This is a genomic window from Blautia sp. An249 (assembly GCF_002159835.1).
In the GTDB taxonomy this organism is placed as follows: Bacteria; Bacillota; Clostridia; order Lachnospirales; family Lachnospiraceae; genus Blautia_A; species Blautia_A avistercoris.
This window is the reverse complement of sequence record NZ_NFJL01000026.1, coordinates 1-52,090: the sequence shown is the minus strand read 5'-3', so window position 1 is coordinate 52,090 and position 52,090 is coordinate 1. Positions and strand designations below refer to the sequence as shown.

Genomic DNA, 52,090 nt, shown 5'->3' with positions numbered 1-52,090 from the left:
GTTTATGGCGAGACACAGGAGAACGGGGAGATCCGTGCCACAAAGGTCTATATTACCCGGTATGAGTAAGGAAGGAGAGAGCAGTATGCCGTTTTATCAGCGAGGCGTTCTTTACCTGACACGAAAACGTGCCAAATCCATTCTGCTTTTGATGATTTTTCTGTTTGTCAACAGCATGATCCTTGGCACGAACATGATCCTGCACGCCGCGCAGAGTACGGAAGCCGCCATGAAGGAAAAGACGAAGGCGAAAGTGGTCTGTGAAATGATAGATGCAGGGCAGCCCGTTACAGAGGTGGATGCAAGGAAAATTGGAAACTTAGATGCAGTGACATCCATAAATCGGATGGGACAGCAGGCCGCATATCTGCCGGAGCTTCTTCTGGTTACTGGGAACACTTCCACGGAAGCGGATAACCAGAAAGTCAGCCTGTTATCCTTTGATGACATGGAGACAGACAGCCCCTTCGCGGATCAGTCCTTCCGGCTGACAGAGGGCAGGCTGATCGGTCCGGACAGCCAGTACTGTGCAGTCGTGAACCAGGGATTTGCCCAGGCGAATGGGCTGAAGGTGGGAGATACCTTCTCCCTTGAGAATGAGGAGGGAAAGAAGACCACGGTGGAGATCATCGGGGAATATCTTGCCGGAAATGAAACCCGGCAGGAGAAAGAGACTCCTGCTCTTTACCGGCAGGAGAACCAAATCTATATCGACAATACAGCGTATCTGGAACTATTTGGCGAGAAAGGATTCTATAAACTGTCCGCCTATGTCAGCCAGCCGGAGCTTCTGGATTCACTTGCCGGGGAAATGCAGGAAATTGTGGGAGAAAAGGCAGGGGTCACTACATCCGATACCCTGTATCAGCAGATGAAGGCTCCACTGACGCAGATTACCCGGGTGGTGTCGCTGATGCGTCTGCTTGCTTTCGGCACCGGTACGGCCGTTGTTTCCCTGCTTTTATGTATGTGGATGCGCAGCCGCCAGAAAGAAATGGCGGTGTTCCTCAGTATGGGAGAGGGGAAATCCGTGGTCTTTTGGCAGGCGCTGCTGGAATCGGCGGTGGTCTTCCTGATCGCGCTGCTGGGAGCCTGTGCCCTTGGTGCAGCCGCAGCAGGCTGGATGCAGAAGCTTCTTCTTGCCACTGTGGATACAGGGACTTCTCTTACTGTTACCTTACAGGCTGGCGATATTGCACAGCTTCTGGGAATCGGGGGAGCTGTAGTAGGGATCGGAGTCCTGCTGTCCCTGATCCCGGTGCTCCGGTCAAATCCAAAAGATATTTTATCAAGAATGGAGGGATGATTCATGAATCTGTTTGAACGGGCAGGGCGTTCCTGCTGCCGGAAGCCGGTTCGCAGCCTGCTGCTTTTGCTTGTGGTGTGCCTGATCAGCCTGCTCTTCCTGTCGGGAATGGCAAGCCGCAGCGCCAATATCGGGGCGAAAGACAGTACCCGCCAGGCCATCGGCGCGGGATTCCTGCTGGAATATAATCCGGTGAACCGGAGCCAGCGGATCGAGGAAGCCAGCGAAAAGATCTCAGAGCTGTACGAGGACGGCCAGGGAAGCTACGGGGGCGTCCATCAGGAGAAGATTACGGTCAATGGCTCGGAAAACTGGAGTGTCTACACAGATAACTCTTTTGAGTCATTAAAGACGGAGGATATTGAAAAGATCGCAGGGACGAAAGGGATTGCCGACTATAATATCACCACAGTCCCTACTGCCGTGAAACCGGCGGACTTTGAGCGGATTGAGGATGCGGACACCGACCAGACCAATGACTTTCAGGGCGTCACCCTCATCGGAAACCGGGATATGGCGCTGGATGCCAATGTCTTAAGCGGAAATGTTACCCTCAAAGAGGGGCGGATGACCACAAAAGAGGATGCCAATGTGTGTGTCATCTCAGAGGAACTGGCGGAGAAAAACGGACTGGAAGTGGGAGACCGTATGAGGTTTCATCCTCTTAAGGAAGAAGAGCCTGTACAAGAAGCAGAGATCGTAGGGATCTATCAGGTGCAGGAGCCCATGCAGCCCTATATGTCCGGAGATACGTTCCGCTCTGAGAATGTGATCTTTACGGATCTGGATTTCCCTGCAAAGGCGGAGCAGGATGATCCGTTGTACGAGAAGGCTTATTTCAAAGTGGCAGATGTGGATGATTATGAGACTGTGAAAGACTCCATCCGGAAAACGGACATGGAGTGGGAGTGGTATGATCTCATAGATAACAATGGCAATCTGGATACCATGGCGTCCAATTTTAATGATCTGGAGAAAATCAGCAATACGCTTCTGACGGTGGTGGCGGGAGCCGGATTTGTGATCCTGTTTCTGATCTTCATTTTCTGGATCAGGAACCGGACCAATGAGATCGGAATCCTGATGTCCATCGGCATCGCAAAGGGGAAGATCCTCCTGCAGATTTTAACAGAAACGGTTCTGATCGGGGGTCTTGCCATTGCTTTGTCGTTCCTCATCGCCCCTGCGGTGTCAAACGCAGCGGCACATTACCTGACCGGTCAGCAGGAACAGCAGGCCGGGGTACAGGAGGAGATGGACGCCGGCAAGATTGCCACGGATTACCAGGCGCCGGAACTGACTGTGACGGATGTGGAGACCAAGATCACACCGGAGATGCTGCTTACAGACGGGGCTGCGGTGACAGGGCTGATCGCCGTTTCCACCTGCGCCTCCAGTATCCTGATTTTCCGTAGAAAACCGAAAGACATTTTAAGTGAAATGAGTTAGGAGGAAGGAAGAATGATCTTAGAAGCAAGGAATCTCATGTATTCTTATTCGTCAAAACGGGAGAAACTTGTCCTGAAAAATGTGTCGGCCTCTTTTGAAGAAGGTACGTTCTATGCGGTGGTTGGTGCCAGCGGCTCCGGGAAGACCACGTTCCTGTCTCTTCTCGCGGGGCTGGATGCCCCCGTGTCCGGGCAGATCCTTTATCATGGGGAGGACATCCGTAAAAAAGGATTGAACTGCCACCGCAGGCACAATATCTCTCTGGTATTTCAGAACTATAATCTGATCGACTATCTGACTACCGAGGAGAATGTAAAGCTGGGCGGCAGGAAGGACGTCGGGGAACTGCTCTGTCAAGTCAGTATTCCAAAAGAGGACTGGAAGCGAAATGTGCTGAAACTCTCCGGCGGCCAGCAGCAGAGGGTGGCGATTGCCCGTGCCCTGGCGAGTGAGGCGAGGGTGCTGCTGGCAGATGAGCCCACCGGAAATCTGGATGAAGAGACAGCGGCAGAGATTATCGAACTGCTGAAACGAACCGCCCACGAACTGGGGAAATGTGTGATCGTAGTGACACACAGTAAGCAGCTTGCGAAGGAGGCGGATGAGATTCTGGAGATGAAAGAAGGGAAACTAAGAAAGCAGGAGAGAAGCTGTTTAGAAGTACGGGAGGGATAGAGAGCGGTTGCGGATTTACAACTCCGGAGAAAAACAGGAATCCAGAGACGAAGAACCGTCAAAGGATTCCTGTTACTATGCTGAGAATGATAAAGTTGTTTTGAAACCGTTTCCTTCCGTACTCTGTATTGCCATTGTCCCGTGGTGTGCTTTTATGCGAATACGGAGTTTTGCAGTTCAATTTTCAGTCAAACCCCAGCAGGCTTTTTAGCGGCAAAGTTACATAGAAAGTTGCTCCGCCTCCTGCGGTATCTGTATGGCCCACCGTTCCGCCCAGCATTTTGGACAGTTCAAATGCAATACTCAGGCCCAAGCCGAAATGTGTTTTATCAGAACGGGATTTATCCGCACAATAGAAGCGGTCAAAAATGTAGGGCTTATCCTTATCAGCAATGCCACATCCATGATCGACAATGGAAATTGTGATTTCCTTTGGCAATAAGCCGGCACATATGTCGATAGAGGCTCCGGGTGGAGAATAATAAATGGCATTATCCATAAAAACACTCAGAATTTGGTATAGCCTTTCACGGTCAGTGATTAGCTTTGGAAAACTGGTTTTATTCAGATCTAAGTTCAGGTGAAGCTTTTCTTTTATGCATACCGGCTCATAGGCTTCGTAAAGGGAGATCAATAAGGTATCCACATTGATTTCTGCCGTTTGGACGGTCCATTTATCTGCGTCAGAAGAAGCGAGAAGCAGCATATCTCGGACGAGCCTTGACATCCGCATACATTCGGAATCAATCGTCTGCAGACCGGACTGTATTTGCGGATTGTCCTGCGGGACAGTGTCCTGAAGTTTTTCCGCACTAGTCATGATCACTGCAAGGGGGGATTTCAGTTCATGGGAAGCTGCTGCGACAAACTCTTTCTGCCCTTTCAGAATCTTTTCTGTCGGCTCAAAGGCTCTTTTGAACAGGAACCGGCTCAAAAGAAAGATGCACAGAAAGGAAGACAGCCATACCATGATATAGGTTGCCATGCGGGTTGTAAAAACTTCCCACATGGAGGTTCTTGGATAGAAGATCTCCAGCATGTAGATCTGTCCTGATTTTGCGCGGATGGTGGAGGTCACTCCGAAATAACGCTCTCCCTGGCTGCCGGTAAGTTCTAGGGGTTCCATAATGGAGGAAGCCTCCGAGGTTGTCTGAACATACAGAATCATCTCGTTCATCGCAATGGAAAGTGTTTCGGCTTTTGTTGGAAAATCGGCATTGTCTTCATAGAGGACATCACCATATAAGTCCTTCAAAATAGCAGCCACCTCATTATTTCCCCAGTTCAAAAGTATGCGTTCTGCCGGAGCCTGTTCGGTTTCTAATTCCAAGACGAAAAAGGAGGCCATTTTCTGTAAGTAATTTTTATCTGCCGCAACCTCGGACTGATACTGGCCATAAGATAGAACCGCTATAACAGCGGTTATGAGGCACATGATCGCAATTATAAAAATTGTCTGTAATCGTCTGGATAACTTTTTAAGCATGGGAACGCTCCAATTTATAGCCGGTGCCATAAACCGTTTTTATTTCACAGCGGCTTTGCAGTTCTTTTAACCGTTTGCGGAGGAAAGAAATATAGTTTTCTACATTTCCCGGCTCAATCTCTGAGTTTGCGCCCCACACTCTCACAATGAGCTGCTCCTTGGTTAGCAGAGTTTCCGGCGTTTTCATCAGATGATACAGCAGTTCTGTTTCTTTTCCTGTCAGGGTCAGCTCCAACTCCCCCCTGCGCAGCAACCGGTTCATCCGGTCAAAGGTTAAATCACAATAGGTGAGACAGTTGGATTCTTTCATTTCATGTGGGCGCCTTGTCAAAGCACGGACTCTGGCAAGCAGTTCCAGAACGTGGAAAGGTTTTACAAGATAGTCGTCGGCTCCGCCGTCCAGGCCTTCGATCCGGTCATCCAAGGCAGCCATTCCTGTAATGATAATAACCGGAATCGTGATACCCTTTCTCCGCATGGACTTTATAATCGTCAGTCCGTCAACGATCGGCAGCATACGGTCTACAATAGCTAAATCATGACCTAAATCAGTATTGAGGGCATAGAGCATGGCGGTTTCCCCGTCATGGCAGCAATCCACGGAATAACCTTCTTTTCCAAGAGCCTGTTCGATGGTATCGCACAGGGTCAAATCATCCTCTAATAGTAAGATTCTCATAATATACATATCCCTCTGAGTTCATTTTTTCATCTGATTATAGCATACGAAACCTCTAAAAGTCCTGTAAAAAATTGTGGAAAATGGGCCGCCATTTTGAGGACTTTTAGTGGGGCTTTTCTGTAGCATGAGAGGGCAGGCAAACGAAGAAAGGAGGAAAACGGAATTGCAAATGAAACACTCAAAAGGAATTACCTTACTGTTGGCAGGCGTAAGTGCCATATCTCTGATGACAGGCTGCGGCAGCAAGGCGGAAGCTCCTTTAGGAGCGGAAGGCGGATCTGAGATGAACGAGGAGGTATATGAGGGCGCTGTTTTGACCGGTATGGTTATCGACTATGCAGACGGCGAGTTCTCTGTTTTGGCGATACAGGAGGAAACTGCTGACGATGGCGGGGCGATTGCCATCATGCCGGCTCCGGGTTCCGAGGGAGCGAGCAATACCACAAAGGTCACCTATGATACGGATTGTGAGTTTCAGATTGTCAAGATCGATGCTTCCCGGGAAAAAGCCCCTGAGTATCAGGATGCCGGCTCCGGGGATGTACAGAAGCTGACAGAGATTATTGTCTTTGGAGAGGAATTATCCTCTGGTGAAGTACAGGCGGATAAGGTGCTTATTTCACAAATCTACAACAAAGACAAGATGCCTGGCAGATATTAAGATTGGCGGGGGTGCGCTATGGCATTTTATCAACGGGCTTTTTTATACCTGTGGCGGAAACGGGGGAAATCAATGCTCCTGTTGCTGATCTTTCTGTTTGTCAATACGATGATTCTAAGCACCAATATGATTCTGCGCGCCGCGGAGGACACAAAAGCCGATATGCAGGAAAAGACAAAATCAAAGGTGGTCTGCGAGGTGGCAAGCACAGGCACGCGGATTACCATGCAGAATCTGGAAAAAATACAAAACCTGCGCCATGTAACGTCTGTCAACCGCTCAGGGGAAAATCCGGCTTTTTTAAGCAATGCGGTTCCGATCACAGGCAGCGGCTCAGCGGATGACGCAAATTGGATGGTGAAACTGTCCTCATATGACGAGCTGGCATATGACAGCCCATTTGTGGATCGCCCGTACAAACTGACGCAGGGTGATTTCCTGACTGCAGACACCAAAAACAGTGCCGTTGTCCATGCTGATTTTGCGGAAAAGAACGGGCTTGCTATTGGTGATGAGGTCGGGGTGGAAATTAAAGACGGGAAATCCGCAACTTTGAAAATCATAGGACTTTACCGGGCTGGGAATGAGCGAAAGCAAGGTGACGACATCTTGGCAGTACGCCGCATTGAAAACCAGATTTTTATTGATAATACGGCCTACATCGGATTGTTTGGTGAGAACGATTTTTACAAGGCGGCTGTTTATACGGATGCACCGGAATATCTGCAACGTTTAAGTGGTGATTTACAAACTCTGCTGGGGAGTAAAGTGAGCGTTGAGAGTTCAGACGCGCTCTACCGCCAGATGAAAGCCCCTCTGGAGCAGACTACAAGGGTCGTGGAGCTTATGCTTCTCCTTACCTTTATCACCGGGACAGCGGTCATATCCCTGTTGCTTTGTATGTGGACAAGGACAAGACAGAAAGAAATGGCAGTTTTCATCAGTATGGGAGAAAAAAAGATAAAAATCTTTTTGCAGGCGATGCTGGAATCCGCAGTTCTTTTCCTGATGGCGGCCATGGCGGCCTGCGGTTTGGGAACCTATACGGCAGGATGGTTACAAAGCGTACTGATTTCTTCCAATACCGCTCAGATGGAACTGCAAATATCGCTGCAGGCAGAGGATATGGCATTACTGCTTGCCATAGGTGGGGCTGTTGTGTTGCTGTCCGTATTTTTGTCGGTCCTTCCCATCCTAAGAACAAATCCTCGTGAGACGCTTTCAAGAATGGAGGGATGAAACCATGAATTTACTTCAGAGAGCTTGGCGTTCCGTTGTCCGAAAGCCTGTCAGAAGCTTGCTGCTTTTACTGGTCATTAGTATTATCAGTGTGCTCTTCTTATCCGGAATGGCCAGCCGAAACGCCAGCATCGCTCTCAAAGACAATACCAGGCAGGCCATCGGCGCAGGATTCTTAATGACGAAGAACGTGGAAAATGAGAGCAAGCGTGTGGAAAAACTTTCTCAAAAAATAGGAGATAAGGACGGGAGTCTGGAAGGATATCACCAAAAGAAAGAAATGATTGAGGGGCAGCCCATGTGGAGGACATGGACGGACAATGTTTTCCACTGTATCAAAACAGAGGATATTGAAACGGTTGCCAGTGTGGACGGCATTTCAGATTATAATATTACCACAGCCCCTACCCGTGTAAAAGGCAGCGGCTTTGAGCGCATTGAAGACCCCGAAGCAGACCAGACCTATGACTTTGGCGGTGTTGCCCTGATTGGCAATCTGGATATGAAACTGGACGCCAACGTATTGAGCGGAAATGTGAGTATCATAGAAGGCCGTATGGTCGCTGCGGACGACAAAGATGTATGTGTAATTTCTGAGGAACTTGCCAGGAAGAACGGGCTGAAAGTAGGAGATACCATGACCTTTCATCCCATTGAGGAGGAAGAACCTGTATCAGAGGCGGGAATTATCGGAATTTATCAGGTGAAGGAAAAGATGACGCCCTATATGTCCGGTGATACCTACCGCTCGGAAAATGTGATTTTCACAGATTTGCATTTTCCGGAAAAGGCAGAGCAGGATACGCCTCTTTTTGAACGGGCCTGTTTCAAGGTGGGCGATGTAGACGATTATGAGGATGTCAAAAAAAGGATCATGGAGCTCGATCTGGACTGGGAATTGTATGACCTGATTGATAACAACGGAAATCTCAACACCATGGCCGGGAACTTTAATGACTTGAAGAATATCAGCGAAATCATGCTGTTGATCGTAGCAGGTGGCAGCTTTATCATCCTGTTTCTGATTTTCCTGTTTTGGATTCGCAACCGTAATAATGAGATGGGGGTACTGCTTTCATTGGGTGTCTCAAAATCCAAAATCCTATTTCAGATAATCACAGAGGCACTCATCATTGGCGTGATTGCAGTGGGTATTTCCTTTGCCGTGGCGCCGGCCACAGCTCAGGAGGCAGCCACCTATCTCGTGGGGCAGCAGGAAGAGCAGGCACAGCTGGAGAAGGACGCTGTTGCCGGCCAGGTAGCGACCGAATATAAAGACACTGAACGGATGATTACCGGTGTACAGGCAGAGGTCACAAAGAATATGCTTCTTGTGGACGGCTTGGGGATTGGCGCACTTATTATTCTTTCAACAGCGGCTGCCAGCATCCTGGTTTTCCGGAAGAATCCAAAAAGCATACTGAGTGAAATGAGTTAGGAGAGGACTTAAAGCTATGGCAGGAAGAATACAGGAAAACTAAAAAGCAGGAGAGAAGCTGTTTAGAAGTACGGGAGGGATAGAGAGCGGTTGCGGATTTATAACTCCAGAGAAAAACAGGAATCCAGCGACGAAGAACCGTCAAAGGATTCCTGTTACTATGCTGAGAATGATAAAGTTGTTTTGAAACCGTTTCCTTCCATACTCTGCATTGTCATTGTCCCGTGATGTGCTTCTGTGATCTGGCGTACCAGCAGTACACCAAGACCATGGCGCAGACGTAGATTTTCATCGCATGGGGTGGTTTTCCGCTCTAAGTGTGGGGCGGTACAGCTTTACCTTTCTATGAGAATACGGAGTTTTGCAGTCCCGGTGGGAATGGCTGTCTGCCTGAGTATTGCGGGATTAGGTTGCCATATTTTAGGATTTAGCAGTATGTTCCCGTATTCCCAGATCATCCTGGGGCTGTCATCGCAGGATGAGACGCTGCCGGTTGACAGTATGGTTTCGTTAGTCCTGATGGTGATTGTATACATTGTATTGTTCATCCTATTGGCAGCGCATCGTTTAAAAAAGGCGGATGTCGTAGCAGGATAGGGAGACAAGAACATACGAGGATATTTTCACTGTTGAGAAGTATGTTGTACTGGGAAAATAACAAATCAGTGTTAAGTAAATTTCATATCACAATCTGTCATCGTCCGGTTGGCTTAAGTTCTGCCGGGCGATATTTGATACTATGGACTACGTTTCTGTTCTAAAAATCCTTGTCGGTTTTGTAAATCTTTGGTAGAAAATTGTTCTGTACCCTATCTTTGAAACGAAAAGTAAGAAATCTATTGACAATGAAGTGTATAATGTGTATAGTGTGTATATAAAAACATCACATTAAAAGGAAGAAGATATGAAAATAGTCATTTCAAATACGTCAGATATGCCTCTATATAAACAGATAGAGGACCAGATAATTGATGCAATACTAAAAGGTGATTTATCCGAAGGGGAAACCTTGCCGTCAATCCGCTCGCTTGCGAATGATTTGAAGGTGAGTGTTTTAACAATCCGAAGAGTTTATGACGACTTAGAAAAAGATGGGTTTGTAAATCGACAAGTAGGTATTGGAACAATTGTTTCTGCAGGTAATGTTGAGTTATTAAGAGATTCTAAACGTAGACTTGTAGAACAAAAAATGCTGGATATGATACAGACTGCAAAAGCACTCGGGATTACGCAGCAAGAATTAAATGATATGATGAATATTTTATTTGAGGAGGAGTAGGCGTGGAAAACATTTTAGAAGTAAAAGGACTGAATAAAACTTATCAAGATTTTTCATTGAAGGACATTTCATTTTCTCTGCCGGAGGGGTGCATAACAGGCTTTATCGGTATAAATGGAGCAGGGAAAACCACCACATTACGGTCTATTTTAGGATTAACACCGATAGAGTCTGGTGATATCCGTGTATTTGGGATGGACATGGCTACTAATGAGAAAGCAATTAAAGAAAGAATAGGAATTGTTCTTGATGAAGGAGGATTTTATGATGAATTAAGTTTGTCAGAAATGAAAGGTATTATAGCTTCTGCCTATCAGTCATGGAATGAAAACGAATATAGGGCATATCTTGACCGCTTTTCACTTAATCCGAAACAGAAAATCAGCACCTTATCCAAAGGTATGCGAATGAAATACGCCTTGGCGCTTGCACTTTCGCATGAGGCAGAATTATTAATCATGGATGAGCCGACTAGTGGGCTTGATCCCCTTATTAGAAGTCAATTGCTCGATATTTTGAAAGAGTTCATGGAGAGGGGCGGACGAGGTGTATTCTTTTCCACTCATATAACGTCTGACCTGGATAAAATAGCTGATATGCTGGTAATGATCGATGGGGGGCGAATTGTTTTTCAAGAAGAAAAAGACACTTTGCTGGACGGGTATCGGATTGTGAAAGGTGATCTGATGAAACTGGATTCAAATAGTGAAAAGATGTTTATGGCTATAGATAAAACGACATATGGTTTTACCGCAATTACAAAGAATGTTGATGAAGCCCGAAAAATCCTGCCAGACAGCATTTTTGAACGACCTGCAATAGAGGATATAATGCTCTGCAACATCAAAGGAGGAAAATAAGATGTTACTGCAATTGGTTAAAAAAGACTTTTTAATTGTGAAAAAATATGTGCTGCTCATGATAGCGGTGTGTGTTGTTTTTCCGTTGTTTCTTATATGGAGATCGCCGGAATATGCGGGCATACTGGGGTTCGTGTTGATAACAATTTTTTCGATTTTCATGTTGTTACAGTATGTATCATTAAAAGAAACACAATATCCGAAGGCATCTACTTTGTTATGTGCCTTACCATTTTCTCGGAAAGACATTGTACTGTCTAAATACATTTTTTGCATATTGATATACTTTGCCTGCAGTCTGATTTTTGGTCTGGAAACGCTTTTATTTCCTCAACTCCGTAATGTGGGATATGAATTGCCGGCTTTGTCGTTTCTGGTGATATCAGTTGTTTTGGGCATTTATCTTCCAGTACAATATAAACTGGGGTATGAAAAAACGAAAATGTTTTTCGTAGTGCTCATTATGGCGTCTCCATTTTTGTTTGCAAAGTCACTGGAAATTGAAACAAACTTTATAGCGGAAGTTTTATCTGAGAGGAATCCTATCGCTTTATTAGCAGCTTGCCTGATAATCAGTATGGTAATTCTGATTATCTCTTCTGTTATCTCGACAGGGATTTATAAAAAAGCTGATTTATCGTAAAACTTTTGAGGTGTTTGTCATGGATGAAGAAGTTGTTTTTTTAGGGGCTATAGCTCTGATTTCTTTTGCCTATTGTATTGTGAATATTGTTTCCTATCTGTTGTATAAAGATTCTTCTGGAAAGACGCAGGGGGTAATAATTTCATTCAAGACAATAAGTCTGCCGACAGAGAAAATGAGAAATTCAAAGTGGGCGACTATAACATATACTGTGGATGGAAAAAGATATACTTCAAAAAAGCGGATACAGGTTCCTATGACAGCAGATGTTGGCAGTAAAGTTTTGGTGCGTTATGATACAAAACAGCCTGAGAGACTATATTGTTTTTCTGTAAAGCGTATCGCTGTTTCCGCTTTAGTTATGATTGGCAGTTTGATAATAATAGGACTAATATTTTTGAGTTGAAGGAGGACTCCAAAATGCTGCATTTTCCAGAATGGTTTGTTGCGATTTGCATTTTATTGCCGATTGGAAATTATATTTATCGCAAATGGAAACAAAATAAGAGGAAATAAACATGTACACAACTCAATGTAAACGTAAATATTTACAAATAGCTGGACAGATAAAAAAAGAGATATTTTGTGGTAATTTACAAGGGAATACCCCTCTGCCTACAATCAGAAAATATGCCATCGTCTGTCAGGTTTCTATAAGTACGGTTTCTAAAGCTCTCCAGTTTTTGGAGAGACAAGGTATTATTTATGCCAGGCGAACAACAGGCTATTATGTTGTACCGCATATTTATGAAAAGAAGAAAGAGTTGGCTATGTCGCTGATTGAAGATTTGGTCACAGCAGTTAGAATACTGGGCTATACGGAAGAAGATCTATTGTTATTTGTGAAGGAATACAAGAAAGATGTCGGCAAGTAAGGGGGATGGTTTTATGGGAAAGTGATCGTATTGACTTTTAGCGATGAAGATAAAAAGCTCTGTGATAGAATATTAGCTATGATCTCGGATGAATCGAGAATGGCTTGCCCTCAAAAGGAGGTTCCCAGTTCTTTGATTTTTCCAAGATTAAAGATCCATCCCTGCCAACACAGAGTATTTATAGAGGAAAAAGAAGTGCTTTTGACTAACTTAGAGTTTGAAGCGCTTCATTTTCTGGCCCGGCGTCCAGGATATGTATTTACAAAAGCGCAGATTCACGAGGCAGTCTGGAAAAGAGAAACTGAAAATTACGAAAATGCGGTACAGTGTGTGATTGCCGGAATAAGAAAGAAATTGAAGGCTCACACAGAAAAGGAATACATACAAACAGTGCGAAATGTTGGATATCGATTTATTGTGCCGAAGACATGAGATGTTTTTTGAAACGGAATATGTCATTTACTTTATATAGATAATTGTAAAAAAATTTCTTAAATGTCGGAGCGAAATGATCTCAATTTCACTCCGATATTTTTATGCTATAATTTTTTGGGGGAAAATGAACCGCCAAGAGTGTTGTGACGAATATAAGGTGAACGGGCAGTGGAGGTGAGGCATTGGACGCAAGAGAAATCGAAAGGTGCATTGATGAATTTGGAACGGATTTATATAGATTTTGTCTGAAACTCTGTATCGATAAAGTAGACGCAGAGGATTTATATCAACAGACATTCCTGAAGGCCTTGGAAACCAAATGGCAGCTTGACTGGGAACAAAATCCGAAAGCCCTGTTTTTCTCACTGGCACATAATCTATGGAACAGCGATAGACGAAAGCAGGCCCGAAGAAACAAGATCGCACCCTGTGGGAATCTGGAGGCGGGGGAAGAGGCTGCCCTGCATTCTGGTGAAAGTATTGAAGATAACTATTTACAAAAAGAACTGATGGCGGAAGTAAATCAGATGATCCAAACACTTCCCGAAAAGATCCGGATACCGATGATATTATTCTATCTTTCGGATTGTTCCATAGATCAAATTGCTGTTATTATAAAAAAACCGCCTGGAACGGTAAAAAGCCGGTTGTTTAAGGGAAGATCCCTGATTAAAAAAAGATTGGAGGAAGCAGGTTATGAGGAATGACGGTTATGATACAGAGATAGATAGAATTATTCGGGAAGCTATAGAACTTACCGATAAGCCAGGAGCAGACTTGAACGGGAAAATTAAGGCGTCCTTATATGAAAAGGAAAGACTGATGCGAAAAGAACCTGCCGCGCGAGTCTTATCGGTCTGGTATCTGCCGATGATTCTAAATTTAGTGACATTTCTTATGCTGGCAATTGCTTCATTTATGATGATCAGTAATACGTATTTATCTTATTTTGCTACAGGGATTTGCCTTTATATCGGTCTGGCGGGCATTCTGCTTACCGCAGTCGGGGTAAAAAGAACGAATATGAAGGAGAATATCACTATTTGTATAGAGAAGAGAGGTGAGTTGGCGTGAATCATAAAAAGAGGAGCAAATCTCTGATTGGTATTGGAGTTATAGCTATCTTGTTATTAATTGTTTTGCGATTTGGTCTATACTTCCTCAAAAGTGATGGATTTAGCGGGCTCTCCATGCTGATCCCACTTTTACTGCTGCTTTTTATTATTTTTTCACTATGTACCAGTTCTTTTTTTGCAGCATGGGTATATCAGGATTGTAAAAAAAGAGGAGACGATCCGGTGTTATGGGCAATCGTAGTATTTATAGCTACACCATTTATTGGATTACTGATTTATTTTTTGCGCAGGTCAGAGTTGAAAGGAACATGCCAAGCCTGTGGGCATCGAGTTTCAGTAAAAGCAAAGTTTTGTGAAGAATGCGGAACGCATATCAATAAGGAGGAAAATATTATTATGGTAAAACAGGGAACACACCATTTAAAGTTAATTGTGGCAGGGATTGTAAGTATGGTACTTATGCTCATATGCCTGACTGGATTCATTGTGAGCGCAGCTACAGGAAATGGCGTAAATACAGATGTCGCTTCCAACGAGAGAGTATGGAATTTAGGCACAATCAGCATGAATTCCAATACCTATCTGGATGGTATCTGGAAGTTAGATTTTAGAAGTGCCAGTGACGGATTTGTAGAAGAACAAAATATGAAAATCGATGATGCAGATTCCCAGTCTGTCTATGCAGATGTTTCCTGCAAAACGGTGCCGGAGGGCGCAACCCTTGTCTTGTGGTTAGTACAGGGAGATATATCAAGATCCATAGATGTGACAGACCTGTCGGAACCGGTTGAGTATTCTTTATCTGAATTTCAAAACGGGAAAATCCATGTGAGACTTCAGATTAACGGTGTGGAAGATGCTGTTTCAGAGATTTATATTCGATAGGGAATGAATGTTAATTTGCGTTGCTTGCCTCAAGAGACATCTGCTGACTACAATGAAGCCATAAAAAGGAGGTATAGCTGATGTTTGGTGACAATTTGAAATTAATACGCAAGCGGAAAGGAATGACACAGGAGGAGCTGGCTATTCGACTTAATGTCGTGAGGCAGACGGTATCAAAATGGGAAAAAGGCTTGTCCGTACCGGACGCCGACTTGCTTATAAAACTGGCTGATGTTCTTGAAGTAAAGGTAGCTGAATTATTAGGCGCAAATAGTGTTGATGATGAGAACAAAAATGAAATTGCGGAACATCTGGCACGTATCAGTGAGCAATTGGCGATAAAAAACCGTCGTTCCCGCATAGTTTGGAAAGTTTTGGCGGGACTAGGTATTCTATTTCTTGTTATCAATTTTTCCCTTGTTATTGTTGGCATTATATCTCATAACTCATACAGCGAGGACATAGAGATTCAGCAATTACCAATTTCTGAAGAAAGCCAGATATATGAGAATAACCAATGAAAATGAAATTAAGCGAACTGAAACTGGGGATATCAGGCTTTTGAGCAGCCATTGACAAGGAATGTTTGCCGTAGTATGATCATATCCAGAGTTTACAGCTCTTAAAAAGGAGACGGACTATGAATAACTTTCGTTTGACAGACCAGCGTAAAAAGCGAATCAGCTCTGTACAATCCATACCGATGAAACATTGTGCAGAGTATAGCGTAGAAAGAGCGTATTGAGATTTCATCGGAAAGCCAGGGGGAAACTCTACCCTTTTTGAAGAAACGGCTTTCCGCTTCGTGATCATGTGTATAGGGCTATGGACAATGTTTTGTCTGTAGCCTTTTGTTTTTACTGTTGAAGGTAAAAGGCAGAAGGCAGATGCATGTTTATGTGTCTAAACTTCTGCCTTTTTGCGTCTATAAATATTTGAAAGGATAAAATAGCGATGAGTTTATTAGAAATTGAAGGATTATCACATTCATTTGGCGATCATGTACTTTATAAAAATGCTGGATTTACTTTAAATAAAGGAGAGCATGTCGGCATTGTCGGGGCAAACGGGACGGGAAAAAGCACGTTTATAAAAATTTGCACGGGACAAATCATACCAGACAGCGGCCGGCTCGTCTGGCAGCCGGATATTGCCATCGGTTATCTGGATCAGTATGCCGAAATCCGTCCTGATCTGACAATGAAGGAGTTTTTACAATCTGCTTTTTCAAAGCTCTATGAAATGGAAGAGCGGATCACGCAGCTCTATGAAAAGGCGGCTGAAGGAGATGACAGGAGCCTGGGACTTGCGGCCCGATACCAAGAGGAATTGGAAGCATGTGATTTTTATTCTATTGACACGGCAATTGAGCGTGTCATCAATGGATTAGGACTGTCTGCGATTGGACTTGATCGCCAGATCGCGGAGATGAGCGGAGGACAGAGAGCGAAAGTGATTCTGGCAAAACTGCTTCTTGAGAAACCGGATGTGCTGCTATTGGATGAGCCTACGAATTTCCTTGATAAAGAGCATGTGGAGTGGCTGGCGGAATATCTGTCTGCACTGGAGAATGCTTTTCTGGTAGTTTCGCATGATTATGGATTTTTGGCAAAGTTTGTGAACCGTATCTGCGATATAGACAATCATACAATCACAAAATACTATGGAACGTACTCGGAATTCCTTCGGAAGAAGGCGTTTTTGCGGGAGGACTATATTCGTCAGTATGCGGCGCAGCAAAGGGAGATTAAGAAAACGGAAGAATTTATACGCAGGAATATCGCCGGCCGGAAATCTAAAATGGCAAGAGGACGCCAGAAACAGCTTGACCGGATGGATAAGATGGAAGCACTGGAGCAAAAAGAGATCATTCCCCATTTCCGTTTTTCGGGACTACCGCTTACCAATACAGAGCATTTACTGGTTAAGCAGCTGGCAGTGGGCTATCATTATCCTGTTTTGTCGGATATAGAGTTCAGTGTGAAAGGCGGACAGAAGGTTGTGATCACGGGTTTCAATGGAATTGGAAAATCAACTTTGTTGAAGACGCTGATCGGGCAGCTTCCACCTATGCGGGGGGATTTTAAGTTCTCTGACCAGGTAACTTTCCTTTATTTTGAACAGGACCTCACCTGGAAAGAACCGGGATGGACACCGATTCAGATAGTCTCTGACGCCTATCCTCATATGATTATAAAAGATATACGCAAACAGCTGGCCCAGTGTGGGATTTCAAGCAAACATGCGATGCAGCCGATCAACACACTGAGCGGGGGAGAACAGGCGAAAGTAAAAATATGTCTGCTGACATTATCCCCATGTAATTTCCTGATCCTGGATGAACCAACGAATCATTTAGATTTCCATGCAAAAGAAGCACTGAAAGCAGCCCTTTTTAGTTTTGAAGGAACGGTGCTTCTGGTATCACATGAAGAAGCATTTTATCAGGACTGGGCGCAGAGGGTGATCAATATAGAAAAGCAAATAGGATAGAAACAAAGATCCGATTACTGACCGGACAAAGCAGATATTTTCATCCTCATAAAAAATAGATAATTATATGTCACCATTGGTACTAGATATGTGTATTATTAGTGAAGGAGAAAGGATAATCGGATGAATGGTGATCACATTAAAGAGATATTCTCTTTATATAGTCCAACATTATATAAAATATCAAGCTTGATGTTAGGCAACAGAAATGACGCTAACGATGCAGTTCAAGAGACGTTTTTAAAGTACATGCTATCACATAAAAAATTTTGTACAAATGATTACGAGAAAGCATGGTTAGTCAGAGTCAATATTAATATATGTAAAAATATGCTGAGATTTCGTAAGTTACATCCACACGTTGCTTACGAAGAGCTTACAGATAAATACCATAGTTGCGGAGAAAACAAAGTGATGGATATTTTAATGGAAATGAAAAGCAAGGATAAAGAAATATTAATTTTGTACTATGTTGAGGGCTATTCATGTAAAGAGATAAAAGAGTTATTAAAAATTAGCGATAGTGCTGTAAAAAAAAGACTTGAGAGAGCAAGAAAGAATTTTAAAAAGTTATATGAGGAGTGATAGATTTGTTTTTTGAAAAAATGTCAGATTTGGCGGGAGATATTACATTTGATGAAAGAAAAGTAGACGAGCTATATACGAAATGCTGTGCGAAATATGAACTAAAAATCAGGAGAAAAAGGAGAAATTACTGTTCTATGACATTTATAGCCGTAATACTTCTGATCTGTATGTGTACCACTTTGCATAATTTGAATTCAACAATAGTATATGCTTCCGGAATTGAAGGAAAAATTCAGTTAAAAGAAGGAGAAAAGATCCGGCTCATGGAGGAAATGACTCCACTGGGAAGAGGATATACGATTGAAATATCTCTTGGGAAAAATGAACGATTTGAAGTGATAGAAGGACTGGAGAACGCTAATGCTGAAAATATTTTTATTAAAGAAGCTTTCATATATTGGATGCCGGATGGGTTCTCGCCAGGAAGAATAACGGATGAAAAGGGTGAAGATATTCAAATTAATAAAACGAATAGTTCAGTGTTAAAAGTGCGGGTGTATAAAGGCGAAAAGACCGAAGACATCAATTTACGATTGGAAAGGGGGGACAAGGGGGCATATATCGAATTATTAGAAAATGAAAGTGGGAAGTAAAAGCTGAAAAATAAGTTTAGGAGATGAGGTTATGAAGAGCAGAAAAATAATTGGAATATTATTATGTAGCGTGATTATACTATCTGGATCTGCCATGGTATTTGCTGGTGATAATGAAGAAAAGGCTGCAATTACACCGGATAACATATGCGTTAATTCGGATGTTCCGGAAAAGTCCAATAAAGAAGAACCATTGGCCGGTCTTAAAGTTATTACAGATGAAGAAGAGATCTCAAGGATTACTTTGGAAAACCCGGAGATAAAAAAGTATTTGGAGCAAAATGAACCATTCGCTGAACTTGAAATTATCACCGACCAAAGTGAAATTAAAAAAATATGGGAAGAGAATCCTGATGTAAAAGCACTTATGCAGTCTGAAACGCATTACTATTTAGCATATGTGAAAGGAACTGGTGTCAGACTAAGAAACTTGCCATCGACATCAGCGGCCATTAATGGTCTTTTATATGAAACAGAAAATGATTGGGTACTTCTAAATGACAATTATTCACTGAACGAAAAATATTTATGGTGGGAAGTTGAGGATAGCTCTATCGGTTTTTCCGGCTTAATTAATACTTTCCCAATCTGCCGTACTATAGAGTAGCGGCAGACGGGGTGCTATTCTTCCTTGGCCGGCCTCTTGGAGAGGGCGTAAAATTTTCTGTGTCTATGGGAAAAATTCTTCTTTGATAAGAAACAGATATGTATAATTGTCTTGTCGGAACTTCTGCTTTTTGGCTGTCGAATTACTTATCTGTTTATAGTATTACCCATTTGACTCATGTTATACATGAATTTTAAGATTTTTTGCAGCACAAATAACGGCATCTGTAATCCCTTTTTCGTGGGCTCTGCCCACACCCGGCCTCAGGAATAAGCTGGGATTTTCTGGGAATACTATAAATGCCGAAGGAATAAGGGGAAGACAGGAGCGGAATAGTTTTTCATCCACTCCTGTTTTCCTTTTACAGGTATGCTGTCAGTCTCTCATCGTATAAAAGAATCAGTTGGTTCAACACCTGATCCCAGTTCCGATAACGCTGCGTCCACTTCTTTGTTACATTTCTGCTCGCAAGAAACAGCATCTTTTCAAGAGCGGTATCGCTTGGGAACACACTCTTTGTCTTTGTGACTTTCCTGTATTGACGGTTCAGCCCTTCTATGATGTTTGTGGTATACATAATTCTGCGGATATCTCCGGAAAACTGGAAGAAAGAACTCACATCTTCCCAGTTGTTTTCCCAGTTACTGATCGCATAGGGATATTTCTTTCCCCATTTCTCCTTGATCGTTTCCAATTCCGAAAGAGCTGCGGATTCATTGGGCGCGTTATAGACAGCCTTGAAGTCTGCGGAAAACTTCTTCAGATCGTTATAATTCACATATTTAAAAGAATTGCGCAGCATATGGATGACACAGCGCTGGATCTGTGCCTGTGGGAAAACGGCCTGAATTGCGTCTTTAAATCCGGGGAGACCGTCTACGCAGAAGAACAGGACATCCTGCACGCCACGGTTTTTCAGGTCGTTGAGCATTCCGAGCCAGAATTTACTGGTCTCATTCGCTCCTACGGTAATACTGAGAATATCCTTGTATCCTTCCACGGTAACTCCCAGTACAATATAAGCAGCGCGGCTGAGGATCCTGCCGTCTTCCCGGACTTTGTAATGGATACAGTCCATAAAAACAAAAGGATATACAGGGTTCAGTGGACGAGACTGCCACTCTTTCACTTCCGGAAGGATTTTGTCCGTGATTTTGCTGACCATTTCGGCGGAAAGTTCAATCCCATAAAGTTCCTGGAGCTGGTCATGAATATCCCTTGTACTCATTCCGCGGGCATAGAGAGAGATTACTTTCTCCTCAATCCCGGAAATATCCCGCTGATATTTCGGGATCAGCTTTGGTTCAAACTCACCATTGCGGTCACGGGGAACATCGATCTGGAATTCCCCGTACTGGCTTTTGAGTGTTTTGGGAGAGTGGCCATTCCTCTTATTATCGCTCTTAAGATCACCTTTACAATTTTTTTCATAGCCCAGAGTTGCATCCATCTCGGCTTCCAGAAGCTCCTGCAATATATCTTTGAAGCTGTCTTTGAGAAGGGAGTAAACATCAGCCACACTGGTAATGTTGTTTTCTGTAATAATCTGTCGGATTTGGTCTTTTGCTACTGCCATAAATAAACTCCTTTTCGATAAGAATTGTCATATCTGTAATTCTTACCAAAAAGGAGCCATTTTTTACCAAAGCCACAAAGTTTTTTACACTACCCTCTTGGACGATTAGGTTTGGGCTCTGTAGGTTCCTTCTTTGGCCTGCCACGCTTCTTTGGCGCTGGCTTTGGAACTGGTATGGATAGCCCTAAAGTCTCAAGTTCCTCAAAGACGCTCACTATGGTATGTACCCAGTAGCTGTCATCAGAGTGTGGAGGAGCAGGCGCATCCACCATACGCCAGGCGGAACTCAGATCATCCATAAGATCCTTATAGGACATCTTGTTCAGCAGACCAGCATCCCTCGCCTTCTGTATAAGACGACAGGTGAGCACAGTAGATATAAAGTTGATGAACTCGGAACCCATAAGGGAGAAGTCTCCCTGAACATTCGTTTGATCCAGGCACTGATCATTTTTATACTGCTTGAAGACGAGTTCCAGTATCCATCGTTCATCGTAACAAAGGTAAGCGGTCTTAGGATCCATATCAAGATCCGATTCGAATACAATGACCCCGAAGACGAGCCTTTTCTTTTCATACTTTTCACTTATGAAATCATGGTTCTGTTCTCTTCGCTTTAAGTAATCGGTCTCCTCCATGGCTGCCTTACTTGATGACTTAAACGAATAAAGATACCGGCCTCCTTTTATGGCCTGCTTTTTATAAAGCACATGGTCTCCGACTCCCTCAAGGACTCCGCTGAAAGTCAGCATGGCATTGTTCGTGATGCGCGCATCATTCCTCTTTATGGGAGTAAGGAAATGCAGGTCAGGCCGATCGCCAAGTTCCTTGATAATTCGTACCGGAGGAAACCCTTTATCGGCGATGATGATGCCCTGCCTTATATCGTTATCCACTATGAATGACCTGTAAGATACGGCATCTATGGAATTTCCGGGGAACACCTCTGCACAGATAGGTTCCATAGCCTCAAGGTCATAGGCATATATAACGGATACATCCTTACAGCCCTTCACTCTCCCTTTGTAGGAAAATGTAGAAAGATCGTTTACTGTGCTGGTGTCCTGTTTCAGCATACCGTCTATGATCACATGGTGATCCCTTGCTACCCTCAGAGCACGCTTTTGATAGAAAGTTCTTCGTTTTCTGCCATCTTGTCCGAGCCGCTGAAGGAAACCTGAGATCGTATTTGGAGACATCCCTATGCCGGGATAATCCTTACATACGAATGTGCGGTTATATTCGGTCGAAAGCCTGCCATTCACGATGGATGGCTTTATGATTCGCAAGGTGGCGATAGCCATTATAGTATATGCCTCTTTGATGGGGTACACCTCCAGAAGATCATCAAGGAGATCCTCCGAGACAGATTTTACAAAGGCTGAAGCACCATAGGAGAGCATGTCCGGCCCTGAAACGGAAGCCTTATCCTGTTTGGGGACATATTTCCCGTCCCGGATATGGCCGATCACCTTTCCGTTTTTCGGCTGCGGGTTGCCGCCGGAGATGTATTTGATGCTGACCCTCTCACGGACAGCAAATCGGTTTGGACCATCACGCCCGTTGTCTTCAACGATGGTGTTGACGGGTCTTGGAACCATGCGAATGTACTCTGGAACTGCCATAAAATCACCTCCAAATATAGTACAATTATATCATATATAGTACTATATATCAATGAATTTATGGTTTGTTTTTCAAAGAACTATGGACGTCAAAAGCCTCACGAGACGGTGATTTTGACCTTGGAAGAGTTGTTTTTGGCCTATTTATAACCAACTTCCCCGAAAAACTATAGTTTTTTAGGGCTGTTAGCACAAAGATCGCTGTTTTCTATAGTACGGCAATCTGGGAAACTTTTACTTAATTGTAAATGATTATATTTATCTAAAAACTTCGACTGACACAAGCAGAAATGCGGATGATATACCAGAGGTTGATTTTGATACGTTAAAATTCATCCAATAGCACCTTGTGGTCATTAATAAACAGAGGTTAATATGAAAAAACATTTGCCAGTTACCGCAATATTTTTCTTGGTCTTTTGTTTTTCCGGTTGTAATCTACAATTACAGGCAGATTGTGAGATTGTAAAATATCAATGGGAGATGGAGAGTGTTTCCAATTTAGAAGGAGATATTATTGTATCGAATCTGAAGCAATCGGATCTGGCAGGGAGTCAATGTGATTTAGTACTTCAATTTAATAAAGACAATACTTTCTTACTATCCGATAAAACGAACAATGCTGTTTGGAATGGAACTTACAGTCTTGAAAGGGCGAACACATCTCATCCATGTACATCACATAAACTAAGCATGGTATTTGAAAATGAAGAATCTGCATTTATTGGAGTGTACGGGACGAGGTTATATAATAATTCCGAAATCCCTTCAATCCTTTTTCAAACAGATGATTATATATTGTCTTTTTTGGCATATGAAAAAATTCCATGACATGTTATGCTCCTCCCGGAAGTATGGAACTTCCGGGAGATTGCCAAAATCCCTGTAAATGGAATTCTTTATTTCAAGCTAAAGCGCCCCTTCATAGACGAGATCCACATTTCTATCGCCTGTGCAAGCATATACTGCTGTTCTAAAACTGCCATTCCCACTTCTGGGATTTCAGGATCGTTTTTCTTAATATCCAGGTTTTCCTCCAGATAAGATTTGAGTGTTTTAACCTGATCCTCAATATTGGCAAGACAGGATTTCCGGGTTTCTTCGGGTAAACTGTCAATATTGACGATTACTGCGTTAAAATCCAAAAAGATATTAATCGGTTTGCGTGAAATTTCCATCATCAGTTTTTCAAACTGGCGGTGTCCGGATTCGGTCAGTGTGTACACTGCCTTTTCCGGCATTTTTCCTTCTTTGACCGTTGTACTTGTAATGTATCCTTTTTCTTCCAGTTGGATTACTTTTTTATATATTGAAGGTGTACTGATTTTTACCCATTTAGAGATATTGCGGTATTCAACCAGTTTTTGAATGTCGTAAGCACTTAAGGATTCTTTTTTGAGAATGCCGAGAACAATTAAATCGATTGTTGCCATGAGAAGCTCCTCCTTTTTCTTGACAACTACTATAAATTATAGTAGTATGTGTATCGCAGCTGCGATTGCTATAAAATATAGTAATATACTTTATAATCCATGTCAAGAGAAAGGAGATTTTATATGAACAGCAGAAACAATAAAATGGAGCTTTTGGGAAATGCCCCCATATCCAAAGCACTTCTTGCAATGGGAATTCCGACCATGTTGGGTATGATGGTAAACGCCATCTACAATCTGGTTGACGCGTATTTTGTCGGTGGTTTAGGTACAAGCCAGATGGGAGCAATTTCCGTGGTATATCCGCTCGGTCAGATCGTTGTAGGTCTTGGTTTGTTATTCGGGAATGGTTCTGCCTCGTATCTTTCCAGACTGTTAGGCAATCGGGATCAGGAGCAGGCAGATAGAGTTGCGAGCACTGCCTTGTACAGCAGTGTTGCAGTAGGAGCGGTGTTGATTATTTTTTCAATGATTTTTCTTCGTCCCATACTAAGACTTTTAGGCGCGACAGACAGTATCATGCCGTATGCTATGACCTACGCAGGCATTTATGTTGTCTCATGCATATTTAATGTGTTCAATGTAACGATGAACAATATTGTAACAAGCGAGGGCGCAGCAAAAACTACAATGTTCGCGCTGATGGCAGGCGCTGTCCTGAATATTGGCTTAGATCCGGTTTTCATTTATACATTGGATATGGGAGTTGCAGGTGCCGCAATTGCAACCGCCATTTCCCAGATCGTTTCTACCCTGATATATCTGACCTTCATTTTCAGGAAAAAGAGTATCTACAGCTTTAAAATGAAGAACTGTACATTTACAAAGGAAATTATGTCGGAAATATTCAAGATCGGTATCCCTACCCTGGTGTTTCAGATCCTGACAAGCCTTTCTATATCCCTTGTAAATACGCAGGCAGGACCGTATGGGGATTCCGTGATTGCCGGGATGGGCGCTGTGACGAGGATCGTCTCTATGGGCAGCCTGATCGTATTCGGATTCATTAAGGGGTTCCAGCCGATTGCGGGGTATAGCTACGGCGCGAAGAAATTTGACAGACTACATAAGGCAATCCGGACCTCCATTCTATGGTCCACGGTATTCTGTGTGATTTACGGACTGTTACTGACCATATTTTCAAGCAGGATCATAGCGCAGTTTACAGATGGCGATCTGGAAATGATCCGCGTAGGGACGCAGTCGCTGCGCATAAACGGGCTTTCCTTTCTGTTGTTTGGATTTTATACCGTATATTCCTCCCTGTTTCTCGCACTGGGGAAGGGGCTGGAAGGGTTTGTCTTAGGAGCCTGCCGGCAGGGGATCTGTTTTGTCCCGGTTATTTTGATACTCCCAGTATTTTGGGGAATAAACGGGATTCTTTATGTGCAGCCGATCGCGGATGTACTTTCTGCCATTATCACCATATTTATGGCATTGCATTTACATAAAGAATTGGCGCTTGCAAAACAGAAATTTATAACTCTTTGACAGCGGGCAAAGCAATCCTGACGCATAATCCCTGTGGATGGGCCACGGAGAAATGTACGGTTCCGTTATGAGCCTTTACGATCTGGCGGACGATCTTAAGACCGAGGCCATGTTCTATATCGTCAGTAGATTCCTGCGTGCTGGTTATGGATTTGTCCTGGTTCAGCTCCTGTAGTCTGTCTTCGCTCATTCCTTTACCGTCATCTGTAACGGTGAAGATGCAGGAGCCATTTTCCAGAGCTACAGAAAGTATGATCCTGCAGCCAGATGGGTTGTGGATCATGCTGTTGCGGATGAGGTTGGAAAGCATCCGCCTAAGCAGGAGATCATCACCGGTCAGAGTGATTTCCTTTCCAGGCTGCTGCTCGGAAAATTCCAGTTCATACTGTTCCGGCATCTCTTCGTTGAGGATCTCGCTTAATGCCTGACGGGCTGATTCAACAGCGTTCAGGCGCTCCTTGTGAATGGGCTGCATGGAGTATTCCAGCTTTGTTGTGAGGTTCAGATCAGAAACGAGGTTTTTCAGTTTTTCACTCTGGCGCAGGATGATACCGGCCTGTCTCCGCGTCGCTGGTGGAAGCGCAGATGTTCCTTCAATCTCGCTTGCATACATTAGGATAACAGACAGAGGGGTTCTGATATCATGGGAGATCCCGCGTATCCAGACAGCCCTGGTATTGTCCTTTTTTATTAAATAGTCGCCGGCCCGGTTTAATCCGGAATTGATTTCCGCCAGTTCCCCCTTTTCTTCGAGTGAGACTGGTTTTCCCTCCGAGAGCTGGTGGATGCCTTCCAGGATTGGCTTCATGGCTTTTTCTACCCGGCGTGTGCTGCGGATAAACAGGTATGCCATTAAAAGAAGGTTGATACAAAATACAGCGCCGATCCCTGCCAGGAGTGGACGGATATATCCTGCCTTAAAAGAAAAATAATAGTTGGCGATGTCTCCCGGCGGAAGCCCGACCACCAAAAGTCCGTCTGTGCGTTTCCAGATATTGACCGGGTAATCATCCAGATACCAGCGGCTGAACATTGCTACCTCTGTTGCAGTATACCGGCGGGGGAGTTCAGCAGGCAGATCCTGCTCCCAGATGACGATTCCGCTGTCGTTTAAGATCATAGCCCATGCGCCAGAATCCGCCAGTATTTCCTCCGCCTGCGCATCAATGTGGAACTGCCCGCTGTCCGCCTCGATATGCCGGGACAGCTCCTCGATCGGGAAGTTGGAGTTTTTTACATTTCCCAGACCGGCAATCACAAAATACGCGCCAAGCAGCAGGATATTGAGGAGAAAGAAGAGGATCAGGATTCCAATCGTTGAGAGAATATAGCGACGGAAAAACCGCTCTATGGACTTCATGGCTGTGCCTCCTTAAGATTAAGACGGTATCCGACGCCCTTGACCGTAATGAGGGAAACCGGTCTGGACGGATCAGCTTCGATCTTCTCCCGCAGGTGGCGGAGATGCGTAGAAAGGGTCTTTTCATATCCTTGCCAGAATTCTCCGCATACAGCCTGGCATAAGGCACCCGTTGTAACGATCCGCCCGGCGTTCTGGTAGAGCTTTTCAAAAAGTGTCAGCTCCTTTGCCGTCAGTGGATAGATCCCGCTGTCGCGCTGTACTTCCGCTTTTTCCAGATCAACCGTGGAAGCGTCGAGATACACCCTTTTCTCCTGTTTTGGATAGGAGCGTTTTAAGATTGCCTGTACCCGGAAAAGCAGCTCCTTTGGCAAAAAGGGCTTTACTAAATAATCGTCAGCACCGTTTTCAAAACCGGCGAACTTGTCGTCAGCCTCTCCCCGTGCGGTCAGCATAAGGACTGGGACCTTGCTTGTTCTTCGGATCTCTTTTAAGACATGGAATCCGTCCATACCCGGCATCATGACGTCCAGGATGATGATGTCAGGCTGTTCTTTTTTCCACACTTCCAATGCTGATTTTCCGTTATTAGCCGTGAGTATATTCCGATAACCTGCCCGCTCAAACATTGAGGACAGGGCTTCGAGCAGATCTGCTTCATCATCCACAATTAGAATCTTTTTGTCGTACATAAGATACCTCCTGTTCACTCTGCAACCATTATATCGTAAAAAGTGTGCCCTTACTATTTATGACCGGAAATCTCAGAGTAAATTCAGAGTTGCCTCAGCGTTATCTCAGACTTCGTGTGTTATTCTTGCCTTGAAATGAAAAGGAGGCAAGAAACTTATGAGTGAGTATATGATTGAAACCCGGGATCTGACCAAGAAGTACGGAACCCAGTCCAGCGTTTCCCATCTGGATATCCATGTGAAGAAAGGGCGCATCTACGGGCTCCTGGGGCGTAATGGAGCAGGGAAGACTACTACGATGCGCATGCTGCTGGGTCTGACAGCGCCCACTTCGGGAGAAGTGAAGATATTCGGAAAGCCATTCGCAGGAAATGAAAAAGAGATCCTGCCCCGGATCGGCTGCCTGATCGAGTCACCGGGATTTTATCCCAATCTTACGGGGACGGAGAATCTGAAAATATTTGCGGATCTGAGAGGACTGCGAAGCCCGAAGTACATTAAGAGCGCGCTTGAGCTTGTCAACCTGCCTTACCGGGATAAGAAATTGTTTTCCCAGTATTCCCTGGGAATGAAGCAGCGGCTGGCGATCGCCCTGGCAGTCATGCACAATCCGGAACTGCTGATCCTGGATGAACCCATCAACGGGCTCGATCCGATCGGGATTGCGGAGGTCCGTGATTTTATCCGGGAACTGTGTGATGCGATGGGAAAAACCATTCTCATCTCCAGCCACATCCTGTCTGAGATTTCCCTGCTGGCGGATGATGTGGGGATCATTGATCATGGGAACCTTCTGGAAGAAGAGAGCTTAAAAGAGCTGGAAGAGAAAAATGCAAAATATATCCATTTCTGTGTATCCAACGCCCAGAAAGCGGCCCAGGTTATTGCATCATCTTTTGGAAGCAAAAATGTCCAAGTTTCGGACGGTAACAACCTGTACCTGTATGATACAGATCTCCCGGTAGAAAAGATCAACCGGAATTTTATGGAAGAGGGGATCGGTATCCGGGAAGCTCATCTGTGCGAAGATACACTGGAAGATTACTTCCGGAGGATTACAGGGGGTGAGGGGATTGCTTAAACTGATCCAGTGTGAAATGAGGAAGCTGAAGCGGAAACATTTCGTTTCCTTTGTGGTCTTCGCGGCACTTTTATTCCCCATTCCTTTTACAGCGCTTGTGCTGGCGGGCAGTGTGGGGAACTTTACCGGTTTTGAAGCCGTATTCGGTCTGCTGGTGACCATGGGAATGCCTATCATGCTCCCGGCAGCCCTGGGGATTATCGGGGCAATGATGTTCTTTATGGAGCGGGATCATGATACGTTGAAAAACCTGCGGGTCCTCCCAGTCTCTCCACTTAAGATTGTGACAGCCAAGATCGCGGTGCTTTATATCCTGGGGCTTGTCTTTGCCCTTGCCACAATGCTTTCCTCTATGGCAGGGGGACTGATCGCGGGAAGTGAACTGTCCAATATGGGGGAGAACATCGGGATCGCAGTGATCACAGCACTGCTCTATACGACAAGTATCCTGCCTGTTGTGATTGCCATCGTGGGATTTAACCGGTCTTATATCTTTTCGATCATTCTGACCTTTTTCTACACAATGTTCGACTATATGCTGGCATATGGAGGAATGTTTGCCACCACAGATCCTGTGATGAAGCTCCTTACCAATATCATGCCAGCGCCCATCATTTACCGCTGGCAGGCATCAATGTTCGCGGAGGCAGGGACAGCAGCGTATACTGCGATGGAACCGTATTTTCTGCCCCTGTGGATCGTAATACTGACAGTTGCGGTCATCGGAGGATTGTCCTATCTTGCGATTGTCCGCATTTACAGCAGACGGGAAAGTTGAGGTGAGAAGAATGGCAAGTATCATAAAGACAGAATTTTATAAAATGAAGCGGTATTCCGTGATCTGGATCGGGGTAGCGACGATGCTGACGGTTGTTTTGCTCAGCCGGTTCATGGCAACGGCTTCAGACGGCGCATCACATACTCTTATGAATTTTTCATCGAATGTGATCTGGAATAACCTGGTCCTGATCTACCCGGCGACGATCACCCTGATAGCAGGCTACATGATAGACCGGGAACGGACAGATGACACGCTGAAAAATATCCTGACGATCCCCGTGTCTTTCCGGAAGCTGTTGGTCGGGAAACTGGTTGCAGTGGGCTGTATGGCAATCGTGCTGTCAGCGGTGGAGTTCCTGTTTACAATTATGATCTTCCTGGTCAGCGGTTTCCCAGGCTTTACAGCAGCAGGGGCGGGAAAGGTACTGTTCCAGATGATCGGGATCAATCTGTCCGCTTACCTTGCGGTTATGCCGGTCATCGCATTTACCGCCCAGCGAAGGGGCAGTTTCATGGCTGGCGTCGGATTCACTTTCTTCTATGGTTTTGTTGGAATGATGGCGTCCGGGCATGGCCTGAGAGATATTTATCCCATTACAGCAGGGCTGACTTTGATCGGATATGACGATGGGAGCGGGGATTTTGCAGGAAATTCCATACTGAGTATAGGTTCCCTTTTGATCATTCTGGGTGTTACAGTGGTTGTTATTGCCACGGCAAAGAACCGTGAACGCTCTGCCGAAAATAAAAAGAGGCCCCGTGGAAAGAATGTCCGTGGACGAAAAGTAAGAAGTCCAGCTAAGAAATGTCAAGAGGTGATATGAAAAAGATTAAATTTATTACAATAGAGCAAAAAAGGGTAACCTTAACAGACCATTCTCCAATATAGGACTGGTCAGAAACTAAATATTCAGAATGCTGTGTTGATTATGCAGCCTTCCTGATCTTATCGGGATGTTCTGCAGCAAAGCGTCTGCAGTGTTCTTCCGGAGTGATGATCTCAAAAGGTTTGTTATCCCGGAGCATGGCAAAGATGATGTTGCAGATCTTATGCATGACAGCGCCCATTGCTACCGGCTTTTTCTTGCCGGAACACTTCCGGGTGTAGTAGTCGTAAACTACAGGATTCACAGGTATGCCGCTCCCTTTAGCAACCTTTACGTTATTGAGCGCAGCCATATGAAGAACCCGTCTGGCAAGGCTGGAGCCACGCTTGGACATATGTACTTTATCGCCATTGAGCTTTCCGGACTGTTTGACAGCGGGGTCAAGCCCAAAGTAGGCGTAAAGCTTTTTCGGGGAAGAAAAAAGTTTAAAATCCCCCATTTCTGCGACCAGGACGACTGCACTTAAGAATCCGATCCCGTACAGGGACTGCAGAAGGCAGATCTGGTCGTAGATCAAGGTATCCTGCAGTTTCTCTACCGTCTCATGAAGTGCTTTCAGGAGCGCATCCAGATGCTTCTGGTATTCCTGGTAAGTGTCGATATAAAGACGGATACGGACAGCATTGCTAGGAAGAGCCCTGCCGAAAACAGCGGCATCCTGCGCGGCAGAGATGATGGCGTCATACTTACGCAGGGCATAAGCTTCGCCAAAACGTGCGGTACTGCGGATGATATCCACAATGTCCTCTTTGGAGGCGGCAAGCATGTCCTCAGGAAGAGGATAAGAGCTTAACAGCTTTAAGGAAGACTGTGTGGTGACTTTGCTGAAGACCTTAGCGTAAGCGGGAAAAGATACTTTCAGTTCCGCAGTGAGCTTCAGGGCGACAGCAGACTGGAGGTCCTTGAAATAATAATAATCACGGACCAGGTTTCGCAGATCGACAACAGAATCATCCGGGAGGATGGAAGTCTTGAGAGAAACATTCAGGCCAACAAGGGCAGCCTTTTTTGAATCGAATTTATCATTATGCAGTTTCCTTATGTTGATGTTTGTGCTATTCTTAGTGATGATAGGATTAATGACGGAGCAGTCAAAACCCTTATCACGAAGGAAGCACAGGAGCGGGATGTGGTAGATCCCGGTAGACTCAAGGAAGCAGCGGCTTTTGAGAGAATACGTCTCTTGTGCTTCTTTTATTTTTGTGACAGCGAGATCTCTGGACCGAGAATCAGAATGGATGATCTTAAAGGGCTTCCCTACAAAAGAACCATTGGGGAGAGCAATTGACATCCAGGTAAAATCAGCGCCAACATCAAGGCCGACAGAGAGGTAAGAAGAAACGCCGTCAATAAATGTAAGTAATCTTTTGTAATGCATGATAAACATCCTTTCCGGCAGGCATCCATTTCCATAAGGCGGATACACAACCTAGCGGCTTATACAGGTATAGCCTGAGGCTTCCCAACCAGCCAAACCATAAATCACCACCGAATGGACAGACAGACTTTCTAAGAGGTTTTCCCGGCGGAAGGCCGGGTCCCAAGGAGGCGTCGTCAATCGCCCTGCCTCAGTGATTATACCTCAGGATCTGATCTGGTGCATTATGGAAGCCACAGACACAGTAAGGAAACAATAACTTCTGATGGAGAGGGAATCCCTCCTTCAGTTATTCATTTAGATTTTGTAACTATTAACTCGTAGTCATTATTGACTACACCATTATTATACTAGGAGGTAAAGGATGATGAAAACAAAAAAGATTATGATAAGTATTTTTGCAGTCATTTTGATCATGATCTGTGTGGGAGGAGCATTTCTGGCAGCACAGAATGAGGAGTATTATACTCAGATTGATAACGATAATGTTCAGGAGATCGCGCCCCATGGTGACATGAACTATAAATATACATTACCGGCTTACGACAGGGAAGGAAATGAGAAAGAACTTAAATTTGAAACGAGCCGAGTACTGAAGGAGGATGCATTTATCTGTCTGAAAGTGAACCTGATCCGGGGCGTAGTAGAATGGGAAGAGGTTGAGTATACAGAAATGCCGGGAAAGGTGCAGAAATATTATAGTGAGTAATACTACTTCCAGACAGTGGAGGAGTTGGACGTAAAGTTATAGTCCCGGAGGCATGAGTGCTTCCGGGACATCGTTTTAAATGTAAAGAAAAAATAAAAGTTCAATAGCATATTTCACCGCAGGAGGACTGTACATCTAGTCCGTCCAGGAAGTTGTTTCCCCACTGACACATAGCGTCCAGAACAGGAACAATGCTGTGTCCGAAGGCGGTAAGGGAGTAAATGGTCTTTGGCGGTTTTTCCGGAATTACTTGGCGGTGTACCATTCCACAATCCTCCAGGGCGCGAAGCTGCGAGGAGAGCATTTTGGGAGTTGCTTTTGGTATGAGACGCTGCAGTTCCATATAATGCAGGGATTGATCCTTCAAATGCCAGAGAATGAGGGGCTTATATTTTCCGCCGATCAAAGAGAGTGTGGCTTCAACCGGGCAGTTAAACTGAGATTTTTTGTAGTTCATAAATGTGTCCTTTCTTATCAGGTACTATCTTTTAGGGAAGTATCTTCCATAAAAGTGCATTCTTGTGTAAATCTATGTTGGTGATAAAATCAACCTATGGTGATTATAACACACCAAATACATATTAGAAAGTGAGGAAGAGATACAATGGATTTCATTAATATTGCAAAGAAACGGCATTCCGTGCGCAGTTATACTTCGCAGAAAGTAGAACCGGAGAAACTGGAGCAGATATTGGAAGCTGCCCATGTAGCGCCTACCGCAGCGAATCTCCAGCCTGTTCATCTGATCGCAGTGCAGAGCGAGGAGGGATTGGCGAAGATCAGTAAGGCTGCCGGCATTTATAATGCACCGTTGGCAATTATCGTATGTGCGGACCATGAGAAAGCATGGGTACGTCCTTTTGATCAGAAGCAGACCGGGGACATTGATGCTTCAATCCTGACAGACCATATGATGCTGCAGGCAACAGAGCTCGGGCTGGGAACCGTGTGGGTGTGCTATTTCAAGCCAGATGTCCTGCGGGAAGAATTCCAGTTACCGGACAATCTGGAACCGGTCAATATCCTGGTAATCGGATATTCTGCCGACAAACTGGCGGATACGGAGCGTTTTGATACGCAGCGCATCCCGATGGATGAACTGGTTTCATATGAGAAACTTTAGTTGTTTGTGCAGTCCCGAAGGGGCTGCACTTTTATAGTTCCAGAATGTGGGTGAAGGTTTCCTCTAAAATCCATTTAATATGTTCATCTTCTAAAACATAAAAGACGTTCTTGCCCTTTTTATATGATCGGACTAACCGTGCAATTTTCAAAATACGCAGTTGATGGGATACAGCGGATTCTGTAAGCTGTACTTCTTTTGCAAGCGCACTGACACAGTATTGGTGTTTCATTAACTTCCATAGGATTTCCATCCTGGTACGATCGCCCATTGCTTTATGCAGATTAGATAGTTTTTCAAGTTGACTTTTATTAGGGGGAAATAGAGGTTGCTGTTTTTCCATAAGGCTCTCCAGTTCAGACTGTTTGATATATTGAAAATGTGCCGTGTTCCGCAAGGGAAGAGACGGCACATTTTTAGTAGCTATTCTTCGACAAAAACAAATTTCCTTACACGCATGGCACGGATGGCATTCAGGATGGCAATAACGGAAACGCCGACATCTGCAAATACTGCTGCCCACATATTAGCGTAACCGAAAGCCCCTAAAATAAGTACGATGAATTTAATGCCTAAAGCGAATATAATGTTTTGGTTGGCTATGCGAAGTGTCTTGCGTGCAATCTTCATCACGGAAGCAATTTTAGAAGGTTCATCCGTCATCAGAACAACATCGGCGGCTTCGATGGCTGCATCTGATCCAAGACCGCCCATTGCAATCCCGACATCGGCACGTGCCAGAACGGGAGCATCGTTAATACCATCACCAACAAAGAGGAGTTTCCCTTTTTCACTTTTCTGCGCTAGTAGTTCTTCGACTCGTTCCACTTTATCTGCCGGTAGAAGTTCAGTATATGCCTGATCTAAGCCAAGGCGATTTGCAACCTTTTTACCTACAGCATCGGAATCGCCGGTTAACATGACTGTTTTGCGGATACCCTCATCTTTTAGAAGATCAACTGCTTTCTGGGCATCGGGCTTGAGTTCATCCTCGATGACAATACACCCCAGATATTTTCTATCACAGGCAAGATATATGACTGTTCCGATAGTAGATGAATCCGTATATCGGATATTTTCTTTCTCCATCAGCTTTGCATTTCCGGCAAGAACTGATTTCCCATCAATGACAGCGCATACGCCATGACCGGGAATTTCCTGAACACTGGAGATCCGGTTACTGTTAATTTTTTTTCCATAAGCCTTTTTGATTGATAAAGAAATGGGATGAGTGGAATAATCTTCTGCATAGGCAGCCAGCTCCAGGAGACGCTCTTTTTGCACATTGACAGGGTGAAGCTCACTGACTGCAAAGGCGCCCTTTGTTAAGGTCCCGGTTTTGTCAAAGACAACGGTTTCAGCGGAGGCCAGAGACTCCAGATAATTGCTCCCTTTCACTAGAACTCCGATTTTAGAAGCCCCTCCGATACCACCGAAGAAACTAAGCGGTATGGAAATCACCAGCGCACATGGACAAGAGATTACGAGAAATGTCAATGCTCTGTAAACCCATGTTCCAAAATCTTGTCCAGTGATCAGCGGAGGCAGGAGAGCGAGTACAAGAGCGGCAAATACTACCGCGGGGGTGTAATAGCGAGCAAACCGTGTGATAAAGTTCTCTGTTTTTCCTTTTTTATCACTCGCATTCTCCACGAGGTCAAGAATCTTAGCTACAGTAGATTCCCCAAATTCCTTTGTGGTACGGATTGTGAGGATTCCAGTTTGATTGATACAGCCGCTAATAACATCCATGCCGGGAAGTGCTTCGCGAGGCATGGACTCTCCGGTAAGAGCGGAGGTGTCTAATGATGAAGAGCCTTTTATTATTGTTCCGTCCAAGGGGATACGTTCCCCAGGCTTTACAATAATAGAGGAGCCTATCGGGACTTCGTCCGGATCTACTTGTATCAGCTTGCCATCCTGCTCAATATTTGCATAATCAGGACGGATATCCATTAGGCTTGCAATAGATTTTCTGGATTTAGAAACCGCATAAGACTGGAACCATTCACCTACTTGATAGAACAGCATAACTGCTACGCCCTCCGAGTATTCTCCTAAAATAAGCGCTCCTAAAGTGGCGATGGTCATTAAGAAGTTTTCATCAAAAACCTGACCATGCAGGATATTTGTGATCGCTTTCCAGATAATATCCCATCCGACAACGGTATAGCAGACTAAGAAAATCCCTATTTCTATCGGTTCCTGTACAGAAAAAACCTTTCCGGAAATAAATAAGATTGTAGCGACAATAATACGAAGCAGCAAGCGTTTCTGTTTTCGTGTCATACAAAATCTCCTTTCAGACGAACACCGGCTTCTATATTCATAAGCCGGTGCGCGCATTTTTTTATACTTTAACTGTTACGTCTGGTTCGATTTTCTTGATAAGAAGTTTTGCTTCAGCAAGAATAGAATCAAACTTGTCATCCGGCGCTTCCAGTATCATCTTCTGGTTTAAAAAATTAACCTCAACATGGGTGACACCGTCGATTTTTTGAACCGCTCTCTGAATTTTGTCGGCACAATGCCCGCAGTCGAGATCGATTAGTTTAATGGTCTTTTTCATGAAAAAGATCCTCCTTTCATAATTTGTCCGTTTGGAGAAGTTTATATGAACAATTAAAAAAGCGTTTAATTGTTCATGCGGCAAGTATAAGTAGGAAAGGGAAGACCGTCAATAGGATTTGGCGGAATCCTGCCCTTTGGAGCGCAAAACCTGCTGATTGGAGTCGCATCGGAAATTCCTGCTTTTTGGATTGAAAAGCCTCCACTCTGGAGCGTACAAAAGGATATTTAGGTATTTATAATGAAAATCGGTCTAAGGAAGACCGTTTGTGCAGACGCAATGATTGGGGCGCAAGGTATCTCTCCCCCTATTGATACCGAACGCCCCTTCCTATGACCAGATTCGGGTCCTGGCAGGGGAGGGGTATCTGCACGGAATATATAAAGAAAGAAGGGATGAAATTGCAAAAGGATCAGTTTGACATTACTGGTATGACTTGTTCGGCATGTTCTGCCAGAATTGAAAAAAGTGTGGGAAAGCTGTCCGGAATCAAAGAAGTATCTGTAAATCTGTTAAAGAATAGCATGGTTGTTTCTTATGATGAAACTGTCTTAGATATACCCCGGATTGTGGGGGCGGTCGAAAAAGCCGGCTATAGAGCATATCTTAAGCCACAGGGAACCATTAAAGGAAACAATATCGGGGTGGAACAAAAGGACAAGGCAGGAAAGAGTATTGCTGCGGAAGAATACCGACAGATGAAACAGCGTCTTTTGATTTCTGTGATTTTTACAGTACCTCTGTTTTACATATCAATGGGGCACATGATGGGTTGGCCGCTTCCGGGCTTTCTTTTGGGAATGGAGAATGCGGTAAGTTTTGCCTTTACACAGTTTTTGCTTTTACTTCCGGTTGTATTCGTAAACTTTAAGTATTACCGAATGGGATTTAAGACTTTGTTCCATGGTTCTCCGAATATGGATTCACTAATTGCTCTTGGATCTGGCGCTGCTATCGTCTATGGAATCTATGCCATTTATAAGATTGGCGTGGGATTTGGTCAGGGAGATATGGCTATTGTCCATGGCTTTATGATGGATCTGTACTTCGAATCAGCAGGCATGATTCTGACATTGATTACGTTGGGAAAGACGATGGAATCCCGCGCAAAGGGAAAAACTTCGGATGCCATTACTAAGCTGATGAATCTAGCGCCAAAAACAGCTCTGGCAGAGCGGGATGGGGAAGAAGTAGAAATTCCGGTGGAAGAGGTGCAGTTGGGAGAAATACTAATTGTAAAAGCTGGGGAGTCTGTTCCAGCGGACGGTATCCTTATGGAAGGAGTTTCTTCTGTAGATGAATCTGCATTGACAGGTGAGAGTATTCCGGTAGAAAAGTATGTAGGGGATAAGGTAATAGGAGCTACCATAAATAAGTCAGGATATTTCAAGATGCAGGCAACTAAGGTTGGAGATGATACGACGTTGGCACAAATTGTTCGTTTGGTAGATGAAGCTACCAGTTCGAAAGCTCCTATTGCAAAACTGGCAGATAAGGTCAGCGGCATTTTTGTACCAGTTGTTATCACAATTTCTGTGATTGCCTTTATCATATGGATGCTGATTGGATATGGGCTTGAATTTTCCCTTTCAATAGCAATTTCCATATTAGTTATATCCTGCCCTTGCGCCCTGGGGCTGGCAACACCTACTGCAATCATGGTCGGCACTGGAAAGGGGGCAATCAATGGAATCCTGACAAAATCAGCAGAGGCCCTGGAGGTAGCCCATAACATTGATACCGTAGTACTGGATAAAACAGGAACGATCACAGAAGGAACCCCGGCAGTAACGAATATGCTATGCAGTGTTGGGGTTTCTCAAAAAGAACTGTTGCAAATTGCGGCTTCATTGGAAAAATTGTCTGAACATCCGTTGGCAGATGCCATTATAGCGGAAGCGGAAAAGGAAAAACTTCAGATGCTAGCTGTAACTGATTTCCAACAGATTCCGGGCAAAGGAATTACAGGGAAGATTTCAGATCAGCGCTGTCTTGCGGGAAACCGGCGGCTGATGGCAGATGAGGGTATTGAGGGGGGTGGAGTTTTAAAACTGGGAGAAGAAATGGCAGTAGCTGGAAAAACCCCATTATTCTTTGCACGCGATGGTAAGCTGATTGGCGTGATTGCTGTGGCGGATGTGGTAAAAGCAACAAGCAGACATGCCATTCAGGAGTTGATACAGATGGGGCTGGAGGTAGTTATGCTGACGGGAGACAATGCAAAGACAGCAGAGGCTATCCGGCGTCAAGTTGGCGTGAATCGTGTGGTGGCAGAGGTTTTTCCACAGGATAAGGAAAAAGAAATTCGGCGTCTGCAAAGTTCAGGAAAAAAGGTTGCAATGGTCGGTGACGGAATAAATGATGCTCCGGCATTGGCACGGGCAGATATTGGGATTGCTATTGGAGCCGGGACGGATATAGCTATTGATTCAGCAGATATTGTTCTGATGAAAAGTGATCTGCTTGATGTGTCTACGGCTATCCAGCTTAGTAAGGCAGTAATCCGCAATATTAAGCAAAATTTATTTTGGGCGTTTATATATAACATCATCGGGATTCCGATTGCGGCGGGGGTATTCTATCTTCCATTTGGATGGAAATTGAATCCGATGATTGGTGCCTTTGCCATGAGTTTTAGTTCAGTATTTGTAGTATCAAATGCTTTACGGCTAAGGTGGTTTAAAGCAAAGCATTTGTCTCAAATAAAACAGGGAGATTTCCAGTTAGATGATGAAGTAGTAAAAAAGAAAGATAAAGGAAAGAAAAAGATGCAGAAAATATTAAATATTGAAGGAATGGTTTGTAGTAAAGCATGTGGAACAGGCTTTAAGGAAAACACAGGGAATCAAAGAGGTAGAAGTCAACCTTGACGAGAAATCTGCCAGAGTACAGATGGATAGGAATGTGCCGGATGATATTCTTAAGTCTGCGATAGAAGAAGCCGGATACCAGTTGGTCAATATTCAATAACGGTAATGTCTATGAAAGCAGAAAAAGTGCAGTGATAATGGAGTAAAAAGAGGAAATGGAACTTTTATTTCCTCTTTTCTTTCTTTTCGGAGTGAAAATCCTGCCAAACGGAGCGTACAAAGCAGAGACCTTTTATCTATAATTTATATAGTTAGACGCGGCTAATAATAAATGCAGGAGGAAGAGTGATGAAACAGGCACTAGATACAAGAACAAAACTTTTAACAAAAAGTCCGTGGCCTTTGATGGTAGAACTGAGTATACCTGCGGTTCTCGGTATGGTTGTGGTTGGGCTTTATAACATGATGGATTCGATTTTTGTAGGGCAAATGGTAGGTGCCGCTCAGATGGGGGCGGTATCGATATCTTATCCGTTTACCCTCATCAATGCAGGTTCCGCTGCCATGATCGGAGTTGGCTCCGCATCCGTTTTGTCCCGGGCAATCGGAAAAGGGGATGAAACTACGGTTAAGAAGATCATGGGGAATCTGGTTGCTGCGGTATTCGTGATGTCGGTTGTCTATACCGTGATCGGGATGGTATTTACCCGCCAGCTTCTCATGCTCGCAGGAGCCAGTGACAATATTTTAAACTATGCAGAAAAATATCTTCGTATTGTTTTTGCGGGTTCTTTATTTGTGAATTTCTTTCAGAGTGCGAACATGGTGATCCGTGGGGAGGGGCAGCTCAAAAGGGCTATGAGTATTATCGCCAGCGGCGCTGTTTTGAATATTATTCTTGATCCCGTCTTTATTCAGATCCTGAAGCCTTATGGAATGGGGATTGAAGGGGCAGCATATGCAACAGTCCTGTCCCAGTTTGTACAGGCAGCTGTGACCGTATGGTATTTCAAAAAGAAAAGCCTCCATGTAAGGATTGGGCGAGTCCGGATTGATGGCACGTTGCTCCCGCAGGTTTTATCCGTCGGGGTATCAGCCCTTCTGATGCAGGTGCTGACACTGGTACAGCAGACCGTTATCTATCGGGTGGCGTCAGAATATGGCGGTGAGACATCCCAGATCCTGTTAGGGGCGGCGCTCCGGTTCTGGAACTTTTCCTTTGTCCCGCTCTGGGGGATCAGCCAGGGATTCCAGCCTGCGGCAGGAACTAATTATGGTGTGGGAAAATATGAACGGGTGAAGCGGCTTACCAAAGTCTTTGTCATTGCGGCTACCGTATTGTCGTTGGTATTTTACATTCCGGTGGAGCTGTTTCCAGACAAGGTACTGTCCATGTTTATCACAACACCGGGAGTTGCCGCAGCGGGAGCAGTGAATTTCCGAATCATGTTCAGCACCTATGTCCTTCAGGGAAGTTTCCTTATTGCAGTGACTTTATTCCAGTCTCTGGGAAAAGCGCAGAAAGCAACATGGCTGGTTTTGTTCCGACAGATTATTTTGTTCATCCCGCTATGTGTTGTTCTGCCGATGATTGGCGGCATGGGAATTCGTGGCGTATGGCTGGCCATTGCTCTGACGGATGCAGTGCTTGTGGTAATCACGGTAGTGATGATGCTTTCGGAGTTTAGAAGGATGCCTGCGGGCACAAAGTAAGAGGGGTGAATGTATGTATCTCAGTGAAGGAAGGACGGGAAAACAATACAAGGTAGAAAGCATACGGCTGCCCGTTCAAATGGAAAAACGACTTGAGGCTCTTGGTATGACCAGAGGGACAGAAGTTGATGTACTGAACAGTAAGAGTAGAGGAGTCCTGATTGTAAAAGTCAGGGGAAGCCGCTTTGCCCTCGGACGAAATATTACAAGGAACATTATAGTGGGGTGAGAGAATGCGTGAAAATATGACAATTGGCTTTATCGGCAATCCAAACTGTGGGAAGACTACACTTTTCAACACTTTCACAGGTGCAAATTTGAAAGTGGCGAACTGGCCAGGAGTAACCGTGGAGAAGGTGGAGGGAGCAATCAAAGACCATGACTTGAATATTCGTCTGGTAGATCTTCCCGGTACATACAGTCTGACCTCCTATACAATGGAAGAAACTGTGTCACGGCAATTCATTCTCAGTGACGAGGTGGATGTGATCATTGATGTCGCAGATGCCTCCGCTTTAGAGAGAAACTTATATCTGACCTTGCAGCTTCTTGAACTGGGAAAGCCAGTAGTGCTGGCACTCAATATGATGGACATAGTAGAAAAGCGAGGCATGGAGATTGATCTGCATAGATTACCGGAGATGCTGGGAATCCCGGTCATCCCGGTATCAGCAAGGAAACGGGTGGGGCTGGATGTGCTGCTTCATGCAGCGGCGCACCATAAGGACTGTACAGATCCGACCTGTCTGATCCATCATCATAAATTCTCGTCCCGGCATCCCCATGACCATCATGCGGAATATGCAATGGTTTACAGTGATAAGATTGAAGATAAGATCGACCTGATCACAGAAGAATTAAAGAAGAGTTATCCGGAGATAGAGAATTACCGCTGGCACTCTATTAAACTGTTGGAGCAGGACAAGGAGATCACAGAGAAATATCCCATCTATCTGCCACAGGTAATCGACCGTAATTATGAATCAGATTTGATCAATGAGAAATATGACTTTATTCAGGAGATTATCAGTGAAGTGGTCGTCAATAAAGAGAGGCAGGAGCAGATGACTGAAAAAGCGGACCGGGTACTGACACACCGGATCTTCGGAATTCCTATCTTTCTGGGGATTATGGCCGTGGTATTCTTCTTGACATTTACGATCGGGGACTGGCTGAAAGGTTATCTGGAGATGGGGATTGAAAGCCTTTCCGGACTAATCCGTGATGGACTGACGGCTACCGGGGTAAATGAAATGCTCCGTTCCCTTTTGGTGGACGGGATTATTGCCGGAGTAGGAGGCATTCTTACTTTCCTCCCGAATATTTTCATACTCTTTTTAGCTCTGGCTTTTTTGGAGGACAGCGGATATATGGCCCGTGTCGCCTATGTGATGGAAGGGGTTATGAGTAAACTGGGATTATCTGGCAGGGCATTTATCCCGATGATCTTAGGATTTGGCTGTACGGTTCCGGCAATCATGGCTTCAAGGGCATTGGAGAATAGGAGAGATCGTTTTAAGGTGATGCTTGTAACGCCGTTTATGAGCTGCAGCGCGCGGCTTCCGATTTATATTCTTTTTGCAGAGATGTTTTTTGGAAAGAAAGCGATGCTGGTTGCGTATTCTATGTACCTGATCGGCCTGATTGTAGCGATTCTGGTTGCAGCAGTGCTTCATCTGATTGACCGCCGGAGAACGGAAAACTATCTCTTGATCGAACTTCCGGAGTACAAGATACCCAGTGGAAAAACTGTTGCTATCTATGTGTGGGAGAAAGTGAAGGATTATCTGACTAAAGCAGGGACCACGATTTTTATAGCATCCGTCGTGATGTGGGTGATTTTGAATTTCGGTGCGGAAGGTTACACGACAGAGATGGCAGATAGCTTTGGCGCTGTCTTGGGACATCACCTCGTACCATTCTTTATGCCTGTTGGCCTGGGCTTCTGGCAGATTGCAGTGGCACTCATTGCCGGAATCTCAGCGAAAGAAGTGGTAGTTTCCAGTTGTGCCGTGCTGTTTGCCGTGCCAAATATCAATTCCGGATCTGGGATGGACGTATTGACAGGGATACTGGAACGTATGGGATTCGGGCCGCTGAATGCACTGTGCTTGATGATCTTCAGTCTTTTGTACATTCCTTGTGCGGCTTCACTGGCAACAATCCGGAAAGAAGCCGCGAGTACAAAGTGGATGCTGTTTTCTGCAGTGTTCCAGTTGGCAGTTGCATGGATCGTTACGTTTGCTGTATATCAGATTGGAAGTTTATTGTGAGGAAAAAGAAATGAAAAACAGAAAATGGTTATACATAGTTACTGGATTAGTGGTATTGATTATCATAACACGACGATTATTTCACAAAAGATAAGAAAGGAAAACGCTGTAAGTGTATCAGCGGGGAATAGAAATGAGTATAATAGAAACAATGAAAAATACAGCATTTTCAAGTGCTGTACATACAGTCTTAAATTATCTGGAAAAAGATCCGGAGACGAATTTTCCAAAGGCGATGGATATTGTAGACAAGGTGTTGCCGGATGGCTGGTATGAAAGCCAGCGAGCGGCATTTCGCAGGGCGATTGTTGAGGAGAGCAACTGGTATCAGCTAATTCAGAAAGTCTATCAGCTTGATGAAGGCGTGAGAAAGACATTTTTCCAGAACTTTATCGTTAATTCCGCCCTGAAAGGATCTGCCATTCAGACTGAAATCAAACAGAGGGAAAACTGTAATATCCCGTGGGCGATTCTGCTTGATCCTACGTCAGCGTGTAACTTGCACTGTACGGGCTGCTGGGCGGCGGAATACGGGTCTAAGCTCAATCTGAGCTTAGAAACCATAGACAGGATTATTCGTCAGGGCAAACAGATGGGAACCTATATGTATATCTATACGGGCGGCGAACCGATGGTGAGAAAAAAGGACCTTCTTACTCTCTGCAAAATGCATCCGGATTGTGAGTTCCTTGCCTTTACCAATGGGACTCTGATTGATGATGAGTTTTGCAGGGAGATGCTCCGGGTAAAAAACTTTGTGCCGGCAATCAGTCTGGAAGGGTTTGAAGTTGCCAATGACGGACGGCGTGGAGAAGGTGTCTTTCAGAAAGTACAGGATGCTATGAGACTTCTGAAAGAACATAAGCTGCCTTTTGGAATTTCCACCTGTTATACCAGCGCGAATTATGCGGATATTAGCAGTGAGAAGTTTTTCGACATGATTGTAGAGGCCGGGGCGGTGTTTGCGTGGTTCTTCCATTATATGCCAGTGGGCAATGAAGCGGTTCCTGAGCTTCTGCCGACGCCGGTACAGCGAAAAACCGTTTATAAACAAATCCGTAAATTCAGGGAAACAAAACCGATATTCAGTATGGATTTTCAAAATGACGCGGAATATGTAGGCGGATGTATTGCTGGAGGGAGAAACTATCTCCATATTAATGCGGCAGGGGATGTGGAGCCATGTGTGTTCATACACTATTCCAATGTAAATATCCATGACTGCAGTTTGCTGGATGCGCTGAAAAGTCCGATTTTTATGGCTTATCATGACGCTCAGCCTTTTAATGCGAATATGCTCCGGCCGTGCCCGATGCTGGAGAACCCGGAGAAGCTGCGGACGATGGTGAAAAGGACGGGGGCAAAGTCAACAGATCTGCGGTCCCCGGAACCTGTAGATCATTTATGTGATAAGTGTGAAGCATATGCAGAGGAATGGAAGCCTACAGCAGAGGAGTTGTGGGGAGAAAGGAAGAAAGGAAGATAGCATGATTGTAACAGGTATCATCATATTAGGGATTGCCGTTTACTCCATATGTGTCGTGAGGAAAATCTATAAAAACCGTAAGAATGGTTCGTGTTGTGGCGGTTGTTCCGGGTGTGCCGGAAAAAACTATTGCAGTAAATCATAGCGGTGCTCTGGCATAAGTCAGTAAGGCAGGAGAGTTTCTTTATTTCCTTGCGGGGAAGGATTATAATAGAATCCGAAAACGCGGAAGAGTTCAGAGATTGGAGTTGGCGGAAATGGAGAAAACCTATGTCATAAAAGATGCTGAAAAAGTTCTGGTATACCAGATTGAACAGGGCGGAACGCAGGAAAGGAAGCCAATGAAAAAGATCCCTATAAAATATATGAAAGAAATGTCATTACCTACCACGAGGGATTCTGAAGGTTACTGTGCACTTTACAAAATGGACTGCGGGGATGGACTGGGACTTATGACTGTCTATCAGGTTTATCCGGGAATCCAGGTGATTTATAATGATTTTGAAGCTGCTGGATGTGCATGGGAGGAGAATCTGGACCGGGATATCCTGGAGATCAACCATTGCAGGGAAGGGCGGGAGGGAAGCCGTCTCTTAAGCGGCTCCTGCCTGTATCTGGGAGAAGGAGACCTCTCCATCCATACAATGGATAACTGTGCCCCGGAGATGAGCTTTCCGCTGAGGCATTACCGGGGAATCTCCGTTTTAATCAATCTGAAGATGGCAGCAGAAGCCCCACCAGAGATCCTGTCGGAGAGTGGAATTGATATCCTGAAGTTTAAAGAGAAGTTCTGTCATGACGGAAATTGCTTTATCATGCGGGCAAAAGATGAAATCGAACATATTTTTTCTGAACTTTATTCTGTGCCGGAGTGCCTGCAGAGACCGTATTTAAAACTAAAGGTTCAGGAATTACTGCTGTTTCTATGCATGGTCGATGTATCAAAGGAGAAGCAACGGACACAGTATACTTCACCGCAGGTAGAGCTTGTAAAAGAAATTCATAAAAGGCTTACTGCAAATCTGCAGGAACGGCCTACGATCGAAGAATTGTCAAAAGAGTACCTGATCAACACAGCTACGTTAAAAGACACATTTAAAGGAATTTACGGGCAACCGATCGGCGCTTATATGAAAGAGTATAGAATCCGGCAGGCAGCGGATCTTTTGAGACAGACGCAGGTATCCGTCGCAGAGATTGCCAGTCAGGTCGGGTATGAAAATCAGAGTAAGTTTGCCAGTGCGTTTCGGGATATCATGAAGATCGCGCCGGCAGAGTACAGAAAACAGAGCAGTGATGAATAAGAAGAGCTTCATAGGTGATATGACAAAAGCGCTTTTGAAAAGCAGGTGATTATTTGGGAAAATGATGATTTTGACATTTGAAGAAGGAGAGGAAGAACTTTTAGAAAGAGTGATGTCTGTCCTGCCTTTCCCATCAAAGATTTTAGAATGCAAGCCTCAGAACAACCGTGCAATCAATATTTCGGGATTGTCTATTGATCCAAAAGAGCATATGGTAAAGTACAAAGAAAAGGAGATATTCCTGACAAAGACAGAATACGGAATTCTTGAGTACATGGCAGAGAGACCAGGGCAGACATTCAGCCATATGCAGATTTATGAAGCGGTATGCCCAGGAGAGGCAGAAGATATCCACAATGCAGTACAATGTCTTATTTGTGCTCTGAGACAAAAGTTAAGAGATTGTGCACATAAAGAATATATTCAGACTGTACGAGGTGTGGGATATAAATTCATAGCTCCGGAGCATGAAGGTTTCTCGGAAAAGTCGATACATGATTAAGGGGAGGGGGAGCGCCTGCCTTCACATTCCCTTTATCTAAGCAGTACAGAATCCGTCAGAGTATAGAAAATAGAAAAAGTGATGAGGGAATCCATAGACTTAGGATAGTCAGTGGATTCCCATTATCGGAAGTTCAATGTATATTCTTTTACATATCATTTCGTCGTAATATTTCTATGATGCTTTCATCTTTTGTCTTTCTAAGGATCAGCAATGTTGATGTGGCACAAACTACAATAATTACGAGAAATAGGATTAAATTGTTTATTAACGGAAATTCAAATGGTATCCCGTATATATTAAGATTTTTGAATACAAAATATCCTGCTGGTATACCTATTATTATTGCAATGACAATAGATAAAAACGCATAACATAAACTTTCAGAAACAACCATCTTTTTTAACTGCCTTCTGGTCATGCCGATGCTTTCTAAAACAGCAAATTCTTTGGAACGATTTTGTATACTTCCAGACATCATATTCAGGTAATTTGAGATTGCAAGAAGCATAACGATAAGTCCTATGCTTCCTCCCAGAATTGTTATCTGGTTTTCAGAATTCTTCATTTCAGAGTATCTGCTTAGTTTTGAGTCAGTGGAGACAAGCGGATTGTCTTTTATTAAATTCATGATTGAGCTTTCCGTACTTTCAGAAAATGCTTCTTCATAATCAATTTTAATCATTTCAATCAGCGGCTGTTTTACAAGTTTTTCAAAATATTCATCGCTGATAATTAGATCAGGAGTATAACCGGCAGAATAATAAGCCGGATCATTGTTTAATAATGCCCCGATTTCCACAGACGCTTCTTCATTCTGCGGGGAATCTCCTGGAATAGAAAACATGACCTTTTTTCCAACTATTCCGTTACCTTTTTTAATAAAGATACTGGAAGCAAAGGCTGTATCACCATTCTCGAACGCATCCTTATCCAACGGTTTTTCCAATGTCTGATTGAGCCGTTCAAATTCTAAATCGTCAATCCCAATAATCCTGCAGGTAAACGAATAATAATCAGGCTGTTTTTTGTACAATTCTATATCTTTGTCATAATCGCCGGGTGAATATCTGGACTGATACAACTCTTTGTAATATTCCCCATATACATTTTCCTGATATGGTACGACTGCCGTTGTAGATTCTAATACCCTGACCTCTTTTACGCCTTTAGTGTCTTTTATTGTTTTAATCAGATCTGGACTTATAGCCTGTTTTTCATTGTCGGAAAGTAATGTCTGATTTAAAATTCTTAAATCATAATCATAAGAATGATTTAATATATTTGTAGCATTATTTGCATAAATGACTACATTTATAACGAGAAACAGTGATATCGCCAGACTCAGGGAACACATGATAACAAAAAATTGTTTCTTATCGCGGAACAAATTTGTCTTTACCATTGAGCGTATATCTCCGCCATTTCTGACTTTTTCCCCGACATTTGAGGAAGGTGCTCCAATATATCTCAATGCCTCAATGGGAGAGCAGTTCATAGCTATTTTTGCAGGCTTCTGACTGCTGAATATCGTTGTGGCAAAAGAGAACAAAGCAGCAGCGGCAAATACCCATATAGAAACCGCTTTGATATCGCTGACCGCAATTGACGGGTTAAGAGCATGTAATACTTGAGGGATTACAACTTTTCCTACAATGGAGGAACCAATCAAGCCAAGAGGAATGCCAATTACCGTGTTCCAAAACATCTGTTTATAGATTATTTTTCTGATCTGAACAGACGTGGTGCCAATTGTCTTAAGCTGTCCATAATATCGAATATCTTTGTTGATAGATATATATAAAGTATTATAAATAAACAGATATCCACTCAAAAAAACGAGGAACAGCAGTGCCAGAAGCCCGATTATCGTTTTACAGAAGTTAGAAATTGTATCATAGTCAGCTTCTATGATTTGATTTCCGGATAATTCAATCTGGTTCTGCATTTCTGTTATATCACTTTCAGAGTAAAGCGGATTTGTGAGGGAAATCTTTAATTCTCCCTGTGTTAGATCTGTTTGATGAACACCTGTTGTTCTATAAAAATCTTCTGAGACAAAGCCTTTATCTGCTCCTGAATAATCTAAGAACCAACCGCTTAAAATGAAAGTCTTTGCGATCTCTTTATTATTGCTGCTTTCCTCTAATGTTTGATATATAAGGGGAAGCTCCATACCAATTTCAGGGTCTTTAATCCCCATAGCGTTTAAGGCACTCTTTGACAGCATAACTTCGTTTTCCTTCTGCGGATACTCCCCACTGTAGTAATCCAGCGCAGGAATCGTCTGATTTTCCCAGCAAACATTGTCTAACCAAAATAATCGTATTTTGTCCAGTTCTCTATCTTCATATTTTGATAAAACTGCACATTTCACGCTAAGGCCGGCATACTTTACTTTATCCATTTCACGAATTGCAGACACCTGATCGTCTCTGGGTTCTGTTAATGCTATATCATAATCCATACCCTGCATTCTTTTCTGCCGAAGTGCTACTGTGTCCCAGTAACTCGATCCTATGGATATTACGGTACATATTAGAAAGGTTGTGAAAAAAATCGCTGCAATCGTCAACAAATTTCTTTTTTTATTGGCGGTATAGGTTGTTTTGGCGAGGTCTTTTATCACCTTGCTGTTATTGACTTTGAGCATCCTATTCACCGCCTTTCATGATTTTCCCGTCTTCCAGGCGTATAATCCTGTCTGCCATTTGAGCAATTTCATCATTATGTGTTATCATCACAATCGTCTGCGCCAGTTTTTGGCCTGATATTTTCATTAGACCTAGAACATCCTGGCTGGTCCGGCTATCAAGATTTCCTGTTGGTTCATCTGCAAGAATAATGGCTGGTTTGGATGCCAGAGCCCTAGCCAGAGCAACTCTTTGCTGCTGGCCGCCAGATAGCTGAGACGGCATAGAATATTTCTTGTTTTCTAATTTCAACAGTCTGAGTATCTCGGTGATATAATTATTGTCCGGCTGAATTCCGTCCAGTTTAATCGGAAGTACAATGTTTTCATATGCATTCATGTGGGAAAGAAGGTTATAATTTTGAAAAACAAAACCTATTTTTCTTCTCCTGTAAATTGTTAATTCATCACGGGACAGCTTGGAAATATCTTTCCCATCAATCAGAATTTTTCCAGAAGTAGGATTGTCCAATCCACCGAGCATGTGCAATAATGTGGATTTTCCGCTTCCGGATGTTCCGACAATCGCCAGAAATTCTCCTTCTTTAATATCCAAATTTACTCCATCCAACGCCTTTACCGTATTTTCTCCCATCTGATAATACTTTTTCAGATCTTGAACTGATAGAATATTCATCTTTCATCTTCCTTTCTTCGTTTGACCTGATAATAACAAAGACTTCTTTCTCAAATCTTTCTCAAAAGTGACACTTCTGACACAATTTTAGATTGAGAAAAAAGCCCGGTTAAAAATTTTGACAAGACAAAAATACTTCAACAGTTGTTCCTGTATTTAATTTAGATTTTACTTTTATATAACCCTGCTGTTTCCTTAAAACTTCTCTGGCTAAATATAAGCCGATTCCAAAGCCCTGCTTGTCAGTCACATTCGTACCTCTGTAAAATCGTTGGAAAATCTTTCCTTGCTCTGCTTCTGGAATACCGATACCTTGATCAATAATTTGGACACAGATAAATGATTCGTACAAAATAGAGTTAATAGTTACAGAAGTCCCATCGGGAGAATATTTAATAGCATTTTCAATGATATTAGTAAACACTTCTTCCGTCCACTTTGGATCAGCATACGCTTTACAGGCGCTATACTTTGTAATAAGCTGGATTTTCTTTCTCATTGCGTCTAGTTCGACAGACTGACAGCTTTTCCTGATAACTGCATCAAGGTCAATGAATTTAGGTGATACTGAAATAATCTCCTGCTCTGCATAAGAGGATTTCAGCAATTCTTTCATAAAAAATTCTAATTTTCCTGTATTATTGTTTATCTTATCTGCCAATCGAAGCGATTCTGAATCTTCGATCCTTTCTATAAGCAAATCTGTATATAAAGTAATATTGGCAAGAGGAGTTCTGATTTGATGGCTAATATTCGTAATGAGTGACTTTACAATGTCTCTTTCTTCCTCAGCAGCTCCCTTTTGCATACGATATATTTCCATAATCCGGTTCAAACGTTCAGAAATTGCCGAATCTAAGGATTCATCGTAGGAAAGTTCTATCTGTTTACCGCCTAATATTTCATCGGTTTTGTTAAGAAAATTTTGATACTGGGTTAATAATTTGTTTCTGTACCAGCGGATGACCAAATATATAAGCACAATATTTATTACGATTAAAAAAAATAGAATGATATATAGATTCATTTATATATTCTCCCACATATAGCCCTTTCCATAAATAGTCTTGATATATATTGGATTAGAAGAGTCGTCTTCCAGCTTTTCTCTCAACCGTCTTATTCCAACCGAAAGAGCATTATCTTCCACGTATTCTGTTCCTTCAGGCCATACCCACTCCAACAGACGTTCTCTAGTTATGATGATATTGGGATTTGATATCAACAGATATAAAATTCGCTGTTCTGTTTTGCTTAGTTCAATCGGCACACCATTTTTGTAAAATTCCATTGTTTCAAAGCGAAACAGAAAGACAGCGTCCTTGTATTCCTGCTCATACCTTACCGCGGATCTTCTAAGTAATGCTCTTATTCTGGCACGAAGAACCATTAAACTAAAAGGTTTTGTAATATAATCATCTGCGCCGCTTTCCAGTCCTTTTACAATATCCAGTTCCATGCCCTTTGCAGTAAGAAGAGCAATGGGATTAGATATTTTCTGCTTCAGCTCACGACAAAAATCCACTCCGTTTCCGTCAGGAAGATTAATGTCAAATATCATTAAATCAAATTTTTGTTTTTGTATAGCAACTTTTGCGTCTGCGATTGTCTGGCATATGATAAAATTTAATTCTTCACTTTGCAGGGACAATTCTATTCCCTCCGCTAAGTCGATATCATCTTCCAAAATTAAAACCATTTTCTTCATTATGTAAGAGTCTCCTCATGACAAAGCCAGATTTAAGTGTATATGGTTCATCGATTTTTATGAACCATTATAACAGTTATTGTATTTAGTAAAAATAGATTTGTAAAGTATGAAAATCAGTTATTCAATATGATACAATAAGCAAAGTATGAAATTAGGAGAAAATTTTTCTCTTCATAGTGTCTGTTTAAATATTAAAGCCGCATTACCAGTTTAAATATTAAAGCCGCATTACCTACCTTGTATTATTCGAGAAAACGAATTACAATATTAAGATTGGAGGTGCAGTATGGATTATACGACATTGAAAAAAGCTGGCGAAAAATGGGGCGTGACCCCTCGTTGGATAAATTATTACTGTTCTTCGGGCCGTATTTCCGGAGCCGTAAAAATGGGGACTGTCTGGCTCATTCCAAAGAACGCGGAAAAGCCCATTGATGGCAGAACAAAAGAAGCGAGGAGAAATCGAAATGGAAAATAAAATTATGCTGATTGAAGATGATGGAGAAATCAGAGAAATGGTAAAAGATTATTTATCGGGAGAATTTGAAGTAACAGCCTTTCGTGATGGTACAACAGCTATTCAAACAATCGCGGATTATGACAAATATTCTCTTGCCCTCATTGATCTCATGCTGCCAGATATGAGTGGAATGGAAATTATAAAAACCATTCGCCAGTCCAGTAATATTCCAATCATCATCATTACGGCAAAGGACAATGATACAGATAAATCATTGGGATTGAATTTGGGAGCTGATGATTATGTGGTAAAGCCATTTTCATTGATAGAACTTTCCGCAAGGATAAAAGCCAATATTAGGCGAGCAAAAACTTATCAGCCATTGCCGGACAAAAATTCAATTCTCAAAATCAAGGGCATAGAAATCGATACAATCAGCCATACAGTAACGCGCAAAGGAACACCCATAGATTTGACACCCATAGAATTTGAAATCTTACACCTTTTGGCAAGCCATCCGGGACAGGC

The 52,090-nt window shown here is 43.6% G+C and carries 54 protein-coding genes and 1 pseudogene; 38 read left to right on the top strand and 17 right to left on the bottom strand.

Going from position 1 to position 52,090, the window contains the following annotated elements:
• Nucleotides 1-85: 85 nt before the first annotated feature.
• From B5F53_RS17590 to B5F53_RS17580, 3 genes are read left to right on the top strand one after another with little or no spacing between them, the layout of a single operon-like run.
• A complete protein-coding gene (locus B5F53_RS17590; RefSeq protein ID WP_087226306.1) occupies nt 86-1,306 on the top strand; it encodes an ABC transporter permease in 1,221 nt (406 codons plus the stop codon).
• 3 nt (nt 1,307-1,309) lie between these two features.
• Nucleotides 1,310-2,755 (top strand): ABC transporter permease, encoded by a 1,446-nt coding sequence (locus B5F53_RS17585; RefSeq protein WP_204246957.1) that lies wholly within the window; start codon nt 1,310-1,312, stop codon nt 2,753-2,755.
• Between the two features lie 12 nt (nt 2,756-2,767).
• Nucleotides 2,768-3,430, top strand: a complete 663-nt coding sequence (locus B5F53_RS17580; RefSeq protein WP_087226303.1) for an ABC transporter ATP-binding protein — start codon at nt 2,768-2,770, stop codon at nt 3,428-3,430.
• 184 nt (nt 3,431-3,614) lie between these two features.
• Here the strand turns inward: B5F53_RS17580 and B5F53_RS17570 are convergent, their stop codons facing one another.
• A complete protein-coding gene (locus B5F53_RS17570) occupies nt 3,615-4,916 on the bottom strand; it encodes a sensor histidine kinase (RefSeq protein WP_087226297.1) in 1,302 nt (433 codons plus the stop codon).
• The gene (locus B5F53_RS17565) at nt 4,909-5,595 is read right to left on the bottom strand and encodes a response regulator transcription factor (RefSeq protein ID WP_204246956.1); all 687 of its coding nucleotides are present in this window, start codon (nt 5,593-5,595) and stop codon (nt 4,909-4,911) included. Before B5F53_RS17565 ends, B5F53_RS17570 begins: the two co-directional genes overlap by 8 nt.
• Nucleotides 5,596-5,761: 166 nt before the next feature.
• Between B5F53_RS17565 and B5F53_RS17560 the strand changes: the two genes are divergently transcribed.
• From B5F53_RS17560 to B5F53_RS17480, 18 genes are all read left to right on the top strand, one after another.
• Nucleotides 5,762-6,259, top strand: a complete 498-nt coding sequence (locus B5F53_RS17560) for a hypothetical protein (protein WP_140398274.1) — start codon at nt 5,762-5,764, stop codon at nt 6,257-6,259.
• Between the two features lie 18 nt (nt 6,260-6,277).
• A complete protein-coding gene (locus B5F53_RS17555) occupies nt 6,278-7,498 on the top strand; it encodes an ABC transporter permease (RefSeq protein WP_087226291.1) in 1,221 nt (406 codons plus the stop codon).
• 4 nt (nt 7,499-7,502) lie between these two features.
• The gene (locus tag B5F53_RS17550; RefSeq protein ID WP_204246955.1) at nt 7,503-8,936 is read left to right on the top strand and encodes an ABC transporter permease; all 1,434 of its coding nucleotides are present in this window, start codon (nt 7,503-7,505) and stop codon (nt 8,934-8,936) included.
• 345 nt (nt 8,937-9,281) lie between these two features.
• Nucleotides 9,282-9,533: a hypothetical protein gene (locus tag B5F53_RS20005; protein ID WP_162610646.1), complete on the top strand. Its 252-nt coding sequence runs from the start codon at nt 9,282-9,284 to the stop codon at nt 9,531-9,533.
• A gap of 307 nt (nt 9,534-9,840) precedes the next feature.
• Entirely contained in the window at nt 9,841-10,215 is a 375-nt protein-coding gene (locus B5F53_RS17545) for a GntR family transcriptional regulator (protein WP_087226288.1), read from the top strand.
• Between the two features lie 2 nt (nt 10,216-10,217).
• Nucleotides 10,218-11,075: an ABC transporter ATP-binding protein gene (locus B5F53_RS17540; protein ID WP_087226285.1), complete on the top strand. Its 858-nt coding sequence runs from the start codon at nt 10,218-10,220 to the stop codon at nt 11,073-11,075.
• 1 nt (nt 11,076) lies between these two features.
• A complete protein-coding gene (locus B5F53_RS17535; protein ID WP_087226282.1) occupies nt 11,077-11,718 on the top strand; it encodes an ABC-2 transporter permease in 642 nt (213 codons plus the stop codon).
• A gap of 19 nt (nt 11,719-11,737) precedes the next feature.
• Nucleotides 11,738-12,124 carry a DUF3592 domain-containing protein gene (locus tag B5F53_RS17530; protein WP_087226279.1) on the top strand — a complete coding sequence of 129 codons (387 nt, stop codon included), beginning with the start codon at nt 11,738-11,740 and terminating at the stop codon, nt 12,122-12,124.
• Nucleotides 12,125-12,236: 112 nt separating this feature from the next.
• Complete coding sequence (locus B5F53_RS17525) at nt 12,237-12,593, top strand: GntR family transcriptional regulator (RefSeq protein ID WP_087226276.1); 357 nt, start codon at nt 12,237-12,239, stop codon at nt 12,591-12,593.
• A gap of 21 nt (nt 12,594-12,614) precedes the next feature.
• Nucleotides 12,615-13,025, top strand: coding sequence for a winged helix-turn-helix domain-containing protein (locus B5F53_RS17520; protein ID WP_140398273.1), 411 nt, complete (start codon nt 12,615-12,617; stop codon nt 13,023-13,025).
• A 185-nt stretch (nt 13,026-13,210) separates the two neighbouring features.
• Nucleotides 13,211-13,735: an RNA polymerase sigma factor gene (locus B5F53_RS17515; protein WP_087226270.1), complete on the top strand. Its 525-nt coding sequence runs from the start codon at nt 13,211-13,213 to the stop codon at nt 13,733-13,735.
• Entirely contained in the window at nt 13,725-14,102 is a 378-nt protein-coding gene (locus tag B5F53_RS17510; protein WP_087226267.1) for a hypothetical protein, read from the top strand. The genes B5F53_RS17515 and B5F53_RS17510 overlap by 11 nt, the downstream gene beginning before the upstream one ends.
• A 398-nt stretch (nt 14,103-14,500) precedes the next feature.
• Nucleotides 14,501-14,989 (top strand): hypothetical protein, encoded by a 489-nt coding sequence (locus tag B5F53_RS20445; RefSeq protein WP_242970363.1) that lies wholly within the window; start codon nt 14,501-14,503, stop codon nt 14,987-14,989.
• Nucleotides 14,990-15,069: 80 nt separating this feature from the next.
• On the top strand, nt 15,070-15,510 hold the full coding sequence (locus tag B5F53_RS17500) for a helix-turn-helix domain-containing protein (protein ID WP_087226262.1): 441 nt from the start codon (nt 15,070-15,072) through the stop codon (nt 15,508-15,510).
• 433 nt (nt 15,511-15,943) lie between these two features.
• Nucleotides 15,944-17,482: an ABC-F family ATP-binding cassette domain-containing protein gene (locus tag B5F53_RS17495; protein ID WP_087226259.1), complete on the top strand. Its 1,539-nt coding sequence runs from the start codon at nt 15,944-15,946 to the stop codon at nt 17,480-17,482.
• A 123-nt stretch (nt 17,483-17,605) separates the two neighbouring features.
• On the top strand, nt 17,606-18,067 hold the full coding sequence (locus B5F53_RS17490) for an RNA polymerase sigma factor (protein ID WP_087226255.1): 462 nt from the start codon (nt 17,606-17,608) through the stop codon (nt 18,065-18,067).
• Between the two features lie 5 nt (nt 18,068-18,072).
• Nucleotides 18,073-18,663: a hypothetical protein gene (locus B5F53_RS17485; protein ID WP_087226252.1), complete on the top strand. Its 591-nt coding sequence runs from the start codon at nt 18,073-18,075 to the stop codon at nt 18,661-18,663.
• Between the two features lie 31 nt (nt 18,664-18,694).
• Entirely contained in the window at nt 18,695-19,270 is a 576-nt protein-coding gene (locus B5F53_RS17480; protein WP_087226249.1) for a hypothetical protein, read from the top strand.
• Nucleotides 19,271-19,450: 180 nt separating this feature from the next.
• On the opposite strand, the gene B5F53_RS20000 is transcribed toward B5F53_RS17480, so the two are convergent.
• The 3 genes from B5F53_RS20000 to B5F53_RS17470 all read right to left on the bottom strand — a co-directional run bounded on the left by B5F53_RS20000 (nt 19,451) and on the right by B5F53_RS17470 (nt 22,471).
• Complete coding sequence (locus tag B5F53_RS20000; protein ID WP_162610342.1) at nt 19,451-19,618, bottom strand: hypothetical protein; 168 nt, start codon at nt 19,616-19,618, stop codon at nt 19,451-19,453.
• A 13-nt stretch (nt 19,619-19,631) separates the two neighbouring features.
• Nucleotides 19,632-20,846 carry an IS256 family transposase gene (locus tag B5F53_RS17475; RefSeq protein ID WP_087175595.1) on the bottom strand — a complete coding sequence of 405 codons (1,215 nt, stop codon included), beginning with the start codon at nt 20,844-20,846 and terminating at the stop codon, nt 19,632-19,634.
• An 89-nt stretch (nt 20,847-20,935) separates the two neighbouring features.
• Nucleotides 20,936-22,471: a transposase gene (locus B5F53_RS17470; protein WP_087226246.1), complete on the bottom strand. Its 1,536-nt coding sequence runs from the start codon at nt 22,469-22,471 to the stop codon at nt 20,936-20,938.
• A gap of 375 nt (nt 22,472-22,846) precedes the next feature.
• Between B5F53_RS17470 and B5F53_RS17465 the strand changes: the two genes are divergently transcribed.
• Nucleotides 22,847-23,302 carry a hypothetical protein gene (locus B5F53_RS17465; protein WP_242970362.1) on the top strand — a complete coding sequence of 152 codons (456 nt, stop codon included), beginning with the start codon at nt 22,847-22,849 and terminating at the stop codon, nt 23,300-23,302.
• Nucleotides 23,303-23,370: 68 nt separating this feature from the next.
• Here the strand turns inward: B5F53_RS17465 and B5F53_RS17460 are convergent, their stop codons facing one another.
• Nucleotides 23,371-23,904, bottom strand: a complete 534-nt coding sequence (locus tag B5F53_RS17460; protein ID WP_087226244.1) for a PadR family transcriptional regulator — start codon at nt 23,902-23,904, stop codon at nt 23,371-23,373.
• 123 nt (nt 23,905-24,027) lie between these two features.
• Between B5F53_RS17460 and B5F53_RS17455 the strand changes: the two genes are divergently transcribed.
• Nucleotides 24,028-25,395, top strand: a complete 1,368-nt coding sequence (locus B5F53_RS17455) for an MATE family efflux transporter (protein ID WP_087226241.1) — start codon at nt 24,028-24,030, stop codon at nt 25,393-25,395.
• Here B5F53_RS17455 and B5F53_RS17450 read toward each other — a convergent pair.
• Nucleotides 25,382-26,755, bottom strand: a complete 1,374-nt coding sequence (locus tag B5F53_RS17450; protein WP_087226238.1) for a sensor histidine kinase — start codon at nt 26,753-26,755, stop codon at nt 25,382-25,384. The two genes, B5F53_RS17455 and B5F53_RS17450, sit on opposite strands and share 14 nt — an antisense overlap.
• Nucleotides 26,752-27,447 carry a response regulator transcription factor gene (locus B5F53_RS17445; protein ID WP_087226235.1) on the bottom strand — a complete coding sequence of 232 codons (696 nt, stop codon included), beginning with the start codon at nt 27,445-27,447 and terminating at the stop codon, nt 26,752-26,754. Before B5F53_RS17445 ends, B5F53_RS17450 begins: the two co-directional genes overlap by 4 nt.
• A gap of 157 nt (nt 27,448-27,604) precedes the next feature.
• On the opposite strand from B5F53_RS17445, the gene B5F53_RS17440 reads away from it, so the two are divergent.
• From B5F53_RS17440 to B5F53_RS17430, 3 genes are read left to right on the top strand one after another with little or no spacing between them, the layout of a single operon-like run.
• Nucleotides 27,605-28,528 (top strand): ABC transporter ATP-binding protein, encoded by a 924-nt coding sequence (locus B5F53_RS17440; protein WP_087226232.1) that lies wholly within the window; start codon nt 27,605-27,607, stop codon nt 28,526-28,528.
• Nucleotides 28,521-29,306, top strand: a complete 786-nt coding sequence (locus B5F53_RS17435; RefSeq protein ID WP_087226229.1) for an ABC transporter permease — start codon at nt 28,521-28,523, stop codon at nt 29,304-29,306. The genes B5F53_RS17440 and B5F53_RS17435 overlap by 8 nt, the downstream gene beginning before the upstream one ends.
• 10 nt (nt 29,307-29,316) lie before the next feature.
• Complete coding sequence (locus B5F53_RS17430) at nt 29,317-30,132, top strand: ABC transporter permease (protein WP_087226316.1); 816 nt, start codon at nt 29,317-29,319, stop codon at nt 30,130-30,132.
• A 103-nt stretch (nt 30,133-30,235) separates the two neighbouring features.
• Here B5F53_RS17430 and B5F53_RS17425 read toward each other — a convergent pair whose 3' ends face one another.
• Nucleotides 30,236-31,573, bottom strand: a complete 1,338-nt coding sequence (locus B5F53_RS17425; RefSeq protein WP_087226226.1) for an IS110 family transposase — start codon at nt 31,571-31,573, stop codon at nt 30,236-30,238.
• A 364-nt stretch (nt 31,574-31,937) separates the two neighbouring features.
• Between B5F53_RS17425 and B5F53_RS17420 the strand changes: the two genes are divergently transcribed.
• A complete protein-coding gene (locus tag B5F53_RS17420) occupies nt 31,938-32,282 on the top strand; it encodes a YxeA family protein (protein ID WP_242970361.1) in 345 nt (114 codons plus the stop codon).
• Nucleotides 32,283-32,382: 100 nt separating this feature from the next.
• On the opposite strand, the gene B5F53_RS17415 is transcribed toward B5F53_RS17420, so the two are convergent.
• Nucleotides 32,383-32,739, bottom strand: coding sequence for a winged helix-turn-helix transcriptional regulator (locus B5F53_RS17415; protein WP_087226223.1), 357 nt, complete (start codon nt 32,737-32,739; stop codon nt 32,383-32,385).
• Nucleotides 32,740-32,886: 147 nt separating this feature from the next.
• On the opposite strand from B5F53_RS17415, the gene B5F53_RS17410 reads away from it, so the two are divergent.
• Nucleotides 32,887-33,405, top strand: coding sequence for a nitroreductase family protein (locus B5F53_RS17410; RefSeq protein WP_087226220.1), 519 nt, complete (start codon nt 32,887-32,889; stop codon nt 33,403-33,405).
• A gap of 31 nt (nt 33,406-33,436) precedes the next feature.
• Here the strand turns inward: B5F53_RS17410 and B5F53_RS17405 are convergent, their stop codons facing one another.
• The 3 genes from B5F53_RS17405 to B5F53_RS17395 form a co-directional block, all read right to left on the bottom strand.
• Nucleotides 33,437-33,748 carry an ArsR/SmtB family transcription factor gene (locus B5F53_RS17405; protein WP_087226217.1) on the bottom strand — a complete coding sequence of 104 codons (312 nt, stop codon included), beginning with the start codon at nt 33,746-33,748 and terminating at the stop codon, nt 33,437-33,439.
• Between the two features lie 80 nt (nt 33,749-33,828).
• Nucleotides 33,829-35,694, bottom strand: a complete 1,866-nt coding sequence (locus tag B5F53_RS17400) for a heavy metal translocating P-type ATPase (RefSeq protein ID WP_087226214.1) — start codon at nt 35,692-35,694, stop codon at nt 33,829-33,831.
• A 61-nt stretch (nt 35,695-35,755) separates the two neighbouring features.
• A complete protein-coding gene (locus B5F53_RS17395; RefSeq protein WP_087226212.1) occupies nt 35,756-35,974 on the bottom strand; it encodes a heavy-metal-associated domain-containing protein in 219 nt (72 codons plus the stop codon).
• Nucleotides 35,975-36,369: 395 nt separating this feature from the next.
• On the opposite strand from B5F53_RS17395, the pseudogene B5F53_RS17390 reads away from it, so the two are divergent.
• The 8 genes and pseudogenes from B5F53_RS17390 (at nt 36,370) to B5F53_RS17355 (ending at nt 46,062) form a co-directional block, all read left to right on the top strand.
• Nucleotides 36,370-38,944, top strand: a pseudogene (locus tag B5F53_RS17390) (heavy metal translocating P-type ATPase).
• A gap of 188 nt (nt 38,945-39,132) precedes the next feature.
• Complete coding sequence (locus tag B5F53_RS17385) at nt 39,133-40,497, top strand: MATE family efflux transporter (protein ID WP_087226209.1); 1,365 nt, start codon at nt 39,133-39,135, stop codon at nt 40,495-40,497.
• Between the two features lie 13 nt (nt 40,498-40,510).
• Nucleotides 40,511-40,726: a FeoA family protein gene (locus tag B5F53_RS17380; RefSeq protein WP_087226206.1), complete on the top strand. Its 216-nt coding sequence runs from the start codon at nt 40,511-40,513 to the stop codon at nt 40,724-40,726.
• A gap of 4 nt (nt 40,727-40,730) precedes the next feature.
• A complete protein-coding gene (gene feoB, locus B5F53_RS17375; protein WP_087226203.1) occupies nt 40,731-42,770 on the top strand; it encodes a ferrous iron transport protein B in 2,040 nt (679 codons plus the stop codon).
• A gap of 133 nt (nt 42,771-42,903) precedes the next feature.
• A complete protein-coding gene (locus B5F53_RS17370; protein WP_087226310.1) occupies nt 42,904-44,256 on the top strand; it encodes a radical SAM protein in 1,353 nt (450 codons plus the stop codon).
• Nucleotides 44,195-44,401 carry a FeoB-associated Cys-rich membrane protein gene (locus B5F53_RS17365; RefSeq protein ID WP_330396235.1) on the top strand — a complete coding sequence of 69 codons (207 nt, stop codon included), beginning with the start codon at nt 44,195-44,197 and terminating at the stop codon, nt 44,399-44,401. The genes B5F53_RS17370 and B5F53_RS17365 overlap by 62 nt, the downstream gene beginning before the upstream one ends.
• 112 nt (nt 44,402-44,513) lie before the next feature.
• Nucleotides 44,514-45,560, top strand: a complete 1,047-nt coding sequence (locus B5F53_RS17360; protein ID WP_087226197.1) for a helix-turn-helix domain-containing protein — start codon at nt 44,514-44,516, stop codon at nt 45,558-45,560.
• Between the two features lie 70 nt (nt 45,561-45,630).
• Nucleotides 45,631-46,062, top strand: a complete 432-nt coding sequence (locus B5F53_RS17355) for a winged helix-turn-helix domain-containing protein (protein WP_162610645.1) — start codon at nt 45,631-45,633, stop codon at nt 46,060-46,062.
• Nucleotides 46,063-46,210: 148 nt separating this feature from the next.
• Here the strand turns inward: B5F53_RS17355 and B5F53_RS17350 are convergent, their stop codons facing one another.
• The 4 genes from B5F53_RS17350 to B5F53_RS17335 all read right to left on the bottom strand — a co-directional run bounded on the left by B5F53_RS17350 (nt 46,211) and on the right by B5F53_RS17335 (nt 51,099).
• Nucleotides 46,211-48,715 (bottom strand): ABC transporter permease, encoded by a 2,505-nt coding sequence (locus B5F53_RS17350; RefSeq protein ID WP_087226191.1) that lies wholly within the window; start codon nt 48,713-48,715, stop codon nt 46,211-46,213.
• A gap of 1 nt (nt 48,716) precedes the next feature.
• Nucleotides 48,717-49,391 carry an ABC transporter ATP-binding protein gene (locus B5F53_RS17345; protein WP_087226188.1) on the bottom strand — a complete coding sequence of 225 codons (675 nt, stop codon included), beginning with the start codon at nt 49,389-49,391 and terminating at the stop codon, nt 48,717-48,719.
• 109 nt (nt 49,392-49,500) lie between these two features.
• Nucleotides 49,501-50,418: a sensor histidine kinase gene (locus tag B5F53_RS17340; protein WP_087226185.1), complete on the bottom strand. Its 918-nt coding sequence runs from the start codon at nt 50,416-50,418 to the stop codon at nt 49,501-49,503.
• Nucleotides 50,419-51,099 carry a response regulator transcription factor gene (locus tag B5F53_RS17335; RefSeq protein ID WP_087226182.1) on the bottom strand — a complete coding sequence of 227 codons (681 nt, stop codon included), beginning with the start codon at nt 51,097-51,099 and terminating at the stop codon, nt 50,419-50,421. It abuts the gene before it with no gap.
• A gap of 289 nt (nt 51,100-51,388) precedes the next feature.
• Between B5F53_RS17335 and B5F53_RS17330 the strand changes: the two genes are divergently transcribed.
• Nucleotides 51,389-51,580: a DNA-binding protein gene (locus B5F53_RS17330; protein WP_087226179.1), complete on the top strand. Its 192-nt coding sequence runs from the start codon at nt 51,389-51,391 to the stop codon at nt 51,578-51,580.
• The coding region (locus B5F53_RS17325) for a response regulator transcription factor (RefSeq protein WP_162610644.1) at nt 51,570-52,090 on the top strand (521 nt) is incomplete at its 3' end. The genes B5F53_RS17330 and B5F53_RS17325, both read left to right, overlap by 11 nt.

What these genes read in the sequence shown, in the direction of transcription:
- B5F53_RS17380 (WP_087226206.1), top strand. Translation starts at nt 40,511, where the DNA reads ATGTATCTCAGTGAAGGAAGGACGGGAAAACAATACAAGGTAGAAAGC.
- B5F53_RS17340 (WP_087226185.1), bottom strand. Translation starts at nt 50,418, where the DNA reads ATGAATCTATATATCATTCTATTTTTTTTAATCGTAATAAATATTGTG.
- B5F53_RS17400 (WP_087226214.1), bottom strand. Translation starts at nt 35,694, where the DNA reads ATGACACGAAAACAGAAACGCTTGCTGCTTCGTATTATTGTCGCTACA.
- B5F53_RS17345 (WP_087226188.1), bottom strand. Translation starts at nt 49,391, where the DNA reads ATGAATATTCTATCAGTTCAAGATCTGAAAAAGTATTATCAGATGGGA.
- B5F53_RS17525 (WP_087226276.1), top strand. Translation starts at nt 12,237, where the DNA reads ATGTACACAACTCAATGTAAACGTAAATATTTACAAATAGCTGGACAG.
- B5F53_RS17395 (WP_087226212.1), bottom strand. Translation starts at nt 35,974, where the DNA reads ATGAAAAAGACCATTAAACTAATCGATCTCGACTGCGGGCATTGTGCC.
- B5F53_RS17370 (WP_087226310.1), top strand. Translation starts at nt 42,904, where the DNA reads ATGAGTATAATAGAAACAATGAAAAATACAGCATTTTCAAGTGCTGTA.
- B5F53_RS17335 (WP_087226182.1), bottom strand. Translation starts at nt 51,099, where the DNA reads ATGAAGAAAATGGTTTTAATTTTGGAAGATGATATCGACTTAGCGGAG.
- B5F53_RS17500 (WP_087226262.1), top strand. Translation starts at nt 15,070, where the DNA reads ATGTTTGGTGACAATTTGAAATTAATACGCAAGCGGAAAGGAATGACA.
- B5F53_RS17330 (WP_087226179.1), top strand. Translation starts at nt 51,389, where the DNA reads ATGGATTATACGACATTGAAAAAAGCTGGCGAAAAATGGGGCGTGACC.
- B5F53_RS17510 (WP_087226267.1), top strand. Translation starts at nt 13,725, where the DNA reads ATGAGGAATGACGGTTATGATACAGAGATAGATAGAATTATTCGGGAA.
- B5F53_RS17410 (WP_087226220.1), top strand. Translation starts at nt 32,887, where the DNA reads ATGGATTTCATTAATATTGCAAAGAAACGGCATTCCGTGCGCAGTTAT.
- feoB (WP_087226203.1), top strand. Translation starts at nt 40,731, where the DNA reads ATGCGTGAAAATATGACAATTGGCTTTATCGGCAATCCAAACTGTGGG.
- B5F53_RS17530 (WP_087226279.1), top strand. Translation starts at nt 11,738, where the DNA reads ATGGATGAAGAAGTTGTTTTTTTAGGGGCTATAGCTCTGATTTCTTTT.
- B5F53_RS17415 (WP_087226223.1), bottom strand. Translation starts at nt 32,739, where the DNA reads ATGAACTACAAAAAATCTCAGTTTAACTGCCCGGTTGAAGCCACACTC.
- B5F53_RS17450 (WP_087226238.1), bottom strand. Translation starts at nt 26,755, where the DNA reads ATGAAGTCCATAGAGCGGTTTTTCCGTCGCTATATTCTCTCAACGATT.
- B5F53_RS17490 (WP_087226255.1), top strand. Translation starts at nt 17,606, where the DNA reads ATGAATGGTGATCACATTAAAGAGATATTCTCTTTATATAGTCCAACA.
- B5F53_RS17555 (WP_087226291.1), top strand. Translation starts at nt 6,278, where the DNA reads ATGGCATTTTATCAACGGGCTTTTTTATACCTGTGGCGGAAACGGGGG.
- B5F53_RS17580 (WP_087226303.1), top strand. Translation starts at nt 2,768, where the DNA reads ATGATCTTAGAAGCAAGGAATCTCATGTATTCTTATTCGTCAAAACGG.
- B5F53_RS17475 (WP_087175595.1), bottom strand. Translation starts at nt 20,846, where the DNA reads ATGGCAGTAGCAAAAGACCAAATCCGACAGATTATTACAGAAAACAAC.
- B5F53_RS17565 (WP_204246956.1), bottom strand. Translation starts at nt 5,595, where the DNA reads ATGAGAATCTTACTATTAGAGGATGATTTGACCCTGTGCGATACCATC.
- B5F53_RS17590 (WP_087226306.1), top strand. Translation starts at nt 86, where the DNA reads ATGCCGTTTTATCAGCGAGGCGTTCTTTACCTGACACGAAAACGTGCC.
- B5F53_RS17420 (WP_242970361.1), top strand. Translation starts at nt 31,938, where the DNA reads ATGATGAAAACAAAAAAGATTATGATAAGTATTTTTGCAGTCATTTTG.
- B5F53_RS17360 (WP_087226197.1), top strand. Translation starts at nt 44,514, where the DNA reads ATGGAGAAAACCTATGTCATAAAAGATGCTGAAAAAGTTCTGGTATAC.
- B5F53_RS17470 (WP_087226246.1), bottom strand. Translation starts at nt 22,471, where the DNA reads ATGGCAGTTCCAGAGTACATTCGCATGGTTCCAAGACCCGTCAACACC.
- B5F53_RS17365 (WP_330396235.1), top strand. Translation starts at nt 44,195, where the DNA reads ATGCAGAGGAATGGAAGCCTACAGCAGAGGAGTTGTGGGGAGAAAGGA.
- B5F53_RS17425 (WP_087226226.1), bottom strand. Translation starts at nt 31,573, where the DNA reads ATGCATTACAAAAGATTACTTACATTTATTGACGGCGTTTCTTCTTAC.
- B5F53_RS17465 (WP_242970362.1), top strand. Translation starts at nt 22,847, where the DNA reads ATGAAAAAACATTTGCCAGTTACCGCAATATTTTTCTTGGTCTTTTGT.
- B5F53_RS17545 (WP_087226288.1), top strand. Translation starts at nt 9,841, where the DNA reads ATGAAAATAGTCATTTCAAATACGTCAGATATGCCTCTATATAAACAG.
- B5F53_RS17585 (WP_204246957.1), top strand. Translation starts at nt 1,310, where the DNA reads ATGAATCTGTTTGAACGGGCAGGGCGTTCCTGCTGCCGGAAGCCGGTT.
- B5F53_RS20445 (WP_242970363.1), top strand. Translation starts at nt 14,501, where the DNA reads ATGGTAAAACAGGGAACACACCATTTAAAGTTAATTGTGGCAGGGATT.
- B5F53_RS17460 (WP_087226244.1), bottom strand. Translation starts at nt 23,904, where the DNA reads ATGGCAACAATCGATTTAATTGTTCTCGGCATTCTCAAAAAAGAATCC.
- B5F53_RS17405 (WP_087226217.1), bottom strand. Translation starts at nt 33,748, where the DNA reads ATGGAAAAACAGCAACCTCTATTTCCCCCTAATAAAAGTCAACTTGAA.
- B5F53_RS17385 (WP_087226209.1), top strand. Translation starts at nt 39,133, where the DNA reads ATGAAACAGGCACTAGATACAAGAACAAAACTTTTAACAAAAAGTCCG.
- B5F53_RS17535 (WP_087226282.1), top strand. Translation starts at nt 11,077, where the DNA reads ATGTTACTGCAATTGGTTAAAAAAGACTTTTTAATTGTGAAAAAATAT.
- B5F53_RS17550 (WP_204246955.1), top strand. Translation starts at nt 7,503, where the DNA reads ATGAATTTACTTCAGAGAGCTTGGCGTTCCGTTGTCCGAAAGCCTGTC.
- B5F53_RS20005 (WP_162610646.1), top strand. Translation starts at nt 9,282, where the DNA reads ATGAGAATACGGAGTTTTGCAGTCCCGGTGGGAATGGCTGTCTGCCTG.
- B5F53_RS17455 (WP_087226241.1), top strand. Translation starts at nt 24,028, where the DNA reads ATGAACAGCAGAAACAATAAAATGGAGCTTTTGGGAAATGCCCCCATA.
- B5F53_RS17440 (WP_087226232.1), top strand. Translation starts at nt 27,605, where the DNA reads ATGAGTGAGTATATGATTGAAACCCGGGATCTGACCAAGAAGTACGGA.
- B5F53_RS17570 (WP_087226297.1), bottom strand. Translation starts at nt 4,916, where the DNA reads ATGCTTAAAAAGTTATCCAGACGATTACAGACAATTTTTATAATTGCG.
- B5F53_RS17495 (WP_087226259.1), top strand. Translation starts at nt 15,944, where the DNA reads ATGAGTTTATTAGAAATTGAAGGATTATCACATTCATTTGGCGATCAT.
- B5F53_RS17445 (WP_087226235.1), bottom strand. Translation starts at nt 27,447, where the DNA reads ATGTACGACAAAAAGATTCTAATTGTGGATGATGAAGCAGATCTGCTC.
- B5F53_RS17350 (WP_087226191.1), bottom strand. Translation starts at nt 48,715, where the DNA reads ATGCTCAAAGTCAATAACAGCAAGGTGATAAAAGACCTCGCCAAAACA.
- B5F53_RS17430 (WP_087226316.1), top strand. Translation starts at nt 29,317, where the DNA reads ATGGCAAGTATCATAAAGACAGAATTTTATAAAATGAAGCGGTATTCC.
- B5F53_RS17480 (WP_087226249.1), top strand. Translation starts at nt 18,695, where the DNA reads ATGAAGAGCAGAAAAATAATTGGAATATTATTATGTAGCGTGATTATA.